Annotated in this window: 41 protein-coding genes (1 of these 41 only partly in view); 37 read left to right on the top strand and 4 right to left on the bottom strand. The window is 38.4% G+C overall.

Features of this window, described 5'->3' with window-relative positions:
- Positions 1–113: 113 nt before the first annotated feature.
- Both hslO and GAB14E_RS10600 read right to left on the bottom strand, forming a co-directional pair.
- A complete protein-coding gene (hslO, locus tag GAB14E_RS10595) occupies positions 114–995 on the bottom strand; it encodes an Hsp33 family molecular chaperone HslO (RefSeq protein WP_033082553.1) in 882 nt (293 codons plus the stop codon).
- 5 nt (positions 996–1,000) lie between these two features.
- Positions 1,001–1,405, bottom strand: a complete 405-nt coding sequence (locus GAB14E_RS10600) for a S4 domain-containing protein (protein WP_033082552.1) — start codon at positions 1,403–1,405, stop codon at positions 1,001–1,003.
- A gap of 264 nt (positions 1,406–1,669) precedes the next feature.
- Between GAB14E_RS10600 and gspC the strand changes: the two genes are divergently transcribed.
- The 12 genes from gspC (at position 1,670) to GAB14E_RS10660 (ending at position 13,769) form a co-directional block, all read left to right on the top strand.
- Positions 1,670–2,599, top strand: a complete 930-nt coding sequence (gene gspC / locus GAB14E_RS10605) for a type II secretion system protein GspC (protein ID WP_033082551.1) — start codon at positions 1,670–1,672, stop codon at positions 2,597–2,599.
- Between the two features lie 110 nt (positions 2,600–2,709).
- On the top strand, positions 2,710–4,797 hold the full coding sequence (gspD, locus tag GAB14E_RS10610; RefSeq protein WP_033082550.1) for a type II secretion system secretin GspD: 2,088 nt from the start codon (positions 2,710–2,712) through the stop codon (positions 4,795–4,797).
- Positions 4,797–6,326: a type II secretion system ATPase GspE gene (gspE, locus tag GAB14E_RS10615; RefSeq protein ID WP_033082549.1), complete on the top strand. Its 1,530-nt coding sequence runs from the start codon at positions 4,797–4,799 to the stop codon at positions 6,324–6,326. Before gspD ends, gspE begins: the two co-directional genes overlap by 1 nt.
- 116 nt (positions 6,327–6,442) lie before the next feature.
- Positions 6,443–7,684 carry a type II secretion system inner membrane protein GspF gene (gene gspF / locus GAB14E_RS10620; RefSeq protein ID WP_033082548.1) on the top strand — a complete coding sequence of 414 codons (1,242 nt, stop codon included), beginning with the start codon at positions 6,443–6,445 and terminating at the stop codon, positions 7,682–7,684.
- A 79-nt stretch (positions 7,685–7,763) separates the two neighbouring features.
- Complete coding sequence (gene gspG, locus GAB14E_RS10625; RefSeq protein WP_033082547.1) at positions 7,764–8,195, top strand: type II secretion system major pseudopilin GspG; 432 nt, start codon at positions 7,764–7,766, stop codon at positions 8,193–8,195.
- 130 nt (positions 8,196–8,325) lie between these two features.
- Positions 8,326–8,946, top strand: coding sequence for a type II secretion system minor pseudopilin GspH (gspH, locus tag GAB14E_RS10630; protein WP_033082546.1), 621 nt, complete (start codon positions 8,326–8,328; stop codon positions 8,944–8,946).
- Positions 8,936–9,343, top strand: a complete 408-nt coding sequence (gene gspI, locus GAB14E_RS10635) for a type II secretion system minor pseudopilin GspI (RefSeq protein ID WP_052093707.1) — start codon at positions 8,936–8,938, stop codon at positions 9,341–9,343. Before gspH ends, gspI begins: the two co-directional genes overlap by 11 nt.
- Positions 9,343–10,002 carry a type II secretion system minor pseudopilin GspJ gene (gspJ, locus tag GAB14E_RS10640; RefSeq protein ID WP_052093706.1) on the top strand — a complete coding sequence of 220 codons (660 nt, stop codon included), beginning with the start codon at positions 9,343–9,345 and terminating at the stop codon, positions 10,000–10,002. Before gspI ends, gspJ begins: the two co-directional genes overlap by 1 nt.
- Before the next feature lie 3 nt (positions 10,003–10,005).
- On the top strand, positions 10,006–11,121 hold the full coding sequence (gene gspK / locus GAB14E_RS10645; protein WP_033082545.1) for a type II secretion system minor pseudopilin GspK: 1,116 nt from the start codon (positions 10,006–10,008) through the stop codon (positions 11,119–11,121).
- Positions 11,121–12,482 (top strand): type II secretion system protein GspL, encoded by a 1,362-nt coding sequence (gene gspL, locus GAB14E_RS10650; RefSeq protein ID WP_033082544.1) that lies wholly within the window; start codon positions 11,121–11,123, stop codon positions 12,480–12,482. Before gspK ends, gspL begins: the two co-directional genes overlap by 1 nt.
- Complete coding sequence (gene gspM / locus GAB14E_RS10655) at positions 12,482–12,952, top strand: type II secretion system protein GspM (RefSeq protein ID WP_033082543.1); 471 nt, start codon at positions 12,482–12,484, stop codon at positions 12,950–12,952. The genes gspL and gspM overlap by 1 nt, the downstream gene beginning before the upstream one ends.
- A gap of 61 nt (positions 12,953–13,013) precedes the next feature.
- Positions 13,014–13,769: a type II secretion system protein N gene (locus GAB14E_RS10660; RefSeq protein ID WP_033082542.1), complete on the top strand. Its 756-nt coding sequence runs from the start codon at positions 13,014–13,016 to the stop codon at positions 13,767–13,769.
- Between the two features lie 23 nt (positions 13,770–13,792).
- On the opposite strand, the gene GAB14E_RS10665 is transcribed toward GAB14E_RS10660, so the two are convergent.
- Entirely contained in the window at positions 13,793–14,752 is a 960-nt protein-coding gene (locus GAB14E_RS10665) for a 1-aminocyclopropane-1-carboxylate deaminase/D-cysteine desulfhydrase (protein WP_033082541.1), read from the bottom strand.
- Positions 14,753–15,039: 287 nt separating this feature from the next.
- Between GAB14E_RS10665 and GAB14E_RS24150 the strand changes: the two genes are divergently transcribed.
- The 12 genes from GAB14E_RS24150 to GAB14E_RS25550 all read left to right on the top strand — a co-directional run bounded on the left by GAB14E_RS24150 (position 15,040) and on the right by GAB14E_RS25550 (position 26,541).
- Complete coding sequence (locus tag GAB14E_RS24150; protein WP_156115734.1) at positions 15,040–15,984, top strand: type IV pilus biogenesis protein PilM; 945 nt, start codon at positions 15,040–15,042, stop codon at positions 15,982–15,984.
- The gene (locus tag GAB14E_RS10670) at positions 15,974–16,576 is read left to right on the top strand and encodes a PilN domain-containing protein (protein ID WP_033082540.1); all 603 of its coding nucleotides are present in this window, start codon (positions 15,974–15,976) and stop codon (positions 16,574–16,576) included. The genes GAB14E_RS24150 and GAB14E_RS10670 overlap by 11 nt, the downstream gene beginning before the upstream one ends.
- The gene (locus GAB14E_RS10675) at positions 16,576–17,268 is read left to right on the top strand and encodes a hypothetical protein (RefSeq protein WP_033082539.1); all 693 of its coding nucleotides are present in this window, start codon (positions 16,576–16,578) and stop codon (positions 17,266–17,268) included. Before GAB14E_RS10670 ends, GAB14E_RS10675 begins: the two co-directional genes overlap by 1 nt.
- Complete coding sequence (locus GAB14E_RS10680) at positions 17,261–17,635, top strand: hypothetical protein (RefSeq protein ID WP_033082538.1); 375 nt, start codon at positions 17,261–17,263, stop codon at positions 17,633–17,635. Before GAB14E_RS10675 ends, GAB14E_RS10680 begins: the two co-directional genes overlap by 8 nt.
- 20 nt (positions 17,636–17,655) lie before the next feature.
- Positions 17,656–19,464 (top strand): pilus (MSHA type) biogenesis protein MshL, encoded by a 1,809-nt coding sequence (gene mshL / locus GAB14E_RS10685; RefSeq protein WP_231562045.1) that lies wholly within the window; start codon positions 17,656–17,658, stop codon positions 19,462–19,464.
- A gap of 45 nt (positions 19,465–19,509) precedes the next feature.
- Entirely contained in the window at positions 19,510–20,412 is a 903-nt protein-coding gene (locus GAB14E_RS10690) for an ExeA family protein (protein ID WP_033082537.1), read from the top strand.
- On the top strand, positions 20,409–21,587 hold the full coding sequence (locus tag GAB14E_RS10695) for a tetratricopeptide repeat protein (RefSeq protein WP_033082536.1): 1,179 nt from the start codon (positions 20,409–20,411) through the stop codon (positions 21,585–21,587). The genes GAB14E_RS10690 and GAB14E_RS10695 overlap by 4 nt, the downstream gene beginning before the upstream one ends.
- A gap of 8 nt (positions 21,588–21,595) precedes the next feature.
- Positions 21,596–23,308, top strand: coding sequence for a GspE/PulE family protein (locus tag GAB14E_RS10700; RefSeq protein ID WP_033082535.1), 1,713 nt, complete (start codon positions 21,596–21,598; stop codon positions 23,306–23,308).
- Positions 23,309–23,401: 93 nt separating this feature from the next.
- Positions 23,402–24,631, top strand: coding sequence for a type II secretion system F family protein (locus tag GAB14E_RS10705; RefSeq protein ID WP_033082534.1), 1,230 nt, complete (start codon positions 23,402–23,404; stop codon positions 24,629–24,631).
- An 11-nt stretch (positions 24,632–24,642) separates the two neighbouring features.
- Positions 24,643–25,134 carry a hypothetical protein gene (locus GAB14E_RS10710; RefSeq protein ID WP_033082565.1) on the top strand — a complete coding sequence of 164 codons (492 nt, stop codon included), beginning with the start codon at positions 24,643–24,645 and terminating at the stop codon, positions 25,132–25,134.
- Between the two features lie 209 nt (positions 25,135–25,343).
- Entirely contained in the window at positions 25,344–26,030 is a 687-nt protein-coding gene (locus tag GAB14E_RS10715) for a pilus assembly FimT family protein (RefSeq protein ID WP_052093703.1), read from the top strand.
- Between the two features lie 40 nt (positions 26,031–26,070).
- Positions 26,071–26,541 (top strand): prepilin-type N-terminal cleavage/methylation domain-containing protein, encoded by a 471-nt coding sequence (locus GAB14E_RS25550; protein ID WP_033082533.1) that lies wholly within the window; start codon positions 26,071–26,073, stop codon positions 26,539–26,541.
- Between the two features lie 422 nt (positions 26,542–26,963).
- Here GAB14E_RS25550 and GAB14E_RS10725 read toward each other — a convergent pair whose 3' ends face one another.
- Complete coding sequence (locus GAB14E_RS10725; protein WP_033082532.1) at positions 26,964–28,676, bottom strand: PglL family O-oligosaccharyltransferase; 1,713 nt, start codon at positions 28,674–28,676, stop codon at positions 26,964–26,966.
- A 161-nt stretch (positions 28,677–28,837) separates the two neighbouring features.
- Between GAB14E_RS10725 and GAB14E_RS25545 the strand changes: the two genes are divergently transcribed.
- The 13 genes from GAB14E_RS25545 to rng all read left to right on the top strand — a co-directional run.
- Positions 28,838–29,338, top strand: coding sequence for a type II secretion system protein (locus GAB14E_RS25545; protein ID WP_052093702.1), 501 nt, complete (start codon positions 28,838–28,840; stop codon positions 29,336–29,338).
- Positions 29,338–29,925 (top strand): prepilin-type N-terminal cleavage/methylation domain-containing protein, encoded by a 588-nt coding sequence (locus GAB14E_RS24145; protein ID WP_052093701.1) that lies wholly within the window; start codon positions 29,338–29,340, stop codon positions 29,923–29,925. The genes GAB14E_RS25545 and GAB14E_RS24145 overlap by 1 nt, the downstream gene beginning before the upstream one ends.
- Positions 29,912–30,490, top strand: coding sequence for a type II secretion system protein (locus GAB14E_RS10735; RefSeq protein WP_052093700.1), 579 nt, complete (start codon positions 29,912–29,914; stop codon positions 30,488–30,490). The genes GAB14E_RS24145 and GAB14E_RS10735 overlap by 14 nt, the downstream gene beginning before the upstream one ends.
- On the top strand, positions 30,490–31,242 hold the full coding sequence (locus tag GAB14E_RS10740; RefSeq protein ID WP_033082530.1) for a PilW family protein: 753 nt from the start codon (positions 30,490–30,492) through the stop codon (positions 31,240–31,242). The genes GAB14E_RS10735 and GAB14E_RS10740 overlap by 1 nt, the downstream gene beginning before the upstream one ends.
- Positions 31,232–31,669, top strand: coding sequence for a PilX N-terminal domain-containing pilus assembly protein (locus GAB14E_RS10745; RefSeq protein ID WP_052093699.1), 438 nt, complete (start codon positions 31,232–31,234; stop codon positions 31,667–31,669). Before GAB14E_RS10740 ends, GAB14E_RS10745 begins: the two co-directional genes overlap by 11 nt.
- A 162-nt stretch (positions 31,670–31,831) precedes the next feature.
- Complete coding sequence (locus GAB14E_RS10750) at positions 31,832–32,434, top strand: hypothetical protein (protein WP_033082529.1); 603 nt, start codon at positions 31,832–31,834, stop codon at positions 32,432–32,434.
- A 172-nt stretch (positions 32,435–32,606) separates the two neighbouring features.
- On the top strand, positions 32,607–32,825 hold the full coding sequence (locus tag GAB14E_RS10755) for a hypothetical protein (RefSeq protein ID WP_033082528.1): 219 nt from the start codon (positions 32,607–32,609) through the stop codon (positions 32,823–32,825).
- Positions 32,825–37,591 carry a LamG domain-containing protein gene (locus GAB14E_RS10760; RefSeq protein WP_033082527.1) on the top strand — a complete coding sequence of 1,589 codons (4,767 nt, stop codon included), beginning with the start codon at positions 32,825–32,827 and terminating at the stop codon, positions 37,589–37,591. The genes GAB14E_RS10755 and GAB14E_RS10760 overlap by 1 nt, the downstream gene beginning before the upstream one ends.
- Before the next feature lie 180 nt (positions 37,592–37,771).
- Positions 37,772–38,815, top strand: coding sequence for a rod shape-determining protein (locus GAB14E_RS10765; RefSeq protein WP_033082526.1), 1,044 nt, complete (start codon positions 37,772–37,774; stop codon positions 38,813–38,815).
- A gap of 171 nt (positions 38,816–38,986) precedes the next feature.
- Positions 38,987–39,883: a rod shape-determining protein MreC gene (mreC, locus tag GAB14E_RS10770; RefSeq protein ID WP_052093698.1), complete on the top strand. Its 897-nt coding sequence runs from the start codon at positions 38,987–38,989 to the stop codon at positions 39,881–39,883.
- Positions 39,883–40,362 carry a rod shape-determining protein MreD gene (gene mreD, locus GAB14E_RS10775; RefSeq protein WP_033082525.1) on the top strand — a complete coding sequence of 160 codons (480 nt, stop codon included), beginning with the start codon at positions 39,883–39,885 and terminating at the stop codon, positions 40,360–40,362. Before mreC ends, mreD begins: the two co-directional genes overlap by 1 nt.
- 61 nt (positions 40,363–40,423) lie before the next feature.
- Positions 40,424–41,053, top strand: a complete 630-nt coding sequence (locus GAB14E_RS10780; protein ID WP_052093697.1) for a Maf family protein — start codon at positions 40,424–40,426, stop codon at positions 41,051–41,053.
- A 22-nt stretch (positions 41,054–41,075) separates the two neighbouring features.
- On the top strand, positions 41,076–42,431 hold the 5' portion of the coding sequence (rng, locus tag GAB14E_RS10785) for a ribonuclease G (protein ID WP_033082524.1). 102 nt of this gene lie beyond the right edge of the window; the window shows 1,356 of its 1,458 coding nt (coding positions 1–1,356); its start codon is at positions 41,076–41,078; its stop codon lies beyond the right edge, outside the window.

Below are 42,431 nucleotides of genomic sequence, written 5' to 3'. Positions count from 1 at the left end.
GGGTAAGGGGGTATGTAGGAGTTTTGTCTAGACATTAACTACCACTATGTGGAATAAGTGATAATTAATGTCGGGGTTTTTAACTAAATATTACTGAAAAAAATCTATTTTAATTAATGATTAACTTTCGAAATGAAACTTTGTAAGCTCAGTTCATCAAAGTCGTAAGTAGTAATGCAATAGTCACAGGTCATCGAAATTTTACCTTGTTCAGCTAAAATTGCCTTTATCTCACTTGGTTCTATTTGTGATATTGCTGATAAACATTTGTCAGCAGAACAACCACAAAGATAACTTACAGCTTGTGGTTCAAAAATATTAACTTTCTCTTGATGGTATAAACGATAAAGTAACGCTTCGGCTTCAAGTGAAAAAATCTCTTCACTTTTGATGGTATTGGTCAGCTGGCACAAATGTTCAAAGTCACTCTCTTGCTTAGCTTTATTGTCAGTACTACCGTCACCATCAGGCAACAATTGTACTAGGGCGCCAGCAACTTGCTTGCTGTGTTCATCATTAAACAACCAAACTTTAGTTGGAATTTGTTCTGACACGTCAAAGTAATGAGCTAAGCAACCAGCCAGATCATCTGCATCTAAAGCAACCACCCCCTGATAGGCTTCGCCAGCCTTAGGGCGTATGGTGATAATCATGGTGCCTTTGCCAATTAAAGCTTTAAGGCCATTTGCTTCACTAGCTTCTTCAGCATCAGCTATTTTGGCAATACCGCGCATTTGTTGGTTATTATTACCGCTAACAGACATATAACCAATTGGGCCATCACCTTGCAGCTGCACGGTGATATCACCTTCAAATTTTAAGGTAGCAGTTAAAAGACAGGTCGCGCTAAGTAATTCACCTAATAATTTTTCTACACCAGCAGGGTAATTATGATTCTTAACAATACTCTTAAAGCTACTACTTAATTGTACTAGCTCACCACGGGCATGGGCATCGGTAAATAGGTAGCGGTTTAATACATTGAATTGGCTCATGGTTGTTAGATCCTTTCCTTAAATTCACGCAGTTTTCTGCGTTGTTTTTTATCGGGCTTAGTATCGCTCGCTGGAGATAATAAAATACCTTGTTTACGTGCGAGGGCATTTCTTTCTCGGCTATCAATGCTTTGTTTGCTTTCTTGGTACAAGCTTTGCGCAAAAGTCGCATCTTGACGTTTATCAGCTAAGGCGATAACAGTAACTGCCTTTTCTTCAAACCCTTGACGAATTTTTATTATATCACCGATTGATACGGCTTTACCCGACTTAGTCCGTTGGCCATTGTAAAAGACTTTACCGCCATCGATCATCTGTTTGGCAATTGCACGGGTTCGGTAAAACCTTGCAGCCCAAAGCCATTTATCCAACCGAGTAGAACTATTTTCAGGTGTTTTATTTGTGCTCATAATAAACCTAGCAGGTGGAACTTTTATAAGTTGGTAATGTCTTAAAATGATTATAACAGTTGCTAATTCGCGAGTAGTAGCTTTTTTGTTACGATTTTATTTGTCGAATTAGCCCAAAAACCCTCGCAATGACTTGTTGCTTGGCTTGCGGTCAAGTATCATCCATGCATATGTAACATAAATCTAACAACTAGTACTTACTAAGTTTTTTAGAATTATTTAATAATAACAATAATATAAGTAGATATGATACTTCCCACTAACATGACAGAACTTACATCTTTACTTTCCCAACTCGGGCACAAACGAGTTGCGCAATTAGTGATGGCGGCATTGTTGGCATACATTGCTTATGTTGGTGCAACCATCACTTGGTCTGTAGTACCTCAGGCGCAGTCTAATCAGAACACTGCTTATGTCACAAACACTCGTGCTACTAACACGGCTAATACAAAATCGGTAGATGTTGCCAAGATACAATCCCTCAATCTTTTTGGTTTATATAACGAAAATGATATTGTTGAAGCTGAAGTTGAAATGTCTAATGTACCTGAAACCAAGTTAAATTTAACCCTGTCTGGCTTAGTGGCCAGCGATGATAAATCAATCGCAGCGGCAATTATTGAAAATCAAGGTAAACAAGAAACCTACGGTATTGGCGATATTATTACCGGTACGCGCGCCAACCTCGAAAAAGTACTGATGGATAGGGTGCTAATTAAACAGTCAGGTCGACTTGAAACCTTAATGTTAGATGGTTTTGATTATAGCCAGCCAGCGCAAAACGTAAAAAACAAACCTGCAGCTAAAAGATCTCAAACAAAAGTTGGTCCACATTCATCGCGTTCAGGTATTGTAGATAAACGAAATGATAAAGAATTAACGACGACCGCTAAAAGTCTACGTACTGAGCTCTCTCAAGACCCAGCAAAAATTGGTGATTATTTGCGTATTTCGCCTAAGCGTAAAGACGGCAAGATAATCGGCTACTCTCTTCGTCCTGGAAAAAAACCTGAGTTCTTTAAACAATCAGGACTAAAATCCGGTGACGTTGCAATAGAGATGAATGGCTATGACTTAATAGCGCCAGCACAGGCAATGCAAGCCATGGTTGAGATGAAAAAGGCACGTGATATTTCCTTATTAGTAAACCGCCAAGGTAGCCTCACTGAGATATTAATTAGCTTAGATTAAATAACTAAGTTAGCAGAATAATTAACGTAACAATAAAGCTATAAAATTATCTAGAAAGACTTTCTATTAAAGATTTTCGATTTAAAGGTAATAAAGCAGAGATAAACATAATGATGAAGAAGTTTTTATTAGTTTTAACGACAGCGATGGCATTTAATTATTTGTGTTTCGTTGGCCAAGCCAGTGCTGCACAATATTCCCCTAATTTTAAGGGCACTGAAATAGTCGAGTTTGTTACTATTGTTGGTAAAAACTTGAAGAAAACTATGATTATCGATCCTAATGTGCGCGGCAAAATTAATGTCCGCAGTTATGATATGTTAACCGAAGAACAATATTATCAGTTTTTTCTCAGTGTGCTTGAAGTATACGGCTATGCCGCCGTAACTAAAGACAACAATATTGTTAAAATCATTCGTAATAAAGATGCCAAAACCGCAGCCATTCCTGTTATCGGTGATAACAGTAATATCTTGGGTGATGAAATGGTTACCCGCGTTGTCGAAGTAAAAAACGTTACTGTTCGTGAACTAGTACCGTTATTACGACAATTATCTGATCAAGCCGGTGGTGGTAACGTAGTTAATTACGACCCAGCAAATGTCATTATGTTGACGGGTACCGCATCAACGGTTAACAGACTTGTTAAAATTATCGAGCGCGTTGATAGAGCAGGCGACCAAGCTGTTGAAATTATCAAGCTTAAATATGCTTCTGCCGGTGAAATGGTGCGCATTATTGAAGCGATGAATAAACCAAGTAGCGGCAAAGCCGGTCAACCCACTTTTTTAATTCCTAAAATTGTTGCTGATGATAGATCAAACAGCGTTATTGTTAGTGGCGAAGTTAAGGCGCGTGAGCGGGTAACACGTTTAGTTAAACGTTTAGACAGCGAGTTAGAAAGCAGTGGTAATACCCGTGTTTATCGTCTTAAATATTCAAAATCCGAAGATTTAGTTAAAGTCTTACAAGGCGTTAGTGACTCTATTTCCTCAGAAAGTAAGGGTACTAAAAGTAAAGCACGCAGCAGTAAGAAACGTGATGTTAGTATTGATGCGCACGAGTCAACTAATTCGCTAATCATTACTGCACAACCGGATATGTTACGCTCACTTGAAGCGGTAATCCGCCAACTAGATGTGCGTCGTGCACAGGTTTTGATTGAAGCCATTATTGTTGAAGTTTATGAAACTGATGGTGTTAGCTTAGGGGTGCAGTGGTATAACGAAGCCGGTGGTTTTACCCAGTTTACCAATGGCCCAGCCAGTATTTCTTCGGTTGCTGCGGGTGCTGAGGCAGCAGCGCCAACCAAAGGAGATTATGTCCCTGCGGAATACAATAGTGATAATGTATTGATAAAAGAAGGCTTTTATCAGAATGATACTAAAGGTGATTACAGCATTCTTGCTCAAGTATTGGGTAATGTTAGTGGCATGATGTTTGGTATCGCAAAAAATGATTGGGCTGCTATCGTACAAGCGGTAAGTAGTAATACCAACTCAAATGTTTTGGCTACACCGAGTATTACCACCTTAGATAACGAAGAAGCTTATTTTATTGTCGGTCAAGAAGTACCTATTATTACCGGTTCCACCAGCAGCAGTAATAATTCGAACCCATTTCAAACTGTAGATCGTCAAGAAGTAGGTATCAAGCTTCGTGTTACCCCACAAGTGAATGAAGGTAATGCAGTACAACTTACCATTGAGCAAGAGACTTCTTCGGTCAGCGGTAATACCGGTGTTGATATTTCTATTAATAAAAGAGAAATAAAAACCACGGTTATGGCTGATAGTGGCGCTACCGTCGTTTTAGGTGGTTTGATTGATGAAGATGTACAAGAAAGCGTGCAAAAGGTACCGATTCTGGGTGATATTCCATTTATTGGTCACTTATTTAAATCCACCACCAATACCACTCGTAAACGTAATTTAATGGTGTTTTTACGGGCCACTATAGTGCGCGATGCAGGTTTGATGGCTGAAATCAGTGAAAGTAAATATAACTTTATTCGCGCTGATCAAATTCGCAAACATGAAGAAGGTTTATCGTTGATGAGTAATGAAAATATGCCTATCTTACCGCAATGGCAAGACAAGTTGACCTTACCACCATCTTTTGAAGACTATCAAAATAAGCTTGAAGAAAAAAATATCGGTCTACCTAAGCCGCCAACAGTTTCAGAAGAAAAAGACTAATGGCAGATGAAGCAGAAGTAACTGCCATCGAAGAGGCTGAACAAGAGCAGCAGAGCAGTAATTGGTTATTACCATTCGCATTTGCAAATAGACACAACGTTTTAATCTCTACAGATGAGCAAAGTGGCGATTATATTCTGCATTGTTTAGCGGATGTTAATTTTGAGGTGATCTTAGAAGTACGCCGCATACTCAAAGCACCCTTTGAATTGGAGATTTCAGAGACCTCAGCGTTTGAATTATTGCTAACAAAAGCATATCAAAGAGACTCATCAGAAGCGCAGCAAATGATGGAAGATATTGGTAATGAAGTCGATTTGTACTCACTTGCCGATGAGTTTACTGAAAGTGAAGATTTGCTAGAAAATGAAGATGATGCGCCGATTATTAAATTAATCAATGCCATGCTCAGCGAAGCCATTAAAGAAAGTGCTTCAGATATTCATATTGAAACCTTTGAAAATACCCTGCAAATACGCTTTCGCGTTGATGGTGTGTTACGAGAGGTACTTAAACCGAATCGAAAACTCGCCTCGTTATTAGTCTCTCGAATTAAAGTCATGGCAAAACTCGATATTGCCGAAAAGCGTATTCCACAAGATGGTCGTATTTCATTGCGTATTGGTGGTAGAGCCGTTGATGTACGTGTTTCAACTATGCCAACGGGTTATGGCGAACGTGTGGTATTACGCTTATTAGATAAAAATGCTGCTCGTCTAGATTTAAAAGATCTCGGCATGACAGATACAAACCGTACTAACTTCTCAACCCTGATTGAAAAACCGCACGGTATCATATTAGTTACCGGGCCGACAGGCTCGGGTAAAAGTACCACGCTCTATGCGGGTTTGATGCAAATTGATGCCAAAGAACGTAATATCTTAACCTGTGAAGACCCGATTGAATATTCTATTGAAGGCATAGGTCAAACCCAAGTTAATACTAAGGTTGATATGACTTTTGCTCGTGGGTTGCGCGCCATTTTACGTCAAGATCCTGATGTTGTTATGGTCGGCGAAATTCGTGATTTAGAAACAGCACAAATTGCTGTGCAAGCCAGTTTAACTGGTCATTTAGTTTTATCTACTTTACATACTAATACCGCCGCAGGTGCTATCACCCGTATGGAAGATATGGGCGTAGAGCCATTTTTGCTGTCTTCAAGTCTATTAGGCGTATTAGCACAGCGTCTTGTGAGAACCCTCTGTCGACACTGTAAAGAAAGTCACCTGCCTGATGGTGAAGAACGTCATTTATTAGGGTTAGCTGATGATAATAGCAAAATAATTCATCGCGCCGTTGGTTGTAAAGAGTGTGGTTTTAAAGGTTATCGTGGTCGAATGGGTATTCATGAATTGTTACCTGTAGATGAGAAAATTCGAGAAATCATTCACAATGGTCACGGTGAACAAGCGATTGAAAAGTACGCACGTAAAGCTAATGCAAGTATCCGCCAAGATGGTTTTGATAAAGTAATGCTTGGACAAACCACCTTAGAGGAGGTGTTACGTGTTACTCGTGAAGATTAACTCATCGATACGTAATTGTACTTTATGAAAACATATAACAATTCAGCGAATTATAACTTCGACAATTTTCGATTTAATAAACATAGATTCAATAACTATAGATTTGATAATTAATCATGGCAGCATTTGAATACCAAGCGGTAGATAACCGTGGTAAAACTAAAAAAGGCGTTATCGAAGGAGATACGCCAAGACAAGTGCGTGGTTTATTACGTGACCAAGGTTTAATGCCAATTGAGGTTAACGCTACCTCAGGCAAAGGTAACTCGGCAAGTGAGAAAGCAGGCTTTAGTGCAAGCTTTGGTCAAAGTGCTGGTGGTAAAGTATCGGCAGCAGAGTTAGCACTTATCACTCGCCAGCTAGCAACCTTAGTAGAATCTGGTTTACCTTTAGAAGAGTCTTTAATGGCCGTTGGTGAGCAATGTGAAAAGAACCGCATTAAAAGTATGATCATGGGTGTGCGTACCAAAGTTACCGAAGGTTATGGCTTATCAGAAAGTATGGCGGAATACCCTAAAGTATTTAACCGTTTATATCGGGCTATGGTTGCTGCAGGTGAAAAGTCAGGGCACCTTGATAAGGTACTTAATCGTTTAGCTGATTATACTGAACAACGTCAACAGATGCGCTCGCAGCTTATTCAAGCGTTGGTTTACCCTATTATTATGACGGTAGTTGCGGTCGGTGTAATTGCTATTTTATTAACCGCGGTAGTTCCAAAAATTGTTGGCCAGTTTGAACACATGGGTGAGAATTTACCTGGAACCACACAATTTTTAATTGCCAGTAGTGATTTTCTGCGTGACTATGGTTTAGTGCTAGTGATACTGGTTGCCGCACTCATGTTGTTGTTTTCACAGCTATTGAAAAAGCCTGATTTTGAAATGGCTTTTCATAAATATTTGTTGCGCATACCTGGCGTTGGTAAAGTAGCTCGAGGTATTAATACCGCACGTTTTGCTCGCACCTTAAGTATCCTGACAGCCAGCGCTGTGCCGTTACTGGAAAGTATGCGTATCTCTGGTCAAGTTCTCGATAATTTATATATAAAAAAACAAGTAACAGCTTCTACCGATAGGGTTCGTGAAGGGGCTAGTTTACGTGTGTCATTGGAACAAACAAAATTGTTTCCGCCTATGATGTTGCATATGATTGCCAGTGGTGAAAAAAGTGGTCAATTAGAGCATATGTTAGGTCGTGCTGCTGACAACCAAGATAGAGAGTTTGAAGCTTTAGTGAGTATTTCATTAAAAGCGTTTGAACCTGCGCTTATGGTAGCAATGGCAGGCGTGGTACTTTTTATTGTTATGGCAATTCTACAACCAATTTTGCAGCTTAATAGTATGGTCGGCGGTTAAGAGTTATTTGAAATTTCATAGGTGTATAGTGGTAAACCTGCTGTTGAAACCTCAATTTATCAGACGTTAGGAAAGTAATATGAATATGAAAAAAGCACAAGGTTTTACTTTATTAGAAGTTATGGTGGTTATCGTTATTCTAGGTATTCTCGCTAGCATGGTGGTGCCTAATTTAATGGGCAGCCAAGAGCGCGCTAACATGCAAAAAGCGATATCAGATGTCACGGCACTAGAGACATCTCTGAGTTTATATAAAATGGATAACTATGATTATCCAACTACAGAACAAGGTTTAGAGGCTTTAGTTGAGCAAACGGATATTGAGCCAGAGCCACGCCGTTTTCCTGAAGATGGATATATTAAACGTTTACCAAAAGATCCTTGGGGCAATGAGTACGTCTTATTAAATCCAGGTGAGCAGAGTAGAATGGATGTGTTTTCAGTGGGACCAGATGGTGAAGCTGGCACAGAAGATGACATAGGTAACTGGAATTTAGGCGACTTCCAATAGGTAATAGCTGACCTTATTGCTGTAAAACTAAATTAAGGCGTCAAAGGTACTTAGTGACTAGCGTCAACTCCGTGCAATAGCCTTTAAATTTAATTTTACAGCTTCAAGCTCAATCATTACAGGTGACCTTATGAAAAAACTATCGGCATTAACAATTAAACAACATGGCTTTACCTTAATTGAGGTGATGGTCGTTGTGGTGCTGATCGGTCTGATGGCTAGTTTGGTGCAATTCAATTTTTCTGGGAATAATCCTGAAGATAAGTTGAAGTATGAAAGTGCGAGGTTTGCTGCAATTTTTGAAGTGGCTGCGGATTATGGCATGCTCAACAATATTGAATTGGGCTTAATCGTTAAAAAAGATAGTTATCAATTTCTTGGATACGACGGTACTCAATGGACAGAAATTCCTGAGCAAGATTGGCAAGCCAATGTGACGGTTCCAGAAGACATCGAATTGAGTTTAGAGCTTGATGACCTACCCATTGATGAACCCATGCTTTTTGACTCAGATACTTTTAAAGAAAAAGATGAAGATGACTTCACCTTATCGTCAAAAGAAGAGCAAGAAGAAAAAATAATTCCACAAGTTTATATTCTCTCTGGTGGTGACCTAACACCTTTTAGTGTCACTTTTCGGTTAAATGAAGAGTTAGCTTATGTCGAAGGCATTGAAGACTTAGCCTATAGGGTTACTGGTATATATAGCATCCCATTAACCATTGAGGGGCCGGTGCTTGATGATGATTAAAGTTAACCTAGCTAGAAAAGCTAAACAGCTCAAGCAAAGTGGTTTTACCCTACTTGAAGTCATGTTAGCTATGGCTGTTTTTGCTATTGCTGGGGTGGCACTGCTCGGTGTTGCCGATAATAATTATCGTCACATTAGTCATCTAGAGGAACAAATGTTCGCTAATTGGGTCGCCTCCAATCAATTAGTCGAAGTAAGCTTAGATAAAACTTGGCCACCAAAAAATAATCGTAAAGGTAAAGTCGAAATGGCGGGTAGGACTTGGTATTGGCAACAAAAAGTGATTAAAACCACCGATAAGGAATTGCGTTCCTTAGTGATGGAAGTACGATTAAGCGAGGATGACGAGTTAGTAAGTGCTAGCTTGATGACTTACCTTGCTCAGGATAAACCCTGATGAAATTAAATACTTGCCAAGCTAATGCTAGAGCTAAAACTAGCCAGTATGGCTTTACCCTACTTGAAGTGCTAATCGCCATTGCTATATTTTCAGTGGTCAGCTTAGCTAGCTTTACCATTTTTGATACAGTGTTGCGTGGTGATGAAAATTCAAAATTACGTAGTGATAGACAGAATGAATTACAGCGTGCTTTTTTATTGATGGAGCGAGATTTCACCCAAATAGCGAAGCGCAGCATGCGGGTTAACGGTGAGGCGCCGAGTAATAGCTTTCTACAAACTGCAGATGATAGTTTTTTAGAAGATGAACAAGCCATCGCCTTTGTACGTAATGGTTGGACTAATCCAGGTTTGTTGTTACCACGAAGTGATATGCAAAATGTCGCCTACCGAATCGAGGATGAAACCCTACAACGATTGCATTATAACTTTGTTGATGCTGTTGTTGGTCAAGAGCCAAAAATTAGGCCGTTAATAACGCAAGTGAAGAGTTTAGCCTTTGAGTATTATGATGGTAAGAATTGGCAGAAAAAATGGTCAGGAAGTACTTTACCGCAAGCTATAGCCATTGAAATTGAAACCGAAGATTATGGTCTGATCCGTCGTCAATTCTTGGTGGCTGGTGACCTTTCAGCTGATGATAAGACTAAGACCTAGCTTATGACTATTAAACTCATCTCAGCCAAGTATGATAGAGCAAGTCAGCGAGGTGTCGCATTAATTACCGTGATGTTGATTGTCGCATTATGTTCAATTATTGCCGCGCAGATGACCACACGTTTACAAACACAAATGCAACGCAGTACAAATATCAGTTTTAATCAACAAGCATACTGGTATGCTTTGGGCGCTGAAGCATTTACTAAAAGAGTACTAATTAAAGCTTTTAAGGATGAGCCCAAAGTTACCCATCTTGAGCAAGTTTGGGCCGAAGAAGGCAGTACTTATCCCGTCGACTTTGGTGAAATAAGTGGCGAAATATCAGATTTACAAAGTTGTTTGAATCTTAATGCCCTACACCCTAAGGCAAAAACAAAAGACCAGGCTGGTGATAGTGACTCTGGAAAATCTTCTAATTCGTCAAAAGATGACAGTAAAGATGACAGTAAAACGGCTCCGACCGCGCCATCGAGTAAATCGGGTAGCGATAAACAATTACCCGCAGCAACGGTATTAGAAGCACTGATTGTTAACTTAAATGTAGAAGGCATTGGCAATTTTGAAGCAGAAGCCATGGTTAATGCGTTAACGGACTGGCTTGATAGTAATGATATGATAACGGGGGCTGGAGGCGCTGAAGATAATGACTACGCCTCACGAGAATTCCCTTATCTTGCTGCCAATAGTTATTTGGGCAGTGTTAACGAGTTAAGGTTAATTGAGCACTTTACTCCAGCAGTAATTTTGGCGTTAACACCTTATGTATGTGTATTGCCTCAAAATGCTCAGCATCTAATTAATATCAATACTTTAGACGCTGAAAAACCTGAGTTACTACAAGCTTTGCTTGATTCAAGTCTCAGTGATGCGCAGGAAGTATTGAGTGCAAGGGATAGCTCAGGTTATGAAAAACTAGATGATTTTTACCAATTGCCTGAATTAAGTAAGGTTAAAATGGAAAAATGGCAAAAGGCGCAGTTTGTGATCGATAGCGAATATTTTAAGCTAAAAGCGAGCGCGCGTTTCAACAATAGCTACTTTGCTATGAGCTCAATAATGAAAGTTAATGAGACCCAACAAATTCAAGTAATTAGTCGTACTATAGGACGTAACTAGTGACAGAAACATTATTTATCCGTCTGGGAAGTCAAGCACACGATATCATTCATTGGTTGGTAGTGTCTGAGATTAACAGCAATGAACAAGAAATTATTGCTAGCGGAGAGCTAAAAGGTGCTGAGCAGTTAAGTGAACTTACTGACAAAGCAGAACGTAGACAGGTGAAGGTCTTGGTACCCGGTTGCGATGTACTGCTAAAGTCATTAAATGTACCGGCAAAATCTTCACGGGCGATGCGCCTAGCAGTACCCTATATGTTAGAGGATAACTTAGCTGAAGAAGTTGAGCAGCTATTTTTTGCTTATGCTGATTTAAAGAGTGATATTCAGGGTAATAATTGCTTTACCGCCATTGTGGCTCATAAGCAGATGCAACAATGGCTGTTATGGTTAGCAGAAGCTGGCATTGAAACCTTGTTCATCTTACCTGATGTTTTGGCTATGCCATTCATGGACGGAGGCTGGAGCGCAATAGCTATAGGAGATACTTGCACAGAGCAAGTTATTGTTCGTCAACATAATTGGCAGGGATTTGTTTTAGATACCAATATATGGCAACTGCAATGGCAGGCTTTTAATGCTGAACAAACAGCGGATGAACAAAAGGATGGCGAGCAGCCATATAAAAGCGTAGCAATAGAAGCATATTCCCAATTAGCTCATAGTGATTCACTGACGGTAACACAAATGCCAGAGGAGTTGCCTTTAGCGCTAATGGCTAAAAACTATGGCAGTCAATTAAATCGATTTAATTTACTGCAAGGGCAGTACAAAATTAAAGAATCCCGTAATAATGTCTCAAAACAATGGTTATGGGTGGCAGGCGTTGCTTTATTCGCCTTATTGCTTAATTTAAGTCATAAGGGTGCACAACTTTGGCAGCTTAATGCTGAGCAGGATAAAGTACAGCAAAGTATTATTAGCGAATATAAAAAAGCTTTTCCCAAAACGAAAAGAGTGCGTGTTTCCACTATCAAGTCGCAATTAAATCGAGAATTAGCTTTATTGGGTGGAGTAAGTGATCAACAAGGCTTTTTAGCAATGTTAGCTAGAGTACAACCAGCCTTCGCTAAGGTGCCTGCGTTAAAACCAGAGACGTTAAAGTTTGATGGCAAACGCCAAGAGCTACGGATTCAAGCCACAGCAAAAGATTATCAAGCCTTCGAGCTGTTTAATGTGGCACTCGCTACAGCGAATTTGACCGTAAAGCAAGGTTCACAAAATAATCAAGGTGATCTGGTGACAGGCTCTTTTAGCATATCGAACAAAACAGCTAATAAGACAACTAATAAAACAAAAAGTAAAAGAAAAGGTACCGCTAAGCAGCGTAGTAATAAAAATAATAAGGAAACATCATAATGAAAGCATGGTGGCAACAATTAAATAGTCGAGAGCAGCGTCTTGTCGCGGCAATGGGACTTGCTTTTATGGTTTTTATTTTTTATAGCGCGATCTGGCAACCATTAAATAATAGTTTAACTGAAGCGAATAGTAAGTTAGTTAGACAGCAACAATTATTATCTTGGGTACAAGAAAATACTGCATTATATCAGCAAGCAAAACGGTCAAGCGGTAAGCTAAACCTTAGCGGTAGCATATCAAGTGTGGCTAACCGTAGTGCCAAAAATTATAAACTAACTATTACCCGTATGCAGCCTCAGGGCGATGATTTACAAGTATGGATAGACAGTACTCCTTTTACTCAGTTACTGTTTTGGCTAGAGCATCTAGCAAACAATGAAGGCTTAAAAGTAAAGGCTATTGATCTAAGTCAGGGTGACAATACTGGCGAAGTAAAGGTACGTCGCTTACATCTTGCTAGATTATAAATATTGCAATTAGCTAATATTAATTGAAGCGCTGTTGAATTAAAGAAGATAGAGAGATTAGATGAAGAAGTGGTTTGCTTTTACAGCAATTTTTTTGAGTAGTTATTTAGTGTTTTTAGTGGTAAAAGTACCACTAGCCTTAGTGATAAATACTATTGAACTGCCTAAAAATATTAAAGTAGACGGTGTCTCCGGCTCAATATGGCAAGGTGAGATTGCTCAGTTCACCGTAAACAACAATCAAGTTAGGATAATTAAAACTCAGCTTAGCTTTTGGTCATTGTTAACCTTTTCACCGACAGTAGCCGTTAGTTTTGGTGATCCTGTGTTAGCAGGCCCTGAAGGGAGATTCATTTTAACGCTTTCTTCCCAACAACTGTTACTCAATGACGTTGAGTTATTTTTGTCAGCCAATGATATTGCCAAACAATTGCCTCTGCCTATTCCTGTTACGGCGCAGGGCAATGTTGAATTAGCGTTTACTGAACTAAGTCTAAACATTGCTGATAAGTTAACTTGTGAGCAAGCACAAGGCCAAGTTACTTGGTTGCGCTCGGGTATCGTTGCCTTAGACTACAACATTAAAATTGGTAGTGTTAAAGCTGATATCTATTGTGAGCAAGGTGACTTAATGGCTAAGGTATTACCGAAAAACAACCTTGGTTTGAGCTTTACCACACGATTATCTTTAGCCCAACAAAAAGCCTCTGGACAAGGTTATTTAAAGCCTGGCGCTAAATTTCCCGCCCAGTTAAAATCAGCCTTGTCGTTGCTTGGCCGCCCTGATGGGCAAGGTCGTTATCCACTAAAGTTTTAGCTGCATAAAATTAGGTCTAGCATCTAATACAAGGGCGCCCTTGGAGGAACAGGCCAATCTTCAGCGTTAAGTCGACCTTGTTCAATCATGCCACCTAACCCTTGTAGTCCACCGGTATGTAATAATATTATCCTCTCACCTTGTTTAAAATAACCTTGCTCTAATAAATCAAGCAAAGCTAAAATCATCTTACCAGAATATACCGGCTCGAAGGTCACGCCGGTTTGCTGATTAAATTCAATGATGCGATTGCTGTCATTTTCACTAAATTTTCCATAACCACCACGGTGAAAATTTGTTAATAATTGCCAGTTATCATGTTTTTTGCCTTGAACTGTAAGTAACTGCTTAATTTCCTCTATTAAATAATCCGCTTGTTTTAAAACAGCTACCCCTAAAATTTGGTGGTGTTGACTATTGGCGACACTATCTCCTGAAATCAGGCCCGCTAAAGTACCGCCACTACCTACTGGAGTCATCAATGTATCGAAATCAGTTTGGCTATTTAATTCTGTTAATATCTCCGCTACACCTGGGATAGCAAGGCTGTTGCTGCCGCCCTCGGGTATAATAAAGTGTCGAGGGTAAAGCTCATTAAGCTCAGTATAAAACTCAGTCTCAAAACGGCGACGATAGGTTTTTCTATCAACAAAATGACACTGCATACCCCAGTGCCTAGCCCAAGATAAAGTGAAGTTGTTTTGATAGCGTTCTTCCCCTCGAATGATGCCAATACAGGGAATGTTTGCTTGTTTGCAGGCATAGGCAAAAGCGTGGATATGGTTTGAGTAACTACCGCCAAAAGTTAACGCGCCTTGGCAGTGCTTATCTTTTAGTTGCTTTAGGTTATACTTTAATTTTCGCCATTTATTACCAGAGATTATATTATGCAGTAAATCATCTCTTTTAACTTGTACATCAACTTTATATTTATCAAAAATCGGGTGATGTATTTTGTGTGTTATTGACAAAGGTTTGAACATAATATGACTGTTTTGATACTGATTAATAACAACTTTGTGACTAAAAAAAGTAAGGTAACTGATTGTCGTAACTTTTTTTACTTGTATTTATTGTTACTAATAAATAATTTTTATATGAAAATAGTTAAAGAATAATAATGCTTTTATTAACTTAAATCACTAATAAACTTAGTTAATACTTCACAGTAATGCTTGCTCTGTGAGCGTAACAAGGGGTAAGATTACAAACAATTTTAGCTATCATGCGATATTGCCGATAAATGTCATTTTTAACGAAAATAAGTCAAATGTTTGCAAAAAATAAATCGAGTCAACGTCTTGGTATTGCTTTTCAGCAGCAGGGTGTCTCCTTATGCTCGGTCCCTGTACAAGCAAGCGATGTTACTGCTGGCGATAATATCAGCGCTAAAGTGCTCTTTCAGCATGAAAAGACCAGCTCAGCAAATTTTTCAAAAACTATTCAAAAGTTACATGACGATTTTGAGCTTAGCGGAGATGCTAATATAGTGCTAAGCGAAGCACAATCGCAGGTGGTACAAGTAGACAAGCCAAACTTACCCGAAAATGAAATAAACAGTGCTTTAAAGTGGAAAATTAAAGATTTAGTCACTATTCCACCTGATAATATGGTGTTAGATTATTATGATGCACCAGTACTTGCGGGTGGTAAGAAAAAAATTAATGTGGTTTGTGCACCAAAAGATGAATTAAGAATACTTGTCGCAGCGACAGAGCAAGGCTCGGTGAAAATTAGCAAAATTACTACACAAGAGTTTGCTTTTGCTAATTTATTAGTAGCCAAAAATGAAGCCAATTTATTGGTCTGTCAGCAACCAAATGAAGAAATCACTTTATTAATAGTTAAACAAAAAAAGATTTACTTTCAGCGCCGTTTGCGTGGTTTTGCTCAAATAGGCAGTAAAACAGCGGAAGAGTTATCATTCTCGATAATTGATGATATCAGCCTAGAAATTCAACGGTCTACTGATTATTTTGAACGTCAACTCAAACAAGCTCCGATCAAAGAGATTAAAGTACTCTTGCCGATAAAACTTGAAAATGTATTTATAGAAAAATTGGCAGAAAATTCTGCTGTGCCGGTTAGTTTGCTTGAAATACCCAGTCCGTATCATCAACATCGAGAATTTGGCGCAGCAATCGGCGCTAGTTTAGAGGATATTGCCGACACCAAAGAAGCCGAAGTGTTAGCAGGAGTCCCTTATGACAGCTAAACATAGTGTTAATTTATTACACGCTGAACTTTATCCAGAAAAGCAACTATTAACATTAACAAGCGTTGCAACAGCTTGGCTTGTACTGTTGGCTTTTATGGGGATTTGGACTGCCTTCACTGAGATGAATTTCAAGCAGTCAGCAGAAAAACATAATGGTTTATTAAAACAACAGCAACAAAAATCTATACTCGCTAAGCAATTAGAATCACAATTGCAGACCAGAAAGATATCGCCTGCTTTAAAGAAAAATCTCAATACTATCAAACTAGTGATGCAACATAAGGATGCATTGCTTAATAAGTTAACCGATTCAAATGAGACTTTTGCTGGTGGTTTTGTCATGGCGATGAATGATTTGTCAGCAATGCATCACAAGGATATTCGATTACAAACTATTCGCATTAACGCTAAAGAGATGAGTTTTACCGGATTAGCTCGAACTCCTCAAGCTGTGCCAGCATGGTTGGCCGGTTTTAAAAATTCACGCTTATTATCAGGTAAAGCTTTTGTGCATTTTAAGCTTGTTAAAAATGAGCAAAATATTACCGAGTTCGTCGTCAGCTCAGCACCGACAGAAGGTGAAAGTTAATGAAGCAACAATGGCAAGAATATAGTGATAAATTTCTACAACTAACCATTCGAGAGCAATATTTACTGTTGTTCACAGGTCTAGTGGCAATATTTTTTATTATTTCATATGTTTTTATTGATGATAAAATGGCCAAGATAACAACGTATGATAAGCAAAGCCGCGCGATGACGTCAGGCAATCAGGCACTTGGTTTTTCTATAGCTGAATATGAAAGAGCACTGAAAAAAGACCCAGATCAAGATGTTGTTAAACAAATTGCTCACCTTGAGGTGAAGCTTGCCAAAATAGATGAACAATTAGTGAGTTTAACCACTGATTTAATCAGCCCTAGTGAAATGCGAGAAGCGCTACTTAAACTACTGAAATTAGAGCCGGGCGTATCACTATTATCTTTTGAGCTGATTGGGGCAAAACCGCTATTAGATTTATCTAAAAACCAAAAGAACTCGACTGCTGGAAATACCAGGACTACATCAGAACTACATGGCTTAAATCTATATAAACATGGTATTAAAATCACCTTGTCAGGAAAGTATTTTCAATTGCGAAATTACCTTAGCCAGTTAGAGCAGTTATCGTGGAAGTTTTTTTGGCAAGATTTTCAATTTGAAGTCAAAGAGTACCCAAACAGTGAAGTAGAAATAACTATATACAGTTTAGGATTAAACAAGGAGTTTATTGGTGTTTAAAGCTCATAATAATTTGTTTTTAGCTTCAAGTATCATTGTGGTGATAACACTACTACCTTCATCTATTTGCCAAGCTGCGGATACTGATCCAACTAGACCTTTTGGCGTCAGTGGTACAGGTGATAATAATGCACTAAAACGTGATGGTGGTTTTGTCTTAAGCTCAATTATCCACGGTGATGGTATTCACACAGCTGTTATCAATGGCAAAATTTACAAAATGTTTGACTATATTGGAGAGTACCGCATCACGGCAATTAATAGTCATAGCGTGATCTTGCGCAGTAAATCGAAACGTTTAAAAATTAATATTTTTAAACAGAAAGGTTTTAAAAGTAACGTAATAGAAAACACGGTAGCTAACTAATGATAAAAACAAGCCCCCCTATGAATAAATTAAAAATTAAAATAGCTTTGTCAGCGTTATTCTTTGCACTAGTTGGCTGTCAATCTGTACCCAATGATCCGGTTGAAATAAAAGCAGATCTTGATAAGACTATTGAAGAAAGCAAAAGATTTAATGGACCAAAACCGTTAACACAAGTGCCAAATTCGGTTCAGCAAGAATTGATGTTAGACAGTATGAACCAGGCAAAACAAGGTATGTTGGCTGAAAAACGGTTGGAGGTTTCGGCAACAGAAGTTGCAGCTAAAGATTTTTTTCAAGCAATTGTCAGAGGGTCTCGTTATAACGTGGTTATTCACCCTGATGTTGTTGGACAAATTTCATTGAGTTTGAATAATGTCACGCTATCAGAGGTCTTGGTCGTTGTTGAAGACGTCTATGGTTATGAAATAGTTAGAATGGGAAATATAGTAAAAGTTTTTCCTCCGGGCATACGCACTGAAACTATTGCTTTAAATTATTTATTTCTAAAACGTTTTGGCTCATCGAGTACCACTATCAATTCCGGTGGAGTCTCAGAAAATGATCCTAATAGTGGCAACAATAGTAGCAATAACAGCGGCAATAATAGTAGCGGTAATGATAGTAGTGGCAATAATAGGGGCGGTAACAGTGGCTCTAATAATCAAAATAGTGGCATCAATTTATATACTGAAAATGAATCTGATTTTTGGACTGAACTGAAAGAATCATTAACAGCCTTTGTTGGTACGGGTGAAGGTCGCTCTGTCATAGTATCCCCTCAGGCCGGCTTAGTGACGGTACGTGCCTTACCGCAAGAAATTACTGCTGTGAAAAAGTTCATTAAAGATACCGAAAGCCACTTACATCGCCAAGTGATTATCGAAGCGAAAATTATGGAAGTTACCCTTAATGATGATTACCAGCAGGGTATTAAGTGGGAAAAAGTGCTCGATCAAGTGGGTAGTGCTGAAATAGTCTACTCAACTACGGGCAATGTTGTTGGTAATGTTATCTCTAACACCATAGGCGGTGTTAATACTATGGCATTTAGCAAAAAAACCAATGGCAGTGAGTTTTCTGGTGTCATTGAGTTATTACAAACGCAAGGTAATGTACAGGTGCTTTCAAGCCCACGTATTACTGCTACTAATAACCAAAAAGCAGTTATTAAAGTAGGTGAAGATGAATACTTTGTTACTGAAGTATCTAGTACCACCACGACAGGTACTTCAACCAGCACCACACCTGAGGTGGAATTAACACCGTTTTTCTCTGGTATTGCCCTCGATGTTACCCCGCAAATTAGTAAAGATGGCAGTGTTATTTTACATGTTCATCCGTCGGTAACCATTACCGAAGAGCAAACAAAAGTAATTGAAATTGGTAGTGAAAGATTAGTATTACCATTGGCACAAAGTAGTGTTCGAGAGTCCGATACAATTATCCGTGCTCAATCGGGAGAAGTTGTGATAATTGGCGGTTTAATTGAGACTTATAAGGTTGATATTGAATCTAAAACGCCGATACTAGGTGATATACCTTACCTTGGCGAGTTATTTAAAAACAAATCACAAAGCTCACAAAAACGAGAGTTGGTGATCATGCTGAAACCCATTGTTGTTGGTCAAGATACTTGGAAAAATCAACTTCAAGATGCGCGAAGTCTGCTAACTAAGTGGTTCCCAGAAGAAATTGAAGAATGTGAATTATCGGATGAAGGTAAACTAACGCCGGAGTGCCAAGAGCAATGTGCTGTAGCTGACTATGCTCAAAAAAATGAAGTTTGCCAAGCAGTTAAAGAAAATTCAGCTAAGAGCAACGAATAAGCCTAAGTGCTTATTTGTTTAACTTAGTTGTGTTAGCGAAATAATATGTATTTGTATCACTTCGGTTTAGCCGAGTTACCCTTTACGCTAACGCCTAATACCAACTTTTATTTGCCATTAGCGCCGCACAATGAAGCATTGGCGGTACTTTTTACCGCACTGAAAACTGGTGAGGGTTTTATTAAAGTTGTTGGTGAAGTAGGTACAGGTAAAACACTATTATGTCGAAAGTTGCTCAATGAAATACCGGAACACTTTGTCACCGCATATATTCCTAACCCTTACTTAAATCCAGATGAATTAAGACGTGCTGTTGCTGTTGAACTTGGTGTTAAACAAGCACAACGTATGTCGGTGCAATTACTGACTCAACGTATTCAAACTCGTTTGTTAGAGTTACATGGGCAAGGGCATTCTGTAGTACTAATACTTGATGAAGCGCAAGCATTACCGGAAGATAGTTTAGAAGCATTGAGGTTATTTACTAATTTAGAAACAGAAACACGCAAGTTGTTGCAAGTGGTTTTATTTGCTCAACCTGAACTTGACCAACGGCTAGCCAAAACGGAGTTTCGTCAATTGAGGCAGCGCATCACTTTTGCTTATAAATTAAGAGAAATGAACGCCAGTGAGGTGCAACAATATATTCATCACAGATTACAGGTAGCGGGTTATAAAGGGGCAGAACTCTTTTCTGCCCGACTTTGTAAAGATATTACTCGCGTAAGTAAAGGTGTACCACGCTTGGTTAATATTTTATCTCATAAAATGTTAATGCTTGGTTATGGTCAAGGGCACTATAAAATGACGGTCAAGTTACTCAAAGCAGCGGTAAAAGATACTGAAAGTATCGAACAAAACAGCAAACGCAGTGTGTTGTTTTTTTCATTGTTAGGCCTACTAAGTGTTTTGTTCTTTATTTATTATACCGTGGTGGGAAAATTATGAGTGTTATCAATCAAATGTTAAAGGATTTGGAGCAGAGAAGTCCTGAGTCAAATGGCCTTGCTGTACAGCCAGCGAATACTAATTTACCCCATTCACCAATAAAAATTGTCGGCATAACGGCTTTTTTGATGTTGATTATATGTTTTGCTAGTTTTTATGTCTGGCAGTTAATCACTGAAAATAAGGTCTTGCGAGCGGGGCAAAAAACAAGCGAATTAAATTCGGCACAGCAGTCCTCTCAGGTTAAAGTTGCACAGAATGTAAGTCATGCTCAAAGCGTAAGTGAAAATATTCCAGCGCCAGTATATGCCAAGATAAACACAAATAAGGTTGTAACTGCTAAGTTAAAACAAGCCGTAGAGTTTGCACCAGCCACAGTATTAAGACAAAGTAAAAATCATGCTGTTAAAATTACTGAGCCACAAGTTCCGCCCAAGCAAATAAAAAAAAATAATATCAGTAGAGTAACCCCTACCAAAAAAGCACAAGTTATTAGCGATGACCACAAGCATTCTGGCTCAGTAACAAGCCACAGTCATGATATTACCAGCACTGAAAAAGTTAAAGCTACGGCTAACAGGATGTCGGTATCACGTCGACAATTATCGGCGGATGAGTTGGCTAAACAAAAACTGGTCCTAGCTGAAAAGGCGCTTGCAGCTAATCAAATATCAAAAGCCGAAAAACTGCTTGAAGATGCAATAATTATCAAACCAGGTGATAGTCAAACCCGTAAAAAACTAGCCGCTTTATGGTTTGGTCGTCAAGCCTACCAAGATGCAGTTAACTTATTATCACAAGGTATATCGTTAAATAGCAAAGATAGCGGCTTACGAGAGATGAAAGCCCGTATTTATTTAAAACAAGGGTTGTTTACGGCAGCGCTTGATTCGTTAAAACCTTTAGCTCAGTTGAAAAATGAGCAATATCAAATCATGTTAGCGAATACCGCTCAGCAGGCCGAGCAAAATGAAGTTGCGGTTCAGGCATATGAAGTATTGATAGCAATGCAACCTGATAAGGGTCGTTGGTATCTCGGTTTAGCCGTATTGTACGACAAAAATAGCCAATTTTATTTGGCAACTGTGGCTTATAAAAAGGCACTGACAAAAAATGATTTATCCGTTTCTTCAGAACAATTTGTTGAGCAACGTTTACAAGCAATAGGACAGTAGGACAAATTATGGCAGCACCCAAATTAAAGATGCGTTTAGGTGACTTATTGGTACATGAAAATATCATTTCCAATGAGCAACTCATGCAAGCCTTGTCGAGTCAAAAGCAATCGGGTAGAAAACTCGGTGATACTTTAATTGAGCTTAATTATTTATCCGAAAGGCAATTATTGCAGTTTTTAGCCCAGCAATTAAATGTACCGTTTCTTGATATTAGCCAGCATAAAATTGCAGCTAATGTCGCCAGTCTATTACCAGAAGTTCATGCCAGGCGTTTAAGAGCGCTAATCATTGAAGACCGTGGTAATTCTATTTTATTAGGTATGAGTGATCCTGCTGATTTAAGCGGGCTAGATCAGTTAGAGCGCATGTTAGCGCCTAAACGTATTGAACTTGCAGTGGTGATGGAATCACAAATGTTTGATGCTTTTGATAGCTTGTACCGACGTACAGCGGAAATTGAATCATTTGCTAGTCAGTTAGAAGAAGAATACGAAGAGTCATCGAGTTTTGATTTAGCCACCACTTTTCTTGATGAAGGTGGTGATGCTACCGTTGGTAAACTACTGCAATCAGTGTTTGAAGATGCGGTGCAAATGCGTGCATCAGATATACATATTGAACCAGAAGAAAACCAATTGCGTATTCGTCAGCGTATTGATGGTGTCTTGCAAGAGAAAATACTTAAAGAGAATAAAATTGCCTCGGCCATGGTGTTACGTCTTAAGTTGATGTCTGGTTTAGATATATCCGAAAAGCGGATACCACAAGATGGACGCTTTAATTTAGATATCAGTGGTCATAATATTGATGTGCGTATGTCGACTATGCCAGTGCAATATGGCGAGTCGGTAGTAATGCGATTATTAGATCAATCAGCTGGTTTATTATCACTCGAACAAACGGGTATGCCAGCCGATATTGTTAAACGTGTTCGCATGCAAATCCATCGTCCACATGGCATGGTATTGGTCACAGGGCCAACAGGTAGTGGTAAAACAACTACCCTTTATGCCGCTTTAAGTGAACTCAATGAAGCCAGCAAAAAAATTATTACCGTGGAAGACCCGGTGGAATACCGTTTACCTCGTATCAACCAAGTACAGGTAAATACGAAGATTGATTTAACCTTTTCCAGTGTTTTACGAACTGCGCTTCGTCAAGATCCCGATATTATGATGGTGGGTGAAATGCGAGACCAAGAAACTGTAGAGATCGGACTTCGAGGTGCGATAACAGGTCACTTAGTATTATCAACGTTACATACCAATGATGCCATTACTAGCGCCTTACGTTTAATTGATATGGGCGCAGCAGGATTCTTAGTAGGTAGTGCCCTGCGCGCTATCGTTGCTCAGCGATTGGTACGAAGAGTGTGTGATTCTTGCTCAACACAATATCATGCGGATGAACAAGAACTCTTTTGGCTAAATAACTTAGCGGGAGAGGTCGCGAGAAATGCTCAGTTTATGCATGGGAAGGGCTGTCAAACGTGTCAATATACTGGCTATAAAGGTCGTATAGGGGTATTTGAACTGCTTGAAATGAATGAAGGCATGATGTCGGCTTTAAAGCGCAATGATAGTGAATTATTTGGTAAGCTAGCTAAGGAGAGCCCTAGCTTTACGCCACTGGCAAAAGCAGCATTTGATTATGCGGTACAAGGGGTTACAACCGTGGAAGAAGTATTACGTTTAGTTGAAACCATTGATATTAATTAATCAGTTTATTTACAGGTAGTTTATTTCCGGGTAAGTAATTAATTGAGTGTTGATTAGTTGAAAAATAACATACGTTAAAACATAGAGAGTTTTATGGCCTCATTTAATTATACCGGGCGAAATGCCAACGGTAGTCAAGTAAAAGACAGTATTGAAGCAGCTAACATAGATACTGCGGCTGAAAAAATATTTAAAAAAGGCATTACCCCTATTTCTATTGTCGCTGATAAAAGCGGTGACACTAGTGTTGGCAGTACTGATATCTTTGAGTTATTTAACAACGGTCGAGTTTCATTAGAAGAGTTAATTATCTTTTGTCGACAGATGTACGCGTTAATGCGCTCAGGCGTGCCTATTTTACGAGCAATAAATGGCATGGTTGAATCGGCAAACTCTGCAACTTTAAAAAAAGCACTGACAGATATTGGTAAACAACTTGAAGGGGGTTATACATTTTCCTCAGCATTAAATCATCATCCCAAGATTTTTGACCACCTGTTTGTTTCTTTAGTTCACGTAGGTGAAAATACCGGTCAAATTGATCTGTCTTTTTTGAAATTAACCTCTTACCTTGAGCGTGAATTAGATACTAGAAAACGTATTAAAGCGGCGTTGCGTTACCCAAGTATGGTGGTTATTGCGTTAATTGCAGCCATGGTTATTCTAAATATTTTTGTTATTCCAACCTTTGCCAATATGTTTTCTCGCTTGGGGGCTGAATTGCCACTGCCAACACAGTTTATTATTGCTAGCTCAAATTTATTTATTAACTACTGGCACTATATGTTACTTGGCGTAGTTTTAATCTTCTTGATGATAAACCAATCTCTTAAAAGCAAGCAAGGGCGGTATCAATGGGATAGAAGGAAAATTAAAATTCCAATTATTGGTAGCATAATCGAGCGCTCTATTTTAGCGAGATTTTCTCACAGTTTTGCAATAGTGTTAAAGGCAGGTGTGCCGATGACAACAGGATTAACACTGGTGGCAGAAGCAGTTGATAATACCTACATGCAAGATAAAATTAGCGCGATGCGTCAAAGCATAGAAAGTGGCGAAAGCTTATTAAGATCCTCTGTCGCAAGTAATTTATTTACCCCTTTGGTCTTACAAATGGTTGCCGTTGGCGAAGAAACAGGTCGCGTTGATGAATTACTCGCCGAAGTAGGTGATTATTATGAACGTGAAGTTGATTATGACTTAGCCACATTAACGGCAAGAATTGAACCGTTACTATTGGTTGTTGTTGCCGTAATGGTACTCATCTTAGCGTTAGGTATATTTACTCCAATGTGGGACATGGCTTCGGCTATGCAAGGTTAGTTGTGAATATCATGGCGAAACCACCTAGTTATGCTGATAAAAGGCAGCGTTCAGTCGTTGAGTTTATTATTGTTGTGGTTATTATTGTGGTAATGATGAAATTCTTACTGGATCTTTTTTTTAGTCAACAAGAACAAATAACCAATACTGCTTTTGTTGGTTTGGCGCAAAGCTTTACTAGTAAAATAAATGTTATTCATGGCCAATGGCTGATGGACAAACAGCCTAATACAGTGGTATTAAGCCGTATGAATAGTAAAGAGAAACAATATGTTCAGGTAAATAAATTAGGTTGGGTTGATAATAATCATTTAAGTTTAGCTTGTCATAAAATATGGCAACAAACCTTAACAATGCCGTTACAAGTTGTTAAATCAGCAGTGGTCGCCATTGAAATACAAAATAATTCTTTGAAAAGCGGCCGCTTATGCCGTTATAGTATTGCTAATGGCCAGTCTTTTGATTATCGTAGTGATACAGGTAAAGTACGTCAGGTTAATTAAGTTGTTAATGAGTAGATGATCACTGTAACTTAATTCTATGACAATTTATTTAGCAGTCACAAGTAATTACAGCTATTGGCTATTGAAAAGTGGTCTGTCACTGTCCATAATGTTAATATTAAAATTCTTAAATGTTTTAGATAAAAATTTTGAGCTAATGTTTATGAATCACTACTCATAGCGTTATCTAATATGAAAAGGTTATTTCAATGATAAATAGCATTACCCATAACGACACTATCAATAAAAGTCAACTTCAAGCAGCTATTCGTCCCACTGCTCAAACAGGTTTTACTTTAATTGAATTAGTTATTGTCGTAGTTATTCTGGGTTTTTTAGCAGCAACAGCTATTCCCAAGTTTGTCGATTTAACAGAACAAGCTAAACAAGCTAATATTGAAGGCATGGCCGGTGGCTTTGCCACGGGTGTATCACTTGCTCGTTCACAATGGGAAGCAGAAGCTAGACCAAAAGATACTGCTGGTGTAAATATGGTTAATTATGATGGTACTGTGGTTTATTTAACAAGTTCTGATGACAGTACTTCACCGACTATTAGCCCAGGTTATATAGTTGGCACCAACAGTGGTGCTGGTATTAATGGAAAAACTATGGAAATTGCTGACTGCATTTCGGTATGGGATAGTTTATTACAACAACCACCATTACTTGCCAGTAGTGTTACCGATATTAATAATGATGGCAGCTTTAGGTATTTAGCCAATGTTTCGAGTAGCGGAGCCAATACTTTATGTCATTATCACTTAAAAGAAACCTTACAACGTGATAGTGATGGTGCTTACCTTGCCCCTTCAGATTTAATAACTATCGGTAATAGTTTTAGCTACCAACCAGCTAATAGTTCAGTTATTATTTATATAAATGATAAAGCGTAAACACTTTAAATTAATTTTGTTCGTAAATTGAGGAAAAAACATGAAAAGTAGTATCAATGTAAAAACAGGTCAACAAGGTTTTACCTTAATTGAATTAGTGGTAGTTATTGTTATTTTAGGCATTTTAGCGGTAACAGCAGCACCAAAGTTTATTGATTTAACCAGCGATGCGAAATCATCAGTTGTACAAGCTGTTGAAGGTGCATTAAATTCAGCTGCGGATATGGCGCATGCTAAAGCATTGGTTGATGGAACAGTTGATGGAACTATTAGTATCGCTGGTCAATCTATTACGTTTGAAGATACATATCCAAATGCTACATCAATTGATTTATTGATGGATATTGATACAGAGTTGAGTGTTGGTGACTTTATTCTGGGTACCTCTGGTACTGCGGCAACTTATACTCATGCTAAAGCTGCTACTGCTGCTGAATGTTACGCATATTATACTCCAACAACAGATAAAAATGTTAAACCTGTAATCAAGAGTGTTACAACAGACTGTTAATTATTTGCCAACCCTTCAAGGGAATTAGTAAATAAAAGCCGAGTAACGCTCGGCTTTTTTGTGCCTATTAGTTTAGTATTCTTCTTACAAATAATCGAAAGTAGAGTACTTCAGTTGTCGATGAAATGTTGTAAATGTTATAAGGCTATGGGAAGCGCCGGGGTATATAGTTATAATATATATTGTTTTGTTGCCCTTGAGGCAGGAGTCAGTGTAATCATACTCTCATATTGATTGGGTAAGGTGTTGAGCTCACTTCACAATATTGTGTGCCAGACAGTAGTACTCATTTCACATTTAACTATGCTAAGAACTGAACTCTGCCGATAAATTAATTATACTCAGGACAAAATTTCCTCAAAAATTAATTCTACTCAAAATGTAATAACTAAAGCCAAGTTATGTCAAAGCTAAGTTACCTATTATCCTTTAGACTTCTTAGCTTCTAATATACTATCTTGCCAATCAACTTTTTGAGGGTAAGTACGTCTCGCCTCTTTAAGCAATAGCTGGTAGGCTTGTGTTTGATTAAGTGCCTTCAATACTAATAAGGTATTAACATAAAGCACTGCTCTAGGTTTATGTCTAATACGTTTTAATGCCCAATCTAAGTAGCTTTTAAGTTTAACTACATCTTTGTCACGTACACCACTAATTAAAATATGGGCATAAACAGCGGCATCTAAACGACTTTTCCAGGCAATGGGGTTAATTATTTCGTTTAACCGCTCTAATGCCCGCGGGTCAGTGGCATGTTTTTCATGTTCTACTAATATGTTTGCCGTTTGTATGGTGGTGACTAAAAAAGGAATGAAAATAGTCGGAATTAAGATCGCAAAAAACCGTATTAAAAAAGTTTGTGGACAATTGACAAACTTATGCTCTTCACTTTCAGCTAAAGCATACCTGTCAACCAACCAAAGCAGGATCAAAAATATCAACCAATGAGCGACTGAGCTATAAAAAGGAAACTCTAACTGGCTGTGTAACAGTATTGGTATTACCAAGGCGAGCAGTAGCAACCCCTTGTCTAAGGGGATTTTACGCCAAGTACATATAAAGCCGATGGTAAAAAATACAAAGGCGAGTAAGGCAATAACTCCACCCTCAACTACCCAAAAAAGCACCTCGTTATGAGGATGCGATAGGCGAGTAATGGTATTACCTATGTCGGGGTGTGTATCAGCATACTTATTAAAGTGATCAATAAAGCCCCGCTCAAAACCACCGTAACCGTAACCAAGTAGTGGTTTTTCTTTAATCATGTCAGCACTGACAATAAATATAACATCACGTACACCAACGTTTTCATAGACTTGTTGACCGCGGGTTGGTGTTGTTGAGCTTTCAAGGCTAATGCTGGCAGTTAGCACCGCAATTGAGATAACGATTAAATTAGTGAATAACTGCTTTTTGTGTTTTTTATATAAGTACGGGCAGGTAAGTAATAAAACTGCGATTGCAGCGACAAAACCGGTACGCGATTGCAGTAGTACTAATAAAAAGCTGGTCACAAACAAACTAAGCATTATTAGTAGGTTAAATGCGTATTTTGTCTTATTTTTTCTAGTAAATAGTTTTACCTTTACTGAGAGAAAACTTGCAATAGCAAAACCCGTTGCCATAAAACTTGCCATAACATTAGGTTGTAAAAATACGCCATGCGGTCGACTACTACCAACGATATAACCTCCCCAGTCACCCTCGGCAAAGATAAAAAACTGCACTAGACCAAAAATAGCTTCAATAACTACCGCAATAAGGATTACGGCAAGCAAATGAAGTGCATCGTGTTTTGAAAGGTTAAATTGATAAAGCGAAAATAGAAATAGTAACCCACCGACTAAGGCTAAAACTCGAGGGATGGCATGATCGGTAAATTCAAAATGATAAAAAATAGGTATAATCAAACAAGCACAGCCCAACGTGAGCCATAGCAGCATTTTGCTATAATAGACTCTCTTATTTAGGCTGATTTGCCACAGTCCTAGTCCGATAAGTACTGAGGTTATTAACCAGGCTATAATATTGTATGAAAAATATAAACCAACACCGCCAGGGGTATCTAAGATAACGTGCATGCCAACAAGAAAATAAAGAACCAGAAAAAACTTAAAATAGGGGAGTAAAGTCAAAATAACTTCTTGTGGGGGAATACGATGATTGAGTATACAATTTATCGTCAAATTGTTGTAAGATATTAATAATATTTTGTTGTAAATACTATCGGCCAAATTTTCTAATCTTAGGTCGCTATTTATACAAATAAGTAGACCGGGCTCAATAGAGAGAGATAATGAAGAATAAAGGTTTTACATTAATTGAATTGGTTGTGGTGATTGTCATTTTAGGCATATTAGCTGTGACAGCTGTGCCTAAATTCATAAACCTAAAAGCAGAAGCACAAACCTCAACTTTACAGGGAATACAGGCTGCAATGCAAAGTTCTTCAGCGCTTGTTTATGGCAAATCTATAGTGAAAGGTAATCACAAAGAACCATTTAGCTTAGACAACACTGTTAATATTGGTGACACTATAGGCGGTGGGGAATTATTAGTAGTGTACGGCTACCCGATTGGAGTTTTCTCGCAATTTCAGCGTTTATTAGAGCTTGACTCTGTAGGTGATGACTCAACTTATAGGTATACAACGATAGGGACAAATTTTACGACTTTTGTCATTAATTTCAGAAAAGATGTTGTGCCAACGAGTATAAATGATGATTGCATTGTCGTTTATACTTCAGCAGATGATGTTGGCCTAAGCCCAACTTTTAAAGTCAATGATTGTGTTTAATGAAAGCATTCAAGTCAAATAGCATTAACTGCCATTATGACTTTGGCTTTACTCTAATAGAGTTGCTTGTTGTTATCATTATGATATCAATAATGGCGGTAACAGTGTTGCCTAAATTCTTTAGCTCAAATGGCTTTGAAGAATACACATACCGAGATGAGTTAATTACCAAGTTAAGAGCAATTCAACTACGCTCTATGCAGCAAACTACAGATACAGTTTGTCATCAAATTCAAATGCAATCATCACTAAACCCAAATATCATCGGCTTGCAGGATACTGATCCTATTGCTGTTGATAAGTGTCGAATAACTAACCCAGCTCCGCCACCAAAATTTTGTTATACAGACACTAACAACAGCAATACAGTCTGCTACGCTGGTGATACCACCACAATTATTGTTGACCCCAAACATAATGTTAGTTTTGCTATTTCTGAAGGTTTAACTAGTTTCAATTTTTCTCATTTGGGTAAACCAGAGGGTTGTATTGTAGAAGATCCTTGCAAGGTTGAGATAACTATTGCCGGGGAAAGCTCTGTAAAAATTGAGATTAATACCGAAGGCTTTATTCATGCAATCCCGTAATCCTCAATTAGGCAATCATAAGGGTTTTACCTTAATAGAAACAATAGTGGGTATTGTTATTTTAGCTATTTCTTTTTCTGTATTAACCACATTGATACATCCTGTTGCCCAGCAAAGTGCAGATCAATTACATCAAGTAAAAGCCGCTGAATTAGGGCAATCAGTACTGAATGAAATTCAAAATAAAGCCTTTGATGAGAAATCAGATATGGCCGGAGGCATAGTTCGTTGTGGAGAAAACTCAACTTCTTGCACCCCATCTTCACTTTTAGGACCTGAAGATGGAAGTGATGGACGCGATGATAATAATGAATACACTCGGGATTTATACGATGATGTTGATGATTATAATGGCTTAACTTATGACTCAGATGAGATAGAGAATTCACAAGGTGATAAATTAGATTTATACCTTGGTTATAAGATGATTATAACTGTTTGTAATGATGCTAATTATGATGGCACTTGTTCTGGAGATAATAAAACAGCTAAGTTAATTACGGTCACAATTACCACACCGACAGATTTTTCAATGAGCTTTTCAACTTACCGAGCAAATTTCTGATGAAGCAACTAACAGGTAAAGGATCATCTGGTTTTACCTTGATTGAAATGATAACTGTGATTATCATTCTCGGTGTACTTGCTGCGGCGGTTAGTAGTTATATTAAGTTTGCCACTCAAATTTATATCGAAGCGACTACGAGAGAGCAATTAATATCTTCGACACGTTTTGCAATTGAGCGTTTAAATAGAGATGTTAGAAACGCACTGCCAAATAGTTTAAGGCTAACAAATGCAAATCTATGTCTAGAGATGTCGCCAATACTCGCAAGTACAACCTATATCGATATCCCTGTAGCACCTGAAGATACGAGTAATACTATTGATGTAATTGAATTCGATGATACATTTATATGGGCACTAAATAGCAACTGGAGTGTTGTTGTTTATCCGCTAAACTTTGATGATGTATACGGTAGCAATAATAAAGTCTTCGATGTGAGTAGTATTAGCTCTCCAGGAGATATACGGGTTGTCACATTAGATAGTAGTGTGCAATTTTCAGAAGACTCGCCCACCCAAAGGATCTACTTTATTAATGCCAATGACACGGTTAGCTATTGTTTAGTGGGGGAGATACTGACAAGAAATAACGTGCCAATAGCGCAAGATATTCATAATGTTAATCTGCCTTTTGAAATTACTCCCGCTACGCTACAACGAAATGCCATGGTGCAAATAAATTTATTATTAGAAAAAAATAATGAGCAAGTGAGCTTTAATAATGAAATACAGGTGCTAAATGTTCCTTAATTTACCGATGAAACTAGGAATAACCAACAAACAAAGTGGCAGTGCAATGGTACTTGCACTCTTTATTATGGTTATTGTTACTTTATTAGGCGCAGCTCTGGTTAGAATGATCAGCTCTAGCTCAGAAACCATCGTTTATGAAGTCTTAGGTACTAGAGCGTATCAAGCAGCTCAAGCTGGCGCACAAAGAAAGCTAAGTGAAGTGTTCCCTCTATTACCCGGCACTGGCAATTGTACTGCTGGTAGCATTTGGGATTACTCTGCCATAGAAGGCCTAGAAAATTGTAAAGCCTCCGTTGTTGATTGCGTAGAGGGCCCTACAGTGGATGAAATCACCTACTATACTGTAACTAGTACCGGCCAATGTGATGTAGCCGGTGTATTTACTTCTAGAACAATTGAAATAAAAGCGCGACGTTTACAATGATTATTACATTGCGAATTTAGTGTCATTTTTTTTTACAATCCTATCTGATGTTCAATCGATAAAACCATTAACTTACTGTAACAAAACTATTTTTATGTTTTGGCCTAGAATATGCATTCTCTATGCTGTTGAGTGTTATCTTTCCCGTCCTGGAGTAGTAAAATGAATAAGTTTGTTGTAAATGGGTTACTGTTTTTTGTTTTTTTTGTTTTTTCGTCGATTTCGCAAGCGACCTTAATCACAAACTTAACTCAAGCTGAGTTAGATTCTGGTGATTTTAGTAATGCAGAAGATCACCTTGTCGGTGGGTTATTGGATATCAATTATATCAATTATAAAGGTTATGATTGGGCGTGGGTTTCTCCTGTAAACATTGAATCTTTTGGCGGAAATACGTTATACAACCCAGATTTACAAAAAAACTGGATATTTGCTGATAAGACCTTACTTACTATTTTAAAAACGGAGCTTACAATAGCTGATTTTACTGCGGATAATGGCGATATAATACAGGCAGCGAAATTTTTTAACTCTGAATATGAACATGTAGACAGTGATAACTTCCGTCCAGATGCCTTAAGTAGTGAATTGACTGATCCTAATCATTTTTTGGCTGATTTACTGCAAGGGTTCGAAACTTTCTATGTAAGAGAAGCTTTGACTACGGGTGTTGCTCCATCACCAATTCCAGAGCCTTTAAGTATTCTTCTTTTTGCAGTTGCCTTTATCATTTTGCAAAGTAAATTAAAAAACAAGTCAGCTTAAATTATTCTTTAGAGTTATGTTATAGCTATAAATAAGTTTATTAAGTAATAAAAAACCTTTATCCAAAGCCCCGTATCATGGGGCTTTTTTTATGCTTTTTATTGCAAAAATAGGTGCTTAGCGTTACCTTTGTATTAACTTCTGCCATATGAATTGAAGCCTTAACGCCAATATGTCTATTCGTTATCAGCAATTGCCTGAAAATAAAGTACACACTAATTTACTTACTATCTCTACACAGCACGGTAGCTCTATGGTGCTTTCCTTATTTGTTATTATACTGACCTTATTCGCTAGCATTTTAATATGCATTATTTTCACCAGCAGTAAAACTGTATCGCAAGAAGTGTTGGGCAGTCGCACTATTCAAGTTGAAGCGAGGAGTTTGTAATGTCAATTCGCCTTATATTAATCCTCTGGTTCACCGTCATTTATACTCCTGCAGTTTATGCTGCGCAGTGCCTAGATATTTTTCCAAGTGCTACTAATGAAAACGTAGCAGCACAAGGGTTAGGCTTTATCAATGTACCAATTTTCTCGCCTGTGGATGGCTTTTTAATAAATCCACAATCTCTTTCATTAGGCGATAGCCAGCATCAAATTAATGCGCAGGAGCAAGAGATATTCGTCACATCAACCCCAATAACCGAAACTTCTGCAAGGTTATACCTTTCGGGAAGTGTCGCTTGGAGTAATGCAAAAATCAATGTTGGTGGTAATCCAGAAGACCTTATTATTATAGTAAGTGGCTCGTTAGATATCACAGGTGGTAATACTGAAATTAATGCCATCATTTATGCTTATGGTGACGTAAGTGTTACGGGTAATGTTGAAATAAATGGTGCGATAGCATCTGAAGTTGGACTTAGTACTAATCCAGCAGTAAATATTAATTATGATCAAAGCGCAATTGACAGTGCGGATTTTAATGGTATGTGTGGTAACACTGGAGCACCGACTCCACCGTTAAGTTGTGATGTCTTATTTCCGGGTAGTGGTCCGCTAGCAAGTTTTGGTAACATTGGTACAATTGAAATAAAAGGCAGCGTTCAGTGTAATCCGGGTAACTGCAGCATCGAAAATGTTACTCAGGAGCGTTTACCGACTATTCCTGCAGGGGGCTCTAATTTAGGAGAGTTTAATCGTGGCTCTTTATCTGACGAGGAATATAATTTATATAGTAGTTGGAAGTCTAGTCGTACCTCAGTTACTTTTGATGATAGCTCTGGTACTGCCGTCATATATATAGAAAGTAATGGCAATGATATTATGTTGCCTGAAAATACCCGCTTAAATGTTACAGGTAATGCCACTAATACTCCTGCAGAAGTGTTATTGGTCATTAAAACTGATAAAAAAGTTGAGATCGGTAAAAATTCAATTTTAAACGCCTTTATTTATATTGTTGCAGATGAAGAAGTTAAGATAAATGAAGACGTAACTATTAATGGTGCCTTTACGGTAATTACCGATAAGCTTACCGTTGAAGAGCGCGTAGAGTTAACTTACAATCTAGGCGATTTAGATGATTTTAATCCTCATGGCTATTGTGACCCTGTTCCAGCGGCGCCCGTAATACCTATTGCAAATTACCAATTTGATGAGTGTGCTTATACTGGTGCTACTTCTGAAGTATTAGATCAAATAGGCAGTTATCACGCGACTGCTTTTTCTAGCGTAAATACTAGCGAAAATGGTCAAATAGAGCGCTTTATTGATATCTCCAATGCAAGCCATCACATTGAAACTTCGATTCCTTTACCTACAGATTTCACTGTATCAACTTGGTTTAAGAAACCTACTTCAATTACTGGTAACCGTTATTTTATCTTGGGAGCGATGCAATCGGGTGGTGACTTATTATATATTGATCGAAATAATAGTTGGCGCTGGGGTGTTTGGGATGGCGGTAGTGCGAGTAATGGTCAGTTCTCTTTCTCCAATTTGGATGATAATTGGCATCATTTAACCTTAGTCTATTCTGCGGGGAACACTCAGCTTTATATTGATGGCGTGCTTGAAGATACAATTAATAGGGCACCATCTGGTACATTAAAATATATAGGCACTTCGCTTGATGAGATAAATGGCAGTAACCCTCAGGGATTCAGATCGCCTTTGGATGAGTTCCTTGTTTATGATGTAGCCCTTGACGCCTCAGAGGTATTAACCATCTATGACAACCAATTAGCTGCTAATGACTATGACGGTAGTACTCGTGCTTCAGTTTCCTGTTCAGGATTATTAGCATTTTATCAATTTGAACAAACTGATATCTCTGTCCAAATTAATGATACTAGTGGTTTAGATAATCATGCAGATGTTCCATTTATAGGAGCATCTATGGCAGATGGTAAATATTGCCGAGGCTTTGATAGTGTGAGTTATAATCGTTTTGATTATACTGGGACTGCCTTTCGTTCTGAACTAGATCTCGATGAAGGTGTTGGTTTACGTGGCACCATTAGTTTTTGGTTTAACAGCACAATAAATTGGAATACTGACTTTGAAAGAGTCTTGTTTGATGCCAGTTCCGGAAGTAATGCAACGGATAAATACTTTGTTTTTGAAATACAGCAGGATGGCCGACTAAAATTTGCCTTTGAAGATTCAGTTGATGCTGATTTTTCTTTAATTGAATCATCAACTAATAATCGTCAGGCAGATACTTGGTATTACTTAACAGTAACATGGGATTATCTTGCTAATGACTTCGCTATTTATGTTGATGGAGCACTGCAAATTCAACAAACCAAAAATACCAATGGTGCTATGGGGGAACTGGACCAGATAGTGTTTGGCGATAATTCATCAGACTATACTCAAACAGGGAACTCCCCTGTTGCCTCACCTTACTCATCACGTGGTAATTATGATGAAGTTAGAATATATAAAAAAGTTCTGACCCAGAGCGAAATTCAAATTGATATGAATGATAACAACGGTTGTTCAGTGATCGATCACTTTGAAATAAATAGCCAAAATGGTCAGGGCTTAACCTGTGAAGCAGATTTAATTACAATTAAAGCTTGTGCTGATGCATCTTGTAATACCTTAAATACTGACGCTATAGATGTAGTTTTGTCTGTAACTGATCCAGTTAATAATATCGTGCTAACAAAAAATGTTATTGTGGTTGGCGGTGAGATAGATGTTAATTATGTTCATACCAAGGTAGAAGTGGTTTCTTTAAGCTTAGATCAAACTTATGAGTGTATAAACGGTTATCCAACTGATTGCGATGTAACCTTTCTAGATGCTGGTTTTGTATTTTCAACTATAGATGATCAAGTTGCAGGTGTAGATTTTTCAGGTATTAATATTCAAGCGGTCAAAGATATAAATGGTGTATGTACTGACTTATTGTCAGGATCTAAAACGGTCGATATGGCGATGGAATATATTGCGCCTAGTAGAAGTACGGCAAATAAATATTTTATATCAGGCACTGAGATTGATAAAAATCTTGCCGGCACTGTAAATGATTACACACCAATATCGCTAAATTTTGTTGCTAATTCTATTGCTGATTTGGGGACCAATAAATATAACGATGCAGGGCAAGTAAAATTATATGCACGTTATGTTGAACCCGCTAGTGGTGGTAACCCTAGTTTTACCATTGAAGGTTCATCGAATGATTTTTGGGTCAGTCCACATCACTTTTCTGTTGTTGCAGAAAATGGCAGTATAATTTTAGATAATACAACCACTACTTCTCCGACAACTAAAAAACAGGTTGCAGGAGATGATTTTACCATATCGTTCACTGCCGAGAATGCTGACAACAATGCAACAACTAACTACATTGCGCAACAAGCTCAATTACAACTTGAGCGGACAGGACCTACATCTGGAGGTGCTGAAGGCACCTTGAAATATAGTAATAGCGAGAGTATTTCTAGTCAGCTTAATGATGGGTCTTTAGGTTACTCTGACGCAGCAGAGGTGGTATTTGATTTAAATGGTAAGTATGAGTTTAATACTGCAACCTATAGCGAGGTAGGATTAACTAAGCTCTATATCCGAGACAACAATTATGGATCCGGTGTATATAAAGCTGAAAGTAGTGCCGATGTTGGTAGGTTTATACCTGCATATTTTACTCAGACTGTTGGAGTTCACGGAGAACTGAGCGCTTATCACTATTCGACCTGTGATCTTATTACCTATCCAGAGACCGATGATTGGGCATATGCAGGACAAACTAGAGATAATAGTGGCAATACCGTTGGTGCTATTTCATATGCGGATTTCTTATCACCTACCATACACATAACGGCATTTAATCGAAGTGGTAATATCACGAAAAACTACACAGAAGATGGCTATATGAAGTTGACTTCATCAGGCATCACAATACCTGCACCAACAGCTGATAATTCAATGCCTCGTCTTTTTCCAACAGTACCTTTGGAAAAGGTTCAGCTTAGCGCAAATATGAGTGCAGGTGATGAGCCTGATGCAATTGGTACAAATGACTTTGTTTCATACACATTTAATCAGCAAGACCACTTTATTTATGAACATAACAAACACTCAAAACTGCAACCTTTTTCAGTTAATATCCCTTTTCTTGTTACAAGTGTCGAAGATGGTGACGAGGTAAAACTCTATAGCGGCAGTGATACAAATATTATCGCTACAGAGAAAGTCATTACTACCGGAGTTGAAGTACATTTTGGTAGGTGGTTACTTGAAAATAGCTATGGCCCTGAAACGTCAAACTTACCGGTAACCATGTTTATTCAGCACTTTGACGGTACTAATTTTATAACAAACGATGAAGAAAACTGCTTAGTTCCTTCTGTCGGTGTTAAAGATCTTACCGGCAATATAGGTGATGGAGGGATGCCTCTGTGGAATTACCGTTTAGCTGACTTAGATGGTTTTGATAACCTGGTACCTACGGATACAGATGCAAGTTTTGCCGATCTAAATAAAAGTTTTGTCAGTGGCTTATATCAATGGTTACTTTTTTCTGCGCCAGGGGCGGGTAAGATTGGTTCACTTGAAGTTGAATACCAAGTGCCACCTTGGTTGCAGTATGATTGGAATAATGACAGTGATTTTGATAATAACCCGACAGCAAAATTAACATTCGGTCTTTTTCGTGGTAACGACCGTATTATTTATCAGCGCGAGATAGATAAATAAAGTAAGCAAATACTACTAGATATGAAAATGAGACTTGTGTCTCATTTTTTTGACTTTTCTTTAGTGCTTTCTTTTAAAAAAGCAACACATTAGACAAATACTAAGGTATGATTATCCGATCTGTTATTCGCAACTTAACAGCGTCTTCTTAATTAGCACTCTACAGGACATTTTGAGCTTATGTTTAAAAAAATACGCGGCATGTTTTCTAACGATCTTTCCATTGATCTTGGTACCGCCAATACACTTATTTATGTAAAAGACCAAGGTATTGTATTAAACGAACCTTCTGTAGTTGCTATTCGTCAAGACCGCTCAGGTGGCTCTAAAAGTGTTGCTGCCGTTGGTGTTGCCGCTAAAGCTATGTTAGGTAGAACACCGGGTAATATTGAAGCTATACGTCCGATGAAAGATGGTGTAATTGCCAATTTTTTTGTTACCGAAAAAATGCTCCAGCACTTCATTAAACAAGTGCATAGCAACAACTTCTTACGCCCAAGTCCAAGAGTTTTAGTGTGTGTTCCTTGTGGTTCAACACAAGTTGAACGTCGTGCCATACGTGAATCTGCAATGGGCGCTGGCGCTCGTGAAGTTTATCTCATCGATGAACCAATGGCTGCGGCTATTGGTGCAGGTATGCCGGTATCTGAAGCGACGGGTTCTATGGTGGTTGATATAGGTGGTGGTACTACCGAAGTTGGCATTATTTCACTAAACGGTGTGGTTTATTCATCATCAGTACGTATTGGTGGCGATAAATTTGACGAAGCTATTATCAACTATGTGCGTCGTAATTTTGGTAGTTTAATTGGTGAAGCCACGGCTGAGCGAATTAAGCATGAAATTGGTTCAGCTTACCCTGGTGAAGAGTTAATTGAAATTGAAGTACGTGGTCGTAACCTTGCTGAAGGTGTACCGCGCAGTTTCACGTTAAACAGCAATGAAATTTTAGAAGCATTACAAGAGCCATTAACTGGTATTGTTAGTGCCATTATGGTTGCTTTAGAGCAGTCACCACCAGAGTTAGCTTCTGATATTTCAGAGCGCGGTATGGTGTTAACTGGCGGCGGGGCATTATTAAAAGATCTTGACCGTTTGTTAATGGAAGAAACAGGCATTCCAGTAGTTGTTGCTGATGATCCATTAACATGTGTTGCTCGTGGCGGCGGTAAGGCCCTAGAGATGATTGATATGCATGGTGGTGATCTGTTCTCATACGAATAGCCGCTGGAAGTTTTTATTGCTAATGACTCCAATGACTTCAGAAAAAGTACTCATTGACTAGCGTCAACTCCGTGCTATTGCTTTGTACTTGGAGTCATTAGCTGCAAAAACATCTCAGCTTTATTTTTATCAGTTGTGTCTTTGCACAACACTCTTCATAACTGACTTTTTATGAACCCAATTTTTAATCAAGGCACATCACCAGCGCAGCGGCTTACTTTGGTACTGCTTTGTTCTGCAGCCTTGATTTTTTTCGATCATAAAATGGCGAGCTTTGAAACTGCCCGTGGTTATTTACAGTCACTGGTTAGCCCTCTGCAATATATGGCCAATGCGCCTAAACAAATGATGACTTGGGCATCAGAAAATATTGTTATTCGTCAGCAATTAATGAAAGAAAATCAACATTTCCGTGAAAATGAGCTGTTTTTTCATGAACAAGCAATGCAACTCGATATTGTTCGCCAAGAAAATGAACGCTTACGTTCGTTGCTGTCGTCACCCGTTCGTGGTGAAATTAAAAAAATGTTTGCCGAAATATTATCTGTTGATAGCGATCCCTATTCGCATCAAGTAGTGATTAATCGCGGTACAAATGATGGCGTTTATGAAGGCCAGCCAGTACTTGATGAAAAAGGCATTGTTGGACAAATATTACATGTAGGTGCCAGTAGTTCGAGAGTTATTCTAATAAGTGATATATCACATGCAATCCCGGTACGTATTCAGCGTAATGGCTTAAGGCTTATTGCTTCAGGCAGCGGTCAGATAGACCGACTTATACATAATTTTGTCGCACACAGTGCCGATGTCAAAGAAGGTGATCTGTTAGTCACCTCAGGTTTAGGTGGCAAATATCCAGAGGGCTACCCTGTTTCTCGTGTTGTGTTAGTACGTACTGATGAATCCCGTGAGTTTGCGACTATTTACAGCCAGCCGGTAGCGCAAATTGATAGGTTACGGTATATGTTATTACTTTCTAAAGAAACGACAAAAGAACCCTCTGCAGAGGCATCAAAGACAAACTCTGGCTCGTTAAAAAACTCTAGCAAAGCAGGTAAGTCATAATGTTTAGCAATAATGGCATCGTGATTTTGTTGACCTTGCTCATAGCTATAATGGCCAGTATTACTCCTATGCCACTGAGTGTTGATGCGTTTCGCCCCGATTGGGTCTTAATTGTATTGGTTTATTGGTGCCTAGCTTTACCGAATAAAGTAAATATTATTACGGCTTGGGTAATGGGTTTTATTCTTGATGTCTTACTTGGTTCTGTATTAGGGGTGCATGCTTGTGCTATGGCATTATCGGTTTATATTATCGTGGTTAACTTTCAAAAAATTCGAAACTTCTCCGTTTGGCAGCAAGCATTAATCATCGGTGTACTTTCCGCACAATATCATCTGGTAGTATTTTGGTTACAGCGCTTTTTAAGTGATGTTGTCTTCCTGCCTAATTATTTATATCCAGTGATTACCACTATAGTACTTTGGCCTTGGGTATTTTTATTGTTACGTCGCGTACGTCGCCACTTCCGTATTAAGTAATCCTGCATTCAATCATTCTACTCACTCTAAGGGCTAGCTATTTTAGCTGTATTTGTTTTTTATGACCAACCCAATAGCTAACTCAATAAACACAAGTCAAAAGCTAATATTAGCCTCGCAGTCTCCAAGACGCAGCGAGTTATTAGCACAACTAGGTTATCAATTTTCTGTTCAACCCAGTGATATAGATGAAACAGTAACTAAAGATGAAGTTGCCCATGACTACGTATTACGCCTAGCAAAACAGAAAGCACAACATGTGTTTTCTTTACTATCCCAAGCTGAACAAAAACATAGTCATGTCTTAGGCTCAGATACCAGCGTGGTTTTTGATGGGAATATTTTAGGAAAGCCTGATAATGAAGCTGATTGCATTAAAACATTAACTTTGTTGTCCAATAATCAACATCAGGTATTAACGGCTATTGCTCTGGCAAGTATTTCAGGTGTAGTAGGTCAAGTTATAAGTACAGAAGTGTCTTTTAAAGCACTGACAATAGAAGAAATTTCAAGCTATTGGTTATCCGGCGAGCCACAAGACAAAGCCGGTAGTTACGGTATTCAAGGCATTGCCGGACAATTTGTGAAAACTATTAATGGCAGTTATTCTGCTGTGGTTGGTTTACCACTATATGAAACAACCGAATTACTGGCTAATGCCGGCTTTACTGGCAGCATCCATGCAAAATAATTATTTGAAGTAAGGGCTATTTATGAGTGCAGAATTATTAATCAATGTTACTCCTAGCGAAACACGTGTTGCTTTGATCGAAAATGGTTCATTGCAAGAAGTACATATTGAACGACAAGCCAAGCGTGGCATTGTTGGTAATGTTTATCTAGGTAAAGTCATTCGTGTCTTGCCTGGTATGCAAGCCGCTTTTGTCGACATCAATTTAGATAAAGCCGCTTTTTTGCATGCCTCTGATATAAATAGCAAGCTGATATTAAAAGAAGAAACAGAGCAAGTACCTGATATTCGCTCCTTAGTCCATGAAGGTCAGCACATAATGGTACAAGTGGTAAAAGACCCGCTTGGCTCGAAAGGGGCACGGTTAACTACAGATATTACCGTTGCCTCTCGTTATTTAGTACTCATGCCTAATTCGCAACATGCGGGTATTTCTTTACGTATTGAAGATGAAAATGAACGAGAGCGATTAAAGAACATAGTCAGTCCTTATTGTGATGAACATCAAGGCTTTATTGTCCGTACTGCGGGCGAAGGCGCTGGCGAAATTGAATTACAACATGATGCGGAATTTTTACGTCGTGTATGGCAAAAAGTGTTAACACGTAAACAACGAAAACAAACCAATTTACCGCTTTATCAAGATTTATCACTATCATTTAGGGTTTTACGAGACTTTGTTGGCATAGATCTCGAGCGAATTCGTGTTGACTCTAAACTGACCTATGATGATCTAGCTGTTTTTACCCAAGAGTTTGTGCCTGAACTAACACCTTTATTAGAGTGTTACCCGGGTGAACGACCTATTTTTGATTTATTTTCCGTGGAAAATGAAATTCAGCGCGCACTACACCGTAAAATAGAGCTTAAATCAGGCGGTTACTTGATCATTGATCAAACTGAGGCCATGACTACTATAGATATTAATACGGGTGCTTTTGTTGGCCACCGGAATTTAGCTGATACCATTTTTAGTACTAATATCGAAGCTACACAAGTTATTGCTAGGCAACTTAGACTCAGGAATCTAGGTGGTATTATTATCGTTGACTTTATTGATATGCATAATGAGGATCATAAACGCCGTGTATTACACAGCTTGGATATGGCGATGAGTAAAGACAAGGTGAAATATAGTTTACATGGCTTTTCTGCCCTTGGCTTAGTTGAAATGACACGTCAACGTACCCGTGAAAGCTTAGAGCATATTTTATGTGGAGAATGCCCTCTTTGTACTGGTCGTGGTCATTTAAAAACAGTAGAAACAGTTTGTTTTGAAATACTTAGAGAAATTGTACGAGTGAATCGTGCCCATGATGCCGATAAGTTCACTGTTTACGCTGCAAGCGCTGTTAGTGAGTCCCTTGTTAATGATGAA

Source organism: Colwellia psychrerythraea, assembly GCF_000764185.1.
GTDB lineage: Bacteria > Pseudomonadota > Gammaproteobacteria > Enterobacterales > Alteromonadaceae > Colwellia > Colwellia psychrerythraea_B.
Note: the sequence above shows the minus strand (reverse complement) of the source record. Positions and strands in the feature narration are given on the sequence as shown.

Excerpts from the sequence above, each read along its gene's own strand:
- hslO (WP_033082553.1), bottom strand. The coding sequence starts at position 995 with ATGAGCCAATTCAATGTATTAAACCGCTACCTATTTACCGATGCCCAT.
- GAB14E_RS10600 (WP_033082552.1), bottom strand. The coding sequence starts at position 1,405 with ATGAGCACAAATAAAACACCTGAAAATAGTTCTACTCGGTTGGATAAA.
- gspC (WP_033082551.1), top strand. The coding sequence starts at position 1,670 with ATGACAGAACTTACATCTTTACTTTCCCAACTCGGGCACAAACGAGTT.
- gspD (WP_033082550.1), top strand. The coding sequence starts at position 2,710 with ATGATGAAGAAGTTTTTATTAGTTTTAACGACAGCGATGGCATTTAAT.
- gspE (WP_033082549.1), top strand. The coding sequence starts at position 4,797 with ATGGCAGATGAAGCAGAAGTAACTGCCATCGAAGAGGCTGAACAAGAG.
- gspF (WP_033082548.1), top strand. The coding sequence starts at position 6,443 with ATGGCAGCATTTGAATACCAAGCGGTAGATAACCGTGGTAAAACTAAA.
- gspG (WP_033082547.1), top strand. The coding sequence starts at position 7,764 with ATGAATATGAAAAAAGCACAAGGTTTTACTTTATTAGAAGTTATGGTG.
- gspH (WP_033082546.1), top strand. The coding sequence starts at position 8,326 with ATGAAAAAACTATCGGCATTAACAATTAAACAACATGGCTTTACCTTA.
- gspI (WP_052093707.1), top strand. The coding sequence starts at position 8,936 with ATGATGATTAAAGTTAACCTAGCTAGAAAAGCTAAACAGCTCAAGCAA.
- gspJ (WP_052093706.1), top strand. The coding sequence starts at position 9,343 with ATGAAATTAAATACTTGCCAAGCTAATGCTAGAGCTAAAACTAGCCAG.
- gspK (WP_033082545.1), top strand. The coding sequence starts at position 10,006 with ATGACTATTAAACTCATCTCAGCCAAGTATGATAGAGCAAGTCAGCGA.
- gspM (WP_033082543.1), top strand. The coding sequence starts at position 12,482 with ATGAAAGCATGGTGGCAACAATTAAATAGTCGAGAGCAGCGTCTTGTC.
- GAB14E_RS10660 (WP_033082542.1), top strand. The coding sequence starts at position 13,014 with ATGAAGAAGTGGTTTGCTTTTACAGCAATTTTTTTGAGTAGTTATTTA.
- GAB14E_RS10665 (WP_033082541.1), bottom strand. The coding sequence starts at position 14,752 with ATGTTCAAACCTTTGTCAATAACACACAAAATACATCACCCGATTTTT.
- GAB14E_RS24150 (WP_156115734.1), top strand. The coding sequence starts at position 15,040 with ATGTTTGCAAAAAATAAATCGAGTCAACGTCTTGGTATTGCTTTTCAG.
- GAB14E_RS10670 (WP_033082540.1), top strand. The coding sequence starts at position 15,974 with ATGACAGCTAAACATAGTGTTAATTTATTACACGCTGAACTTTATCCA.
- GAB14E_RS10675 (WP_033082539.1), top strand. The coding sequence starts at position 16,576 with ATGAAGCAACAATGGCAAGAATATAGTGATAAATTTCTACAACTAACC.
- mshL (WP_231562045.1), top strand. The coding sequence starts at position 17,656 with ATGAATAAATTAAAAATTAAAATAGCTTTGTCAGCGTTATTCTTTGCA.
- GAB14E_RS10690 (WP_033082537.1), top strand. The coding sequence starts at position 19,510 with ATGTATTTGTATCACTTCGGTTTAGCCGAGTTACCCTTTACGCTAACG.
- GAB14E_RS10695 (WP_033082536.1), top strand. The coding sequence starts at position 20,409 with ATGAGTGTTATCAATCAAATGTTAAAGGATTTGGAGCAGAGAAGTCCT.
- GAB14E_RS10700 (WP_033082535.1), top strand. The coding sequence starts at position 21,596 with ATGGCAGCACCCAAATTAAAGATGCGTTTAGGTGACTTATTGGTACAT.
- GAB14E_RS10705 (WP_033082534.1), top strand. The coding sequence starts at position 23,402 with ATGGCCTCATTTAATTATACCGGGCGAAATGCCAACGGTAGTCAAGTA.
- GAB14E_RS10710 (WP_033082565.1), top strand. The coding sequence starts at position 24,643 with ATGGCGAAACCACCTAGTTATGCTGATAAAAGGCAGCGTTCAGTCGTT.
- GAB14E_RS10715 (WP_052093703.1), top strand. The coding sequence starts at position 25,344 with ATGATAAATAGCATTACCCATAACGACACTATCAATAAAAGTCAACTT.
- GAB14E_RS25550 (WP_033082533.1), top strand. The coding sequence starts at position 26,071 with ATGAAAAGTAGTATCAATGTAAAAACAGGTCAACAAGGTTTTACCTTA.
- GAB14E_RS25545 (WP_052093702.1), top strand. The coding sequence starts at position 28,838 with ATGAAGAATAAAGGTTTTACATTAATTGAATTGGTTGTGGTGATTGTC.
- GAB14E_RS24145 (WP_052093701.1), top strand. The coding sequence starts at position 29,338 with ATGAAAGCATTCAAGTCAAATAGCATTAACTGCCATTATGACTTTGGC.
- GAB14E_RS10735 (WP_052093700.1), top strand. The coding sequence starts at position 29,912 with ATGCAATCCCGTAATCCTCAATTAGGCAATCATAAGGGTTTTACCTTA.
- GAB14E_RS10740 (WP_033082530.1), top strand. The coding sequence starts at position 30,490 with ATGAAGCAACTAACAGGTAAAGGATCATCTGGTTTTACCTTGATTGAA.
- GAB14E_RS10745 (WP_052093699.1), top strand. The coding sequence starts at position 31,232 with ATGTTCCTTAATTTACCGATGAAACTAGGAATAACCAACAAACAAAGT.
- GAB14E_RS10750 (WP_033082529.1), top strand. The coding sequence starts at position 31,832 with ATGAATAAGTTTGTTGTAAATGGGTTACTGTTTTTTGTTTTTTTTGTT.
- GAB14E_RS10755 (WP_033082528.1), top strand. The coding sequence starts at position 32,607 with ATGTCTATTCGTTATCAGCAATTGCCTGAAAATAAAGTACACACTAAT.
- GAB14E_RS10760 (WP_033082527.1), top strand. The coding sequence starts at position 32,825 with ATGTCAATTCGCCTTATATTAATCCTCTGGTTCACCGTCATTTATACT.
- GAB14E_RS10765 (WP_033082526.1), top strand. The coding sequence starts at position 37,772 with ATGTTTAAAAAAATACGCGGCATGTTTTCTAACGATCTTTCCATTGAT.
- mreC (WP_052093698.1), top strand. The coding sequence starts at position 38,987 with ATGAACCCAATTTTTAATCAAGGCACATCACCAGCGCAGCGGCTTACT.
- mreD (WP_033082525.1), top strand. The coding sequence starts at position 39,883 with ATGTTTAGCAATAATGGCATCGTGATTTTGTTGACCTTGCTCATAGCT.
- GAB14E_RS10780 (WP_052093697.1), top strand. The coding sequence starts at position 40,424 with ATGACCAACCCAATAGCTAACTCAATAAACACAAGTCAAAAGCTAATA.